Below are 57177 nucleotides of genomic sequence, written 5' to 3'. Positions count from 1 at the left end.
CGCGCGTCAAGGCGCGCCGCGCCGTTTGGTCGATCTGTTTCGATGCGTGAGCGATTGCAAGGGTGATTGTCGATGATCGATCTGGCGGCAAAGGTGCGCTTCCTGAGCGATGCAAGATCGTATCCTCATGCCGCATCCTTTGTTGAGGCCCAGGAAACGCATATGTCCTGGGTCTTTCTGACCGAGGACCGCGTCTACAAGCTGAAGAAGCCGGTCCGATATCCCTTCCTCGACTTCAGCACGCTTGGCCGGCGCAGGTTCTTCTGCGAGGAGGAACTGCGACTGAACAAGCGGCTTGCGGCCGATACCTATTGTTCCGTTGTTCCGCTGCGATGCACCGATGAGGGATGCCTCAATCTTGGTGGACAAGGGCGGACCGTCGACTGGCTGGTCGAAATGAAACGGCTGACTCGGGCCGACTTGCTGGATGTCAGGCTTCGCGAAGGCATCGTGACCGAGGGAGACGTTCGCAAGGTAGGCGAGCTGATGGCCGGCTTCTACTCGGCCGCCCCGCCAGAGGTCGAAGACGGCAATCTGTATCTGGAAAGCCTCATCAGGGAGCAAGCCGTCAATCGAGCCATCCTGGGTCAGCCGACGCTCGGCGTCTCGGACGCCGCCCTGCCCTTGCTTGAAGCCGCCGACGCTCGCTTTAAGCAGCTGATGCCGAGCATCAAGGCTCGCATCGCGTCGGGTCGCATTGTCGAGGGACATGGCGACCTGCGGCCTGAGCACGTGCACATCGGCACGCCGATGCAGGTTATAGATTGCCTCGAGTTCGAGCGATCACTGCGCATCATCGATCCCTACGACGAGATCAACTATCTGGGCCTGGAATGCGCAATGCTGGGGGCAGGCTGGGTCCGCCCCGTGCTGCTCGATCTCTTCGAGGCTCGCCTCGGCGGTCGGCCTGACGATGAAGTCCTGGCTTTCTACGGTGCGTTCCGGATGTCGCTTCGGGCGCGGCTTTGCCTGGCGCATCTGCTGGATCCAGTTGTGCGTGAACCCGAAAGATGGTCGCGCTTGGCGCTCTCCTACATCGCCGCCGCGAAGGAGGAGCTCAGCTCTCCATCCCGGCCAGGTCGGAAATTGAGCCATTCGCATGCAGGCGCTTGATCGCCTCGGCAATCAGCGGCGCGGTTGATACAACTTGCACCTTGGCTTCGCGGCCGGCTCCCGCCTTCGATGCCGACGCCACGCTGTCGGTAACGACGATGCGCCCGATGGCCGGGTCCATCAGCAGGGCTTCCGAACCCTTGCCGAACAGACCGTGGGTGGCCATGGCATGGACTTGCTTGGCGCCGCGTTCCCGACAGGCGCGCGCGGCCCTCAGCATCGTACCGCCTGTGCTGATCATGTCGTCGACGAGGAAGACGACTTTTCCGTCCACCTCGCCAGCGAATAGATCGCCTGAGACGACGCCTCGGCTCCGGCGCTTTTCCATGAAGCCGAATCCCACCTCGTTGCCCATTGCCGCTTCGCACCTTTCCTTCACCAACTGCGCGCGCTTCACGCCGCCGCCGTCGGGAGAGAACACCACAATGGGCTCGGCACCGGCCAGTTCGCGCACCACGGGCTGAAGGAGGGCACCTGAATCGAGATGGAGGGTTCGACAGCGGAAGGCGTTTTGGAACGCCGCAAAATTGTGGACGTCGAGCGTGACGAGGCAGTCGGTGCCGACTGCCTCGAACAGTTGCGCCACGTAGCGCGTGCTTACGGGATCACGCGCTTTGGTCTGTCGTTCCTTGCGCGCGTAGGCAAGATAGGGCGCGATCGCCGTAACGCGCGCTGCGCCGTTTTCCCGACACGTGGCGATGAAGAAGAGAAGTTTGAGAAGCTTATCGTTGGGGGACACCCCCGACTCGCCTGCGAGGCTGTGGAGTATGTAGACATCTTCACCACGCACGCTCACAAGGGGGCGAGCCTTGTGCTCACCATCCTCGAAATCGCGTTCTTCATGGGGATCGAGATCAACACCCAACGCCTGCGCGACGCCCCCGCCCAACCGGTCGGACTCTTTCAGGGCAAACAAGCGCATATCTGTCTCACCAATTCCGTCGTCATGGGACGTCGTCTTCCGCTACGCGCCCGCCCTCCGCTTCCCAGCTGCCGATCTGCCTGGCCCCGGCGCGATCGACTTTGAGCCGGACACCCACGCCAAAGCCGCTCTCCTCGGGAAGGAACTCCACGCCCAGGCTCTCGAGAGAACGTTGAGCCAACTGCGCGATCTCGCCATCGGAGGCAAGCCCCGCCTCATAAGCTTCGATCACATCAACATGCACGCCTATTTCGGTCGCCAACTCTTCGCGGTCGATTTTCGCCAGCACGCGCCCGGCGTGGCACTGTTCAGGTGTTATCGGCATGACGGACACCAGATTGAATGGCAGGGGCGGTCCTCGCGAGCGTCATTCGCGTCGATCACCAGTGAATCGCAACAGCATAAGGAACAGGTTGATGAAATCGAGATACAGCGTCAGTGCGCCGAACAGCGCTTTCTTCGACACGCTCTCGATCGGATCGCCCGATGCGTAGATCGCCTTGATGCGTTGCGTATCATAAGCGGTGAGCGCCACGAATAGCATCACGCCGATGAAAGAGATCGCTGTTTCCAACGCGGAAGACGCCAGCATCAAGTTGACGAGACTGGCAAGGATGATGCCGATCAGGCCCATGAACAGGAATGCCCCGAGACGCGTCAGATCGCGCGCGGTCGTATATCCATAGAGGCCCATCGCGCTGAAGGTCGCCGCAGTGATGAAGAAGGTCTTCGCGACACTCGCGCCCGAATAGACGAGGAATATTCCCGAAAGGGACAGGCCCATGAGCATTGCATAGGACCAGAAGGCAAATTGCGCGGCGGCGAGGCTCATCCTGTCGATTCGCAAGCTGAGGAAGAAGACAAATCCAAGTGGTGCCAGCATTATCAGCCAGATCAGCGGCGTTGCTGCGAGTTGCTGGTAGAGGCCTGTCGATATTGCAAGATAGCTTGTAGCCCCGCTCACGGCCAAGCCGCCGGCCATGAAGTCGTAGACCTTGAGCATGTAGGCCCGCAGGAAGGGATCAACATCGTCGGAGAGATATCCTCGGATGTCCGGGTTCCGGAGATCGTTGACCATGAGCCGCTCCGCCTCACCAAATCGCCCGACATCATGCCACCACTGCCGCCGTCGGTTATTGATGCCGATCAAGCCCGCCAAGGCGCGCTAAGACATTGCTCCCCAGGAGCTGCGCCTTCGGCACACAGGATGCCACACGCGAAATTCATGACTGTAGAGCGACGAGAAACGGTTCATCTGTCCTCCCTGTCTTCGAACCAGAAGCGCAAGTCTCTGTTTCAGGGATGCCGAGCAAGCTCCGCCGGACTGAGCAGCCTGGCCGGTGATCAGCAGGCGTGCCAATGTTGGCAAGTCGGTTTGCCTATCGGCCGCCGCGGGAGCAAAGCGCTAGAAAACTGCTCCGAGGCGTTATCCACGCGCTGACGAATGGTCCAAAGATCGCACTCGCAAATGGCGGCGGCCTCGGCCCCCGAGAAAGTTGCAGACCTCTACGAGCAATATGGCTTCACGTTCGGCGGGAGGAAGCCGACGCAGGGATGATTTAACGCGGGCGCTGTCCGAGCTGCGGCATTGCAACAAACAACTCGTCGGTCGAGCAGGAGGACGGGCCAGAGCCCAATGAATCTGAGGCAAACGATCTCGTGCCAACTGCGTAGGGCGAAGTGGTGCGCACGCCTGCCAATCAGCTCGGAGCCAAGCTGATCCTCTTGGACTGTGCCACTCTTGAACCCATTTATGAGTTCCGAGGCCAAGGCTCGGGCATTCGATGATCTCGGCTCATAGCCCAACTTGTGGCAGAGATCATTGAACACTTTTGCAGCACCTCAGATCCTCGAACGAAACCGAAGCGAGGAAGTCTTGGATGACCATTCGCGCGTCTCTCGCCGCGCATCATAGCGGGCATGGGATCGGCTGTTTGAAATCCTTGTAGCCCTTCTTCGGACAATCGCAGTCGGGATCGAACTTCGAGGGGGCTTCATGGCGCTTACAGCCAGGTTCGGTCTTGTATGCATGACCTGGGACGGGAACATAGCGGCTCTCATTGACGCAGCCGGCAAGCACCAAACCCAGCGAAATGACGATAAGCACTTTCATCTGCCTTTACTCCTGACGGATGGACAATAGACGGAAATGCTTATGGCATCCGCGAGGACAATGGATTTGTCCAAGATCAAATCGGCAGAAACAGGCCACGGCGCGGCTGCGCTCAATACGTGGCGATGGCAGCGACTACATGTATTATCGGCGGGCAGAACATCATCTTGGTTGGGCGGCCTGACTCGCCCCCTCCCTTCACCGCCCCCCGGTCAATGCGAGAAGGCCCATGGTGCAGCTCCATTTCTTGCCGATTGCCCAGTGCCTCCTCCTGCTGGCACTTGCGAACGGCGTCCCCGTGATCGCCAAGAAGGTGCTTGGCGACCGGCTCGCTTGGCCGATCGACGGCGGCTGGCATTTCTGGGACGGGCAACCGCTCCTCGGCAAGTCGAAGACGCTTCGAGGCCTCGTGCTGGCAGTCCTGGCGACTGCGATCGGCGGACCCCTTGTGGGGCTCAACGCACCAGCTGGAGCGCTCGTCGGTTTCGCCGCCATCGTGGGCGATATGCTGTCGAGCTTTCTCAAGCGTCGGCTGCGATTGGCTTCAAGCGCTGAAGCGCCGGGGCTCGATCAGGTGCCCGAGTCGCTTTTGCCCCTCGTCCTTGTCAGGGACCTTGTCGGGCTTTCGGTTTGGGACATTTTGGTTGGGGTCGGAGCCTTCTGGATCGGCGAGCTTCTGGTCTCTCGGTTTCTATACATGCTTCACATCAGAGACAGGCCCTACTAGTTCCGTACGGGCAAGTTGATGAACGGTTATCTCCGGAAGGCAGTTCAGGCGGACTGCGACCACGCTCGAACCAGCCCCGACAGAGGTATAGCCGAACATGCCGCGATACGCCCAGGCACCGGCGCCCATTCTTCGCGGAAGCTTTGAATCCAGGGTAATTGGAATCCCTCCCGGCAGACAGATCTGGCCACCGTGCGTGTGACCCGCGAGCAGTACGTTGAACCCGGCGTGTGCCGCCTGGCGATATATCTCGGGAGTGTGGGAAAGCAGGATCGAGAATGCCTCGCCCGGCACTCCGGCTGCTGCCTTTTCGATATTGTCGACCCTGAAGAAATGCGCATCGTCTATTCCTGCCAGGTAGATGCGCTCGCCACCGCGCTCGACCACCTCGAGCTCGTTCATCAGCATGCGAACGCCCATATCCTCCAGCGCTGGGACCATTCGCACAGTGTCATGGTTGCCAAGCACGCCGTAGAGGGGCCCCTTCAGAGACGCTCGCACGCGCGCGACGCCAGACAAAGCAGCCTCGAAAGGGCCAAACGTCTTTGCGCGGAAGTCTCCCGTGAGGACGCAGATATCGTAGTCCAGATCAGCGACCAGTTCGATAACCCGATTCATTGCCGGGCGGCTCATGTCGGCGTGGAGATCGCTGAGCTGCAATATCCGAAAACCCTCAAATTCGCTTGGCAGTTTCGCCGACGCGATGCGGTTGGTTCGGACCTGGACGTTGCCGGCATTGCGGCATCCGCGCCCATAGAGACCGCAGATCCGAAGCACGTTGCGGATCACAGCATGGACCGAATACCAGTTTTCCAGGTGAAAGAAGTTCAGACCTTGGCCGAAGACTTGCGCCTCGTGGTCGTCTTCTATGCCCAGGCGTTGCATTGCATGGATTCGGCCAAGGCGTTCGTCCAACCTGGGGCTGATGTCAGTCATCGTCCATCGCGCGGTCATTGCCGCCTGAATCTAGCGTTGCAGGGTTTCGATGTAACCTGCCAGGTTATGGATGCGTTCGGTGGTTACCACCTCGCCACCGCTTGGGCCGTAGGTCTTGGCGTCTTCTTCGAGAAACTGCCGACCCCAGACCGGCATCTCGCGATTGCCGTGGCTCGGTATGGCGTAGCGACCGTCAATGGTTGCAAAGACCCTCGAATAGGGGAACCTACCACCGTTGCGTGCGGACAGATGCGTCAGATCGGGCGGATGCTTGAGCAAAAAATTCCCCAGCGGTCCGTCGCCCCTGCCGCCGACGCCGTGGCACACCGCGCACGAGTTCAAATATTCCGCCTCGCCGTAGGACATTTCCTGAGCGGTAGCCGGGCTCAAGGTGAAGCCGACGCACGCCGCCATCGTCCACAATCTCATAGCACGCTCCCCATCGCTGCCGAGGAAGAACTCTAATCCATCTTACAGGCCCTGCTTTGACGCAACGCAATGCCCGCGTGCGCGGTCTCGTTACTGTTCACGAACCTCGACCAACGGGAGCGGCTGCTATGTCATTCAAGACGATACTAACGATCACCGGACCGGACATGGGCGATGGCGATCTGCAGATCGCCGCCCACCTCTGCGAGCAGGTTGATGCCCATCTTGCCGTCCTCGTCGTAGTCCTCGCTGCGCCGCCACCCGTTGGTGAGTATGCCGCAATCGTCTCAGAAGATTGGCTGAAGGAGCGTCAGGCCGACGAACAGCTTCTGAAACAGAGAACGGAGGCCGTGTCGGCTTTCCTTGCTGGCCGGGCGCTTTCCGCCGACATTGCCTGCGAGTATCCGGAAGCCCGATGGGCCGAGGAAACGATTGGACGCCGCGCACGCTATGCCGATATCACCGTCGCGGGGCCGGAAATGCTTACCGGGAAGACGCTGAAGGGCAAGGTGATAGAGGGAGCGTTGTTTTCTTCCGGAAAGCCATTGCTGCTCATCCCCGAGGGTTCGCGACCGACGTTGAAGCCTAAACGCGTCTTGGTTGCATGGGATGCTCGTATAGAGTCGTCGCGCGCAGTTCGCGAATCACTCGACATTTTAATCGGCGCCGAGGAGGTGCATATCGTCGTGGTCGACCCGATCCGGAACGAAGTGCACGGTGCGGAGCCCGGAGCCGACGTTGCGGCCTACCTTGCCCGACATGGAGCAAGAGTTACGGTCGACCGGCTGCCTAATGCGGACCATTCCGTCGCCGACGTGCTTCGCCAGCATGCGGCGGATATCGACGCCGACCTAATGGTGATGGGCGCCTACGGGCATTCACGCCTGCGCGAGCGCATTCTTGGCGGTGTCACCAGATCGATTCTCGAACGACCGACACTGCCGGTCCTTCTGGCGCGATGACAAACCCACGAATGCAGAACGGGCCTACGAACGCAGAATAGGTCTGGTGCCATCTGTCGCTTGGTCCGAATGCGCCGACGCTACCGTCCTGCCCGATTCCAATCGTCCTCCGATAGTCGCCTTAGATTGATATTGCGCCAAGTGCGGCTGGACTCGTCGGCGAAAAGCTTCAGACAGCGCATGAAACTGTTTGTTACGGCCTCCTCCGGAGGAGATGCGATCTTGTAGGTCCGCATTTCGCCGCGTGAGTCCGAACGCGCAAAACGCACTTCATATGTTCCGGCAAACACCGCGTTGACGAATGTCGCGGCGACCACCGGATCTTGCGTCGCCGCCATGACGGTGCCGTCCTCATAGGCCTCGTAGTCCAGATGACCGAGCGAGGTGAATTCGCGGGAGCTGAACACGGCGTCCGAAATCTGCACTATTCGATATTTGTCGTTGGCCGTGAGATCGGCGGCAGCCATGAGGAAGCCGGCCAGAACAGCCCCGTCGTATTTGTTGTAACCGGCAAACGCGACGAACTTGACGGCTTCCGCGGATGGGGGATTGCTCGCATCCAGGATGATCTCGCAAGCCTTGGCTTCCTCGGTCTCCTCGGTCCGGTTGCTGTAAGTGACTTCTGCCGGAAACACCGTCGCACTGGCCGCCTGGTTGACGCAGGCTGAGGTCAGGATGGTCAGCCATGCAAGGAGGCGAAGCACGACGGGTATGTGTTCAGTGTCTCCGCCGTTGCTCCTCATCGATCCATGCTCCCACGGTGAATTCGACCCGAGACGTCGACAGCGGGACGCAATGGGCGCTATCTGACCATCATTCCAGGACCGAACCCGCCCGAGCGCCCCATACCCATCCCCATCATCGGCAGGACGATCTCGTCGGCTGCCTTCTTCTGCTTGTCGTTCAGTGTTGCGTACAGTTTTTCAACCGCCGCCCGGACTGCTTTTATCTGCTCCAGCCGCGCTTCGAGATGGGATTGCTGATAAGCAAGCCGCTCGGGCAAGGGCTTCTTAAGGAAGTCGCCTTCGCGGAATTCCTTGATCATGCTCTGCATCAACGCGTTGTGCGTCTCGGCCGTACTGCGAATAACAGATGCCAGCTCATCCCAAGACGGCTTCTGTTTCTCGGTGATCTCAAGTTCCGTCTTGAGGAAGGCCAAGCGTCCGTCAATTCGATCGATCATCTCGCCTGGGTCGAAGTCACCCATCGGGCCGCCCCACTGGTCCATCATCATTCGGCCCATACCCCAGCGAGGCCTCCAGCCGTCATTGTCGTCAGCCCGAGCCGCCACAGGTAATGCGGCAATGCTCAGCAACAGTCCCGCCGCGAAAACACTCCGCAAGTTGCACATCGGCCTTACTCCGTTCAATGGTCTGAATCGTGCGGCCAAGAACATCCCGAGATGGGAGCGGCGGCATTGACCTGCGTCAAAACGGCTGGAGGGCGTATCACGTGGGCGTGGACGGTGGTTGCGCGTGCCAACATAGCCCATTGTCGGTATCTGCCGGGAGGCGAGATCGGAGCGGCGACGAGTGATCAAGGGCTGGCAGGTGCTTGAGCAGGAAGAAGCTCGTCTTCAGAAAACAGAGCAATTGCCCGCGCATAGCGCACGGGATTATCTTTGCCATCGGACAAACACGCTCACGCTCTCAACCTATAACGTGCGCGCGATTTTGGCGAAACGGTATTGAAGCGTCGACTTCGGCGGCGCGCTTCCTTACGGAAGGGAGATCGATGCCTGCAAGAGATGTCCCGGGGTTGCAAGGCCGCCTGCTTCAGGCGGCGTTCTCACGTCGCTTTGAGGGCCTGAACGGATATCTGCTAGCGCTGGCGGCGGTGGCCATCGCATTCGCCGTTCGGCTTGCATTGAGCAGTGTCCTCGGGACTAACCTTGCCTTCTTACTTTTCATTCCCGTCATCTTGATCGGAGCGATCCTGGGCGGCATCGGTCCTGGCCTGGTTGCGGTCTTTTTTTCATTTGCGTCCGCGGTCTACTTCACTGGCATCGATCAAATCAGCTGGCTGCAAGCCGCCGTCTTTGGCATTGTCGGTCTTACGATCGCCTGGATGGGAGAGATGCTGCATCACGCGCGCCGGGCACTTGACCGCACCGAAGATCAGCTAAGGTCGCGCGAGGCGCATCTGCGCTCGATTCTGGACACTGTCCCCGACGCGACCGTCGTGATCGACGAGAAGGGGCTCATCACCTCCTTTAGCGCGGCAGCCGTTCGTCAGTTTGGCTACACGGAGGCGGAGGTTCTGAACCACAATGTCCGTCTTCTGATGCCGGAGCCATATCAAAGTGAACATGACAGCTACATTCAGCGCTATCTCGGTACTGGAGAGAAGCGCATTATTGGCGTGGACCGCGTGGTTGTCGGACGCAGAAAGGATGGGTCGACGTTTCCGATGAAGCTATCTGTCGGCGAGATGAGATCCGCCGCGGGAAGGTTCTTCACCGGCTTCATTCGGGATCTGACAGAACGCGAGGAATCCGAAGCACGGTTGCAGGAACTCCAAAGCGAACTGGCCCGGCTCGCCCGTCTGAACGAACTTGGCGAGATGGCTTCGACACTCGCACACGAGCTCAATCAACCCCTATCGGCCATCGCGAACTATTCGCAAGGTTGCGTCCGGTTTCTGAAAGCTTTGGATGACAAGACAGCCGAGCCTTTAGGCGAGGCGCTTGAGGAGATAGCAAAGCAGTCGCTTCGAGCCGGAGGCATTATTCGCCATCTGCGCGAATTCGTGACTCGCGGCGAGACCGAGAAGTCCCCGGAAGATGTGCGCAAGCTGATCGAGGAGGCTGGAGCTTTGGCGCTCGTCGGCTCTCGGGAGCAAGGCGTGCGCTCGGTGTTCGAATTCGCTCCTGATACTGAGGAGGTTCTGGTCGACCGGGTGCAAATCCAGCAGGTTTTGATAAATTTGATGCGCAACGCTATGGAGGCGATGCGCGAAAGTGCCAAGCGCGAGTTGATCGTCCGCACAACGCGCGACGACGGACATATGCTGATCGACGTGGCTGACACCGGGCCGGGCATCTCGGACGACATTGCCGCCAACCTGTTCCAGCCTTTCGTCACCAGCAAAGCCAGCGGCATGGGAATCGGGCTTTCAATCTCCAAGCGCATCGTCGAAGCGCACGGTGGCAAGATAGCAGCCCGCCGAAACGGGAACGGTGGGGCGACGTTCCGACTGTCCCTGCCCATAGCGACAGAAGAGGCGCCGGATGCGAACTGACGCCTATGTGGTCCACATCGTTGACGATGAGGAGCCGGTTCGCAGGTCCCTTGGTTTTCTGCTGAGTGTGATGGGTTTCAACGTGCGTGTTCATGAGTCAGCCACGAGCTTCCTTGCTGCGGCCCCCAGTGCCGGCAATGCGTGTCTCGTTACCGATCTCGGCATGCCGGACATGAGCGGCGTCGAACTCCTGGAGCGGCTTAACGAGATGGGGGCGATGATGCCCTCGATCGTCATTACAGGTCGTGGTGATGTACCCCTGGCCGTAGCAGCCATGAGAGCGGGCGCTGTCGATTTCATCGAAAAGCCGTTCGAGGACGATGTGCTGGTCGACGCCATCAAACGGGCTGCAAACAGATTTGATGATGCTGCCAAGAGCGATAATGACGCTTCAGCACTTCAGTTGCGGCTCGAGCTGTTGTCGGACCGGGAGCGTGAAGTCCTGTCGGCCATGGTCGCGGGACTGTCGAACAAGACTATTGCCTATGATCTCAACATCAATCCGCGAACCGTCGAGATCCATCGCGCCAACGTCATGGCGAAGATGCAGGCCAGGAGCCTTCCAGAACTTGTAAGGATGGCAATCGCCATGGATTTGCTCGATGAGCGCAGGTGATCCGGCGAATTCTCGGGTCGCTAATCGCTCGCTTCGCCATAGGACCATCTCTCTTTCTGATCGAGGCGAACGCCGTGCGAGCAGAACAGATGGATGGCCTCCGAAGACAAGTCGCCAGTTTGACCTTTCCCAGGTTGCACCATTCAGTGCGACACCAGCACCGGCAGCGAGAATTGCTGGAGCAAGGATTTGGTCATTCCGCCGAACAGGGCTTCGCGGAACCGCGAATGGCTGTAAGCCCCGGCCACGACGAGATCCGCTTCTTCGAGTGCCGGGGAAGCAAACAGAGCCTCGATCGGCGACAGGCCGCCAGCGTTAGACCACTTGTCGATCTTGATTCTGACCCCATGGGCAAGCAGATGCTCGCGAAGCAGCTCGACGTCCGTGTCCTCCCCGTCGGCCGGTGGATCGAATGCAAACGCCGTCACTTTCTGCGCGCGGGCGAGGATCGGCATGGCGCCGTGCACCACGCGCGTGGCTTGAGCGCTGGGCGACCACGCGATTACGACTTCCTTGCCAACGGGCCGCGGCTTCCAGCCTTGGGGCAGCATGATCATCGGCACCCCCGCCGTCATCAGGACCTGCTCGGGGACCCCGGAGAGGACTCTGCCAGAAGCCTCCTGGTTGGGCTGCGTTGCTATCAGCAGATCCGCATAGTGCGCGTAGAAGTCCTTCCATCCCGCCGCATAGCGATCCGCGATCTTGAAGCGGACGTGCACGCCCGACCGATTTGCGGCGGCATGGAACGTCTCTGCGAGCGATTTCGCTCGCTCGGCCCATTCGCCCTCGAAAGCCGCCGCCGCGTCCACGTCGACACCCGTCAGCCTCGCGCCGTGCGCTTGAGCCAGCGAAAAGGCAAACTCCATTCGCGCATTGCTGTCGGTGGAACCGTCGAGAAAAATCAGAATATCCTTGTAGCTCATCGCTCACTCCCACTCCGCCTTTAACCGTCTTAGCGGGCGCCCCAGCATCGAATCGCCAGACACGCGGGAGCGCCTTGAGTTGGATCAAACTGCGACATCAGCCTATCCGAGCCGCTACTTCAGGTAGGTGCTGAACCAGCCCGCTGCTTCGGCGATCACGCCATCAAGGGCCCCGGGTTCGGAAAACAGATGTGTCGCGCCGGGGATGATCTTCAGCGCCTTTGGACAGGTCAGCCTGGATAGCGCTGTCTCGTTCAGCAGCAGCACTTCTCGATCACGACCGCCGACGATGAGCAGCGTCGGGGCGCGGATCGCTTCGAGCACCTCCTTTGCCAAATCGGGCCGACCGCCACGAGACACCACCGCAGCGACCGCGTTCCCGCACCGTGCGGCGACGACGAGCGCTGCAGCGGCCCCGGTGCTCGCGCCGAACAGGCCAACCGGCAGCTTGGCCAGATCGTCCTGTGCGGCCCTCCATTCAATCGCTGATGCCAGCCTGTCGGCCAGAAGCGGGATGTCAAAGACGTTTCGCCTGTCGGCTTCTTCCTCGTCCCTGAGCAGATCAAAAAGCAGGGTCGCGAATCCTGCCTTGTTCAACGCCTCGGCGACATAGGCGTTGCGCGGGCTGGACAGGTTCGACCCGCTGCCATGGGCGAAGACGACGAGACCGCGGCACTTTTGCGGAACACGCCGGAGGCCTGGAAGCCCGAGCGGTGGAATAGCAACGCCGGTAGCAAAGTCGCCGTTAGCCGATGTCTGCATTTGCATGTCGCCAGAGAACACGCCTCGTCGCCGCATGCATTGATTACCATCAAACCGAAGCGGTCGGCGTCTCAAGATCGGGCGGAATCATCGCGGCAGGAATCCGCAGCCTCGCCGGCTTCCACCCTGGAATCTCTCATGGGGCGCTCGTCGGCAAGACTGCGGATCCTTTATTGCGCGTCAACGGACGACTGGTTCGTCGCATTGGCATCTTCCCGCCTGAAGACGTTTCAATGCCGTACTTCGCCAATCTGCCTCGGCACAACTTCATCAGCATATGCAATGAGACGGATGATTCATTGATCTTGATCAATCGTTTCTTTGCATTCGTCGAGGCTAGCGGCGGCCCCACAGGGGTTGAACTACTCCGCGGACTGCAAATCCGACTTTGATTTGTCGCAATGCGCAATAGCCGGCGCCGGTCCATTGTAGATGTCGATGATCGGAAGGATCTGGCAATGCAAGCGCGGGACATCATGACCACCGGAGTTTTGACGGTCACCCCGCAGAGTTCGGTCGCAAACGCCGCTCACCTCATGCTTGAGCATCGCGTCAGTGGGCTGCCGGTCGTCGATCAGAAAGGCGCGTTGGTCGGTATCGTCACGGAACGGGACCTCGTTTGCCGGCCCGAGATCAGCACCGCGCCCAGGCACGAAAAGTGGATTCAACTATGGCTTACACCGGACGAGCTGGCGGAAGAATATGTGCAGAGCCGTGGCCGTACGGTCTGCGAGGTGATGACCTCTCAGGTCGTCAGCATCACTCCGGACACGCCGCTCGGGAAGATCGTTGCCCTGATGACCCGAGACGGTGTGAAGCGATTGCCCGTCGTTCAAGATGGGAAGGTGATCGGAATTGTCAGCCGAGCCGACCTGCTGCGCGGTCTCGCCGCACGTCTCGACAGCTTGCCGGAAGCCAAGACCACGGACCTGTCCATACGCAGCCACATCCTGAGGGAGATCAGAGGCAAGAGATGGGCGCCGCGACCGATCATCAATGTTGCGGTCTGTGACGGCGTCGTTGAATTGACCGGCAACGTGGCGAGCGAAATCGTCCGGGACGCTATCCGTGTGGCTGCTAAGAACGCACCGGGCGTCGCCGAGGTGATCGATCACCTTAGCGTGATTCCTCGAGCTTCCGGCTTGAAGGGACGGACATAGCGCCCTTGCACCTTCGAGAGGGTTCGGTGCTTGCGCTCTAGATCCGGCGTGTCGGGAAGGGAACCTGTGCGAAATGAGACTGTTTCTGTGCGGCGATGTGATGACCGGTCGTGGGATCGACCAGATCCTGCCGCATCCTTGCGAACCGATGCTGCACGAACCGCATATGCGCTCCGCTCTTGGCTATGTGAAGCTGGCCGAAAGTCGTTCAGGCGAAATCCCGCGAGCAGTGCCTTTTGACTATATCTGGGGTGATGCGCTGGACGAGATCGATCGCCGCGAACCAGATCTGAGAATTGTCAACTTGGAAACCAGTGTCACGGCCGACGGGCAGCCTGAACCGAAGGGCATTAATTATCGGATGCATCCGGCCAATTTGGGCTGCCTAGCCGCCGCGGACATCGACTGCTGCGTCCTTGCCAACAATCATGTCGCTGACTGGGGATCAGCCGGCCTGAAGAATACACTGTGCGCGATACAACAAGCAGGATTCGCGACGGCCGGCGCGGGGCTCGATGCCGATGCGGCCGCATCTCCTGCCATGCTCGAGGCCTCACCAGGCAAGCGGCTTCTCGTCTTCGCGTTTGCTTGCCCATCCAGTGGAGTTCCGGAGCACTGGGCTGCCGCAAAGAACTGGCCCGGGGTGAATGTCCTTGCCAGCCTGGACGAAGATGCGCTCACATCCGTCATCCACAGCATCGACCGCTGGCGCCGGCCTGGCGACATAGTCCTCGTCTCCATCCATTGGGGAGCCAATTGGGGCTATGAAGTACCCGCCGCGCACATACGCTTCGCCCACGACCTGATCGACAGCGCCCGCGTCGACATCGTCCACGGGCACTCTTCACATCATCCCCTGGCGATTGAGGTCCATGCGGGCAAGCCGATCCTTTACGGATGCGGCGATTTCATCAATGACTACGAGGGAATTGGCGGACACGAAGCGTATCGTCCTGAACTCTCTTTGGCCTACTTCATCGATTTGGACGACGTGAGCCATACTCGTCTCAGGATGGAAATGGTGCCCTTCCGCGTGCACAAATTCCAACTCGTTCGCGCCAGCGAAGTTGAAACCGCTTGGCTCGGCCAGACGCTGGACCGCGAATGCCGGCGCTTCGGGCGTCACATTCGCCTGAGCGATCAGCGCACGCTGATGCTGTCGGCGTAGGTATCGATCCGGGAATTCTTCCCGAGCGTTGTCGATCCGCGCTACCGGCCTAAGCCGGCCAGAGGCCTGCTTCTCGCCGCAACCCACGACCTCCGCCGGCGATGTCCGCTTTCAGGCAGCGGCAGAGCTTACCTCTATGGCCAATATTGCTGAAGCGCGAACCCCTGCCGCCATCTGCCGCCCGCCGCAGACCATGATCCGCGCGCCCTCGCGTATGGCGCGAACGACTTCGAGCTGCTCGGCGATCAGCGCATCCTGAACGTATCGTGGCCGCGCTCGGCGGGAGAATGCGTCGCTGGTCGACACTGTGGCGCAGCTGCTCCGGGGCTGTGGACGGCGAATCCAGCCGGCCGCCTCGCTGCGGGAGGCGGCCGCTCTTAACCAACGCTAGCGGGAGCCGCTCGGCGCGAAGCGATCCGCAGCCCGGCGGAATTGAAGAGATGCATCCGCTCCGGCGGCAGGGTGAGGTTGATCGGCTGGCCTTGCGTCTGGACGTCCTGGCGCTTGAGCACCGCGACCAGTCTGTTGTCGCCGGCGATGGTGGCGTGAACGACGGTTTCCGGTCCCAGCGCTTCGGCCAGCGTCACCCGCGCTTCGACCGATCCCTTGCTGCCGTCCGAAAGTTCGATGTCATGCGGCCGTATGCCAAGCGTCGCCTCGTCGCCGGGCTTCAGTGCGGTCCCGTCAGCCGCAATCGCTGCCGAAAGCCCGCCCGGACCTTCGACGTGCACTTGCGCGCCGCTGGCGGAACGCACCTTGACCGGCAAAAGATTCATGCGCGGCGCGCCGATGAAGCCGGCCACGAACAGGTTCGCTGGCGCGTTGTAGAGATCGAGCGGCCGGCCGACCTGCTCTATCCGCCCCGACCGCATCACCACGATGCGGTCCGCCAGCGTCATCGCCTCGACCTGGTCGTGGGTCACGTAGATCATCGTGGTTGCCAGTCGCTTGTGCAGCGCAGCCAATTCGGCGCGCGTGCTGATGCGCAGTTCGGCGTCGAGGTTGGACAGCGGTTCATCCAGGAGAAAAGCGGTCGGATTGCGCACCACCGCACGGCCGATAGCCACGCGCTGCTTCTGCCCGCCCGACAGTTGACCGGGCCGGCGATCGAGATAGGGCGCAATGTCCAGCATGCGCGCCGCTTCCGCAATGCGCGCGTCGATCTCGGCTTTCGGCATGCGGATGTTCTCGAGCCCGAAGGCAAGGTTCTGCCGCACGCTCATATGCGGGTAGAGCGCATAGGACTGGAACACCATCGCCAGCCCGCGCCGCGCAGCCGAAACCTCGGTGACGTCGGCGCCGTCGATCTCGATCTTGCCGCCGGTCGGCCGGTCGAGCCCGGCGATCAGGCGCAGCAGCGTGGATTTGCCGCAACCAGACGGACCAACGAGCACCAGCATCTCGCCGTCGCCGACGTCGAGATTGATGTTGTGCAGGATCTTTATCTTACCGTAGGCGCGATCGATGTCGGTCAGCGTTATCCGTCCCATGGCACCCTCACTTCAGCCCGGTACCGGCAATGCCGGATGTGATGTAGCGCTGCAGGAAGACGAAGACGAGGACGACGGGGATCATCGTCACCACGGTCATGGCCAGAATGTAATGCCACTGCACATTGAGCTGGCCGGCATAGGTGTTGAGCCCGACCTGGAGCGTGTAGAGCTCCTTGCGCGACAGAACCACCAGCGGCCAAAGAAAGTCGTTCCAGCGCCAGACGACCGAAAAGATCGCGAGCACGGCGAGCGCCGGCGCGGCAAGAGGCAATACGATTCGCCAGTAGATCTGCCATTCGGACGCGTTGTCCATGCGCGCCGCATCCAGCAGCTCGTCCGGGATGGTCAGCATATATTGACGCAACAGGAACACGCCGGTCGGCGTCGCCACTGTCGGCAGGATCACGCCCCACAGCGAATCGAGCAGGCCGACAGCGCTCACCACCGAATAGAGCGGCACCAGGATGACCGACAGCGGCACCATCAGCGTGCCGACGATCAACAGCATGGTGAGATCGCGGCCGCGAAACCTGTATTTCGACAGGGCGAAGGCGGCCATCGAATTGGTGAGCAGCGTGATCAGCGTCGCCATTGCCGTCACGAAAACCGAATTGCGCAGATAGCGCAGGAAGTCGAAATGGACGAAGGGCTCGGTGTAGTTCTCCGTCGCAAGGCCGATTTCGCGCACCGGTTCACGGTTGGCGATGTTGACCTTCACGATCTCGTTCGGCGCCTTCGGGTCCACCATCTGGGCCACGATGCCGATGCGGCGCACCTCGGCCAGCACCTTGGTTGAACCATCCGGCAGCTTCACCCTGTAGAGAGTGAGCGGCTTGTCGTGACCTTCCACCGTCGCCTGCTGGCTGACATAGGGCAGGATGGTCGGTGGGAACTCGGCAAGCTGCGCCGGCGTCTTGAAGGACGAGCCCACCAGCCAGACGGCCGGGCCGAACATGATCACCAGCCCGCCGGCTAGCCACAGCCAGCTGACGATGTCCGTCCAGTGCCAGCCCCGGCCCCCGCGCCGGCGGGTCAGGAATGTCGCGACACCGCTCATTCGCGCGTCCCCTTCCGTTCGCCCCGCCGTCCGACCTGGAGCTGAAGCAGTGTGAGCACGACCAGCACCAGCCCCATCAGGATGGAAGCCGCCGAAGCCAGCCCTGGATTGCGCAGCAGGGAGGCAAAGCCGATCTCATAGATGTATTGCGTGAGATAGAGGGTGGAGGTCCCCGGCCCTCCTCCGGTCAGCACATAGACCTCGTCGAAGATCTGCACGGCGCGGATCAGCGCCAGCACGATGACGACAAGCAGGTTCGGCATCAAGAGCGGCAGCGTGATGCGCCAGAATATTCGCGCCGGCTTCGTGCCGTCCATCTCGGCAGCCTCGTAAAGGTCGCGCGGGATCGCCTGCAAGCCGGCAAGCAGGATGAGCGTATAGAAGCCCATATGGGCCCAGACCGAAACACTGACGGCGGCGGCGAAGGCCCAGAAACGATCAGTCAGCCAGTTGTACGGCTCGCCTCCCATGTCGTGGACGATCAGGTTCAGCAGGCCCTGGCGTTGCAGGATCCAGCGCCAGATCAGGCCGGTGACGACGGGCGACAACAGCACTGGAAAGAAGAACACCGCACGCCAGAAGCTGCGCCCCACGATTTCGCGGTTGAGGATCAGCGCGGTTGCGATCGACACGATCGTCATCAGCGCCACCTGCACGACGACGAACAGGCCCGTATTGTGCACCGCCTTCCAGAAGAGATCCTCGCGGCAGGTGGCAGGATCCAGATAGCTGCTGCAGTCGAGCAGGCGCTGATATTGCTCCAGCCCGACATAGGTGCGGTCCTGCAGGAAGTAAGCTGTTCCGGACGTGGCCGAATAGAAGAAGTTGATGACCAGCGGCACCAGCACGAAGATGCCGAAGATCGCCATGTTCGGGGCGAGGAAGAAGGCGGCCATGCCGCCGGTGCCTGTCGCACGCTGCCAGGACTTGAGCGGCACGTTGACGATCGATGCAAGCCAGACGACCGGCGCGGCGACAGCGGCGGCCGTCCAAGTCTTGAGTGTCGCAGCACCGGTCACTTGGCCTCTGTAACCTTGTCGGCGATGTCCTGGTCGATCTTGCCCCAGGCTTCATCTAGCGTGAGCTCGCCGGCCATCACCTGGCTGACGCGGGTTACCAGCGCCGCATAATAGGCATTGGCCCACTTCCACGGCGGCAGCGCGTCGGCCGCCGGCAGCGTCCCACCTGCCGCCTTGACGAATTTGTCGAGCGCCGGACCGACATTCTTGTCGGTCGAAACCCACTTCAGTCCGCCTTTCTCGATCACGCCCTTGTGCGCCGGCAGGAACAGCGTGCGCTCGCTGAATTCTTTCACGACGTCTTCGCGGGCCAGATAGTCCATGACCTTGGCGACGTCCTTGGGGTTCTTCGTGTATTTGATGGCGACCAGCGCCGCGCCGCCCTTCACGCCCGAGCAGCCGGCGGGGCCGCAAGGCGAGCCGGTCGCCACCCAATCGAAACTGCCGCCGATCTTGGTCGACAAATTGGCGACCTGCCAACTTCCCGAATAATAGAACGGGATCTGCGCGTTGACGAAATCGTCGGCGGCCGCGCGGTAGGTCGATCCTGCCGCGGAGACCCAGGTATCTTTCAGCATTAGTCCCTTGGCGGTCCAGTCGACGAGCTTGCCGACGAACGTCTTGGTGCCGTCGTCCACCTTCGCCGGCATGCCATCTGTTCCGATATAATTCGCGCCGTAGGAGATATTCGGGCCGGAAATGCGGTGGCCGGAGCGGTCGATCGCGAAGGCAGCCGAGAGCTGTTGACTCTTCGCCACCTGAGCGGCGGCGTTGATCCAGTCGTCCCAGGTCGCCTTTTCGCCGGGCAGCGCTACGCCGGCCTGTTCGAACAGCGTCTTGTTGGCGAAGCCCCCGGTGAGCGTAAGCTGGGTCATGAAACCGGTAATGGCTTTGGAGCCGTCGGGTCGCATCCAGTCCAGCGTGTCGCCGAAATTATCGTCCCAGTATTTCGGATCGGCCACAAGCGGCCTGAGATCGAGCCAGTGCTGGGCGAGTTCCTTGATGTTGGTGACGCGGGCGATATCCGGCCCCTGACCGGCTTCGAGCTGGATGGGCAGCTGCTCCTGGATCACCTTGTAGGCAACGTTGTCGAGCGTGACGTGGATATCCGGATTGTCCTTCATGAAACGGTTCAGAAGGTCCTGGATGACATCGCCTTCGACACCGTCCGAGTACCACATGATGCGCACGTCGCCGGCAAAGGCGCTGGTCGATGCGAGCAGGCTGACCGATATCGCGGCCAGCAAGGTGCGGGTCTTGGTCATGCTTCGTCTCCTCCTTTATCCGGGGTGCGCCCCGACCGTTCAACCGCTCCGCCCTCTCCTCTTGAGGGCTGCGGCCGATTCCTCCCTATTCTCAGCGTTTCATGCGTGTCGCCTCGCCGCGCACGGTCCAGTTGGCCGGATCGAGCATCCGCCCCTCGGCCACGACCCTCGCGTCGGCGAGAAAACGCACGGTGCCGTATTCCGGATCTTCGACGATCAGTTCTCCGTCGGAGCCCGACCGCACCGACAGCTCCGCGAAGACGGCCGCCCAGGCGTCGAGCGTTTGCAGATCGCTGGTCCGGTCGCCGAGGCGAACGATCCATGTCGCCCTGCGGCCCGCTGCCCGCAACTCGTTGCCGGCCGTCGGACCGGTCTTGACCGGCGTCAGCGGCATGTCGGTTTTCAGCATGGCAAAAGCGTTCCCGGACTGCGCGAACGCCCGGTGGCCATCCACTCGCAAAGCCTCGAAGACACTCGCCGGAAACCAGGCATGCGTGAAGTCAGGCTGCTCATCCGAGCCGGTGAAGCTGACGACGGCGAGGTCGCGGTATTGGTGGACCCGCGGCAAGGTGCCGGAGCCGCCCCAGTAGGACGGCCTGCCATATCCCGACTGCAGGACTTCGCCCGGATGGTTGATCCAGATCTGCGCATCCGGATTTCTGCCCAGCCGGGCGTGGATCACGGTTTCCTGGTAACCCCACTGGTTCCAGCGATAGCCGGCCGCGCTGCCCATCGCATGGTCACGGGTCTTATAGTGATAGAGCCGCGCGAACCGGTCCTGTCCCTGCGCGAAGGTCCATTCCCAGCCGGCATCGTCGTCGGCGAGGGAGGCAATCGCCGCCAGCTTGGCTGGAACCGTCAAGCCGTGATCACGCAGGCAGAGTGCAAGCTGCGGCAGCGCATGGAAGCGCATGCCGTAATTGCCCTTGCCCCAGACCATGCGGCAGATGCCCGACAGTTCCAGGGAGCGCGCAGCGCGCAGCGTGTGCTCATAGGAGCGGCCTTGCGCACCGGTGAGGATGCCGTGATGGGCCGAGCGGGCGACGATCTCCAGCAGGCGTATCACCGCGTTGCCGGCACGTTCGGCGATGTCCTTGTCGGGAGCCAGCGCGTAGAGCGCGCACAGACCCTTGAGGTCGATCGGGAAGTAGGGCGCCGAATTGAACTCGGCCATTTCCCATGCCTTGAAATGATCGAGCCAGGCCCGCACGCGCGCGGCGCCCACGGCGGACTGCTCGCTGCCAAGGCGGCCCGACCGCACGAAGCGCGCTTCCGGCAGAAGCCCGCCGGCAATGTAGGCGGCGGTGTGAAAGAGCAGCGCGTGGTTCTCGGAGAAATACCACTGCACGTCATTGCCGGGCTCGTCCATCCAATAGCGGTAGCCGAGGATGGCCTTGTCGACGCGCGCGCGCAGGTTTGCTTCTAGCCGATTTCCAAAGGCCTTGCGGCACCACAGCAGCGGCACCAGGATGAAATCGGCGCAATCGTGACAATCCTCGATCGCAGCCAGAGCCCCGGAGACCATGGCGTCCGTTTCGGCGCCCGCCTGACCGATCGCCAGCCGTGCCAGCGCGCGCACCGTGTCGGCCTCGGCATGATCGGCGACTTCACTGAGCGCCTCGTCGATGCGCGCGGCGAGCGTTTCCGGCGCGGCGCCCTGGCGGCGCGCGTGACAGATCTCCACGCCGAAGACGCGCGATACGGCATGGCCTCCGATCGCCAGCGTCACCTTGAAATGACGAAAGTCGGCCGGCAGCTGCTCGGTATCTGCGATTGGCAGGCGCTTCTGGCCGGCGGGCAGATTGAAGGCAAAGCGCACCGGCGCCTCGATCGACATGAAATCGCCCTCGATCTCGACGGCGACCGCAGCGTCGCGTGGCAAGGCCACGCCGGTGACGAGCGCCACCTCGCCGCCATCATAGGCCGGGTGCTCGAAATGCATGTCGTCGAGCGCCGCCTCCATCGCATCCGCAACCGCGCCCTCGACCTCGATCGGCAACGCGACCGCAGCGGTTGGACCTGATAGGTAGTCGAGTTGGAAATAGTAGCGGGCGTCGCGCTCGGCGAGATCGTCGAACCATATCCGGATTTCGTTGCGGCCGGCCTTGAGCGCAATTCTGAAGTCCTCGGCGCTTTCCAGGTTGCGGCCGTAGGGCGCCATCCAGCCGGCCTCCTCACCGTTGGCGAAAAGTATGGCGCCGCCGCAGGTGCGCAGCCGCACGAGCGCCTTGCCGGCCGAGGCGGCGTCGACAATGGTCTCGGCCCAGGTTCCAAGCACTGTCGGCCGGAACCAGAAGCCCGACACGTCGACCCGCGGCGAGGCGAACGGCAGCCAGATGCGCGCTCCGCTGAACTCGGCGCCGATCAGAGGCCGCTTGCCGCGGCGTTCGGCTGCGAATTGCGTGCGGCACGGATATTCATGCGGAATGAAATTCTTGTGCTTGGTCAGGAAGAAGAAGGGATCCATCTCGCCCTTCATGGGCTGATCGGCCACGTCGTAGCGCTGCTCGAGGACGGGACCGAGCCGCCAATAGGCGATCGGCCGCCCGGCCATGAGCGGCCGGCGCAGCGTGAAATCGGTCTGAACGCTTTGCGCGGCCACGCTCATCGCAAATCCTTCACGGCAACCGGGTCGACATCGGTGTAGGCCTGGTTCTCCCCTGTCATGCCCCAGACAAAGGCGTAGGGACCGGTGCCCGCGCCCATATGGATCGACCAGGCCGGCGACAGGACGACGTCACCGTCGGCGACCATCAGATGGCGGGTATTGTCGGGTCGGCCCATCAGATGGACGACCCGGTCCGCAGCGGCGAGGTCGAAATAGCAATAGGCCTCCATGCGCCGCTCATGCAGATGCGGCGGCATGGTGTTCCACACGCTGCCTGGCGCGAGGTCGGTGATGCCCATCAGCAAAAGGCATGACGGGGCCACTTCGGGGTGGATATACATGCGCAGCGTGCGCTTGTTGGCGCGCGCCTCCTCGCCCAGCACCAGCGGCTTGGCTTCACCGCAGGGGATGAGCCGGTGGGGAATGTCGGCGCCGGCCGGCACCGAGTTCATGTAGAAGTGCGCCGGCCTCTCCGGATCGTCGCTCTCCAACGTTACCTCGCGCGCGCCACGTCCGATATAGAGGATATCGCGGTTGGCCAGGGTAAAGCGCATGCCGTCCACGGCGACTGTGCCATCGCCGCCTAGGTTGGCGATACCCATCTCACGCGCCGTGAAGAAGAGCTCCGTGCCGACCTCGTCCCCGCTGCCGAACATCAGCGGTTTGGCGAGTGGAACCGCGCCGCCGACGATCATGCGGTCGGCATGGGTATAGACGAATTCGATCGCGTCCCGCCGGAACAGGCGCTCGACCAGGAATTCGGCTCGCAGCCGCTCCGAATCCATGCCTGCAATGTCCGTCGGCGATGCGCCGTAGAGCATCCGCATCATGCCGCCTCCACCTTCGACGGCACATGCCGCGCTCCTTCGGTCAGGCACAGTATAGCCAGCGCTTGCCCATAGCCGGTCGGATGGACGGGAATGTCGCGGTAGAACTGCAGGTCGTGGCCCATGCGTGTGCCGTAGGAGACATTCGCCACAACCCCTTGGTCGTCGATGTTGGCCACCACCGCCTCCAGAGCGCGGAGACCGGCGGCCCTGCATTCTGCCGGACCGATTCCCAGCCGTGCGGCTTTCATCAGCCCATAGCCGAAACCGGCCGTGGCGGAGATCTCTTCGTAGGAGCGCGGATCGTCGAGCAAGGTGTGCCATGCGCCCGTATCCGACTGGAGCTCGAGCAGCGCCTTGATCTGCGTCTCCAGAATACCGAGCAAACAGCCCTGCACCGAGGGCGTAATCTCGGCCAACTCTATCAGGTCGAGAATACCGACCGTGATCCAGGCATTGCCCCTGCCCCAAAGCGCGCGGGCGAAATTGTGCCGGCCGTCGAATGTCCAGCCGTGGAACCACAGCCCCGACACCGGATCGGCGAGATAACGGGCGTGGACGAGGAACTGCCGTTCCGCCTCCTCGACGAAGCGGCGCTGGCCGGCGACCTGGCCATAGGATGCAAGAAACAGCGCCACCATGAACAAGGTGTCGTCCCACAATTCGTCGTCGTTGACCCGGTCCGAAACATTGTGCTGGAAGCCGCCTTCGGGCGTCCGCGGCATCGCGGTGATCACCTGCTCGGCCCATTCGCGCAAGACCGGCTCGAAGCGCGGCTGGCGCCGGCGCCGCCACAATTCGCTCAGCGCGAGCAGAGGCGCGGTGGTGTTGACGTTCATCGCAGGCAGTCCGGCCGCGATGCGCCGGTCGTACCAGGCCTCGATCGTCTGCAGCAGCCGATCCTCGCCGGTCTGCGCCCACAGCCGGACCAGGCCATAGAGTCCGACGCCCTGCGGCCATTCCCAGCTGTCGAAGCTGACATAGTCTCCCGGCGTCCCGTCGAGATTGGGCTCATCGAACCGCCCGTCATGGCGCAAGCCGGTCATGCCGGCCACGAGGCTCGCAAGCGCGGAATTCAGGCGTTCGGCCGAAAGCGGCATCACTCCTCCCGTTTCTCCAGCTCACGCGAACTGTTCCACAGGGATTTTTCTTGCGCAACATGAATTTTTTTTGCAGAATTTTCGGACGACTTTGCTGGAGGCGCGGGAACCTATGACGATCCAGGGCAAGCGCGGCCGCCCCAGCCGCCGTGTTCGACTGGAAGAGATTGCGGCGCGGTGCGGCGTCTCCGTGAGCACCGCCTCCCGCGCGTTGAGCGGCGTCGGCGGCGTCAAGGATGAGCTTCGCGCCACGATCATCGAGACGGCGAAGTCGATGAACTACGCTATCGCGGCCTCGGTTGCCGGCCGCAAGGTCATCCTGGCTGCAAGCAGCGTGGCGATGGTCGACAGCGCCCGCAGCCAGTTCACCTATCACGTCCTCGATGGGCTCAACGAACGCGCCCGACTGCTGGGCGTCGAGCTGGTGACCCGGCCGGTCGCGACGCCCGAGGACGAAATCGCCCTCCTGCGCGAATCCGAACACGATGACAGCGTCGCCGGCTGTCTCTTTCTGACGCTGGATGATGCTGACGTGCTGACGCTGACGGCCGGCTTTTCCAAGCCGATCGTGCTCGTCAATGGCGACGATCCCTCGATGCGCCACTCGAGCGTGACGCCCTGCAACCGCTCCGCCGCCATGCTCGCTGCCAGGCACCTCATCGGTCTTGGCCACCGCCGTATCCTGTTCCTGATGCGGCGCGGCCGGCGCACGATCGAGCGCCGTTATGAGGGCTGGCGCGACGCGCTGACGGCGGGTGGCATCACCGGCTTCGACGACCTCGTGGTCGAGGTTGAGGACTGGCTTCCGGAGCTTGCAAGCAAGGCCGTCACCGCCCGCATCGCGGATCGCGGCCTCGATTTCACGGCCGTGCTGACGGCGGGCGACAGCCTGGCGTTCGGTGCCATCGCCGGCATCCAGGAGGCAGGATACTCGGTGCCGGCCGATGTCTCGGTCGTTGGCATGGACGACCTGCCGCAGGCAGCCTTCTGCAACCCGCCGCTGACGGCGATGCACATTCCCATGCGCGAGATCGGCTCGGCAGCGCTCAGCCTCCTGCTCGACGACATGGCCCACTCGACGCTGCCGCCGCGCCGCGTCGAACTCGCCTGCCACCTGGTGTTGCGCCAGTCGACCGGACCAGCGCTGGACGGTGCCGAGCGTCATCAGCCGCGGCCTTGAGGGCGGGACTTGCCGCCAGCAAAGAGCAGTGGCAGACCTTCCTGCGTCTCCAATTCAAGAACGCGCCCAAGCAGGATCATATGGTCGCCCGCCGGGAAGCGGTCGGCGACGCTGCATTCGAACCGCGCCAGCGCCCGCGGCAGCAGCGGCACGCCGTGCCTGTTCCAGGTCAGCTCGAGACCGGCAAAATCGGTCCCCGATTTCGAAAAGCGCCAGCAAAGCTCGATCTGATCGTCCGCCAGCACGTGAATGGCGTAATGCGCCGCATTGGCGAAGGCGTCGAACCGGCGCGATTGGCGGCCAATCGACCAGAGCACCAACGGCGGATCGAGCGAGACGGACGAGAAGCTGTTGGCGGTGATGGCAACCGGACCGTCGGCGGTGCCGGTGGTGACGACCGTCACACCGGTGGCGAAGCGCCCGAATGCGTTGCGCAGCAAACGCGGGTCGCACACGAAATGCTCCATCAGTGGCGCTCCCCTCTTCCCAATGGTGTTGCCGGAACCCGGTCCGGCACACGCCCGTAGGCATGCGGCAACGAGCACGTCTTGAGCTGAGGAAGCACCTTGGTGCCGAAATGCCGCGCTTCGTCGAGATGCGGATAGCCGGAGAAGATGAAGGCTCGGATGCCCATCTTCATATACGCCTCGATCTCCGACAGCACCTGATCGGCTGAGCCCACCAGCGCCGCGCCGCAGCCCGAGCGCGCCCGCCCTACGCCTGTCCATAGATGCGGCTCGACATAGCCTTTCGCATCGGCGATCTCGCGGGCCTTGGCCTGGTGCGACACGCCAAGCGATCGGGCATCGAGCGCCCGTTCGCGGATTGCCCTGCCCTGCTCGTCATCCAGCTTGGAAACCAGCTCGCGGGCATACTCCCTCGCTTCGGCCTCGGTGTCGCGCACGATCATGTGGACACGCAATCCATAGTCGAGGGTGCGCCCATGGCGCGCGGCCCGCTCGTGAACCGATTTCATGCGGCCGGCGAGTTCCTCCTTCGTCTCCGGCCACATCAGGTAGACGTCGCACTGTTCGGCGCAAAGATCGAGCGCATCGGGCGAATAGCCGCCGAAATAGAGCAGCGGCCCTCCATTCTGCTGGTAGGGCTTTGCCGGCGCCGTCGGGACGCCTTTGAAACGATAGACCTCGCCCTCGAAATCGATCGCATCTTGGGTCCAGGCCTGACGCAGGATCTGCACCACCTCGCGCGAGCGCTGGTAGCGGTAGGCGCTGTCGGCCGTCTCGCCAGGAAAGTCCGATGAGATGATGTTCACGGTCAGCCGGCCTTCAAGCATATGGTCCAGCGTCGCGATGGTGCGTGCAAGCATGATCGGCTGCATCTCGCCGCAACGCACGGCCGCGAGCAGATTGATCCTCGAGGTGATCGGCGCGCAGCCGGCGACGAAGCTCAACGTGTCCTGCCCGACCTGATAGGACGACGGACATAGAATATTGCGGAAGCCGAGCTCCTCGGAGGTCCTCACGATCTCGGAGCAGTGCGCCCAGTTCGAGCGCAGTGTGCCGTCGGGCACGCCGAGATAGCGATAGTCGTCCGAACAGAGCGCGGCGAACCAGGAGACTTCGGCTGCGTCGAGATGCGGCGAGGTGATCGGGACGATGGTCATGGAACGCTCCTTGAAGGACGTTCGTCGTTCGGATGCGAATGGGGCTTGCGTAGCATTCGATTTGATGTAGATCAATACTGTATCAATTTTTTGGTAGCGCCCTGTGAATCGGAATTGAGAGCGGAATGGAGCTGAAAAGGGCTGACCCCGGTCACCGATCGAGCCAGATGCGCGGGCCACTACCCCTGCACTTGCAGATCAGCGAGATGCTGATCCGAGAAATCGGCGCCGGGCGGTTGGCCGACGGGGCGCGGCTGCCGCCCGAGCGTGAGATGGCCGCGAGCTTGGGCATCGCCGTCGGCACGCTCAGGCGCGCGCTTGCCGAGCTCACCGGAAAAGGTCTTCTCGATCGTATCCACGGGTCGGGCAACTATGTGCGCTCGCGCGGCGACCTGCTCGGAATCTACGCGTTCTTCCGCTTGGAACGTGTCGGTGGCGGCGGCCTGCCGACCGCCGAGGTGCTGTCGGTCGAGCGGCTGCCGAAGCCGTCCGACCTGCCGGAATTCGGCAGCACGCGGGAAGGACACCGTATCCGCCGCCTGCGGCGGCTGGACGGCGAGCCGGCCGCGGTGGAGGAGATCTGGCTCGACGCCAGCCGCGCCGAGTGGCTCGCGCGCGAGGACCTATCGGAATCGCTCTATCTCCATTATCGACTCGCGCTCGGCTTCTCGATCGTTCGCGCCGAGGACCGCATAGCCGTCGCGCCCACGCCGGACTGGGGTCCTCCGGATTTCAAGCCGCCGCCGGGGACGCTCGTAGGATTCATCGAGCGCATCGCCTGGGCTGGTGACGGAGCCAGCGTGGAGTATTCCCGCAGCTGGTTCGATCCGGGCGTAGCGCGCTACGTGACACGTTTCAGATAGCCGAAGGACGACGGCCCCGTGATCAAATCATCGATCGGCTACGGCATCATCGGCTGCGGCATGATGGGCCAGGAGCACATCCGCAACATCGCCCTTTTGCCGGATGCACATGTAGCCGCAATCTTCGAGCCGGACCCCGGCATGCTGGCAAGGTCGCTGGCGATGGCGCCGGATGCACGGCCGGCGGTGTCCATCGCCGAGTTGCTGGCCATGGACGAGGTCGATTGCGTGCTGATCGCCAGCCCCAATCATCGCCATCTAGGCCAGTTGGAGGAGATCGCCACCCTGCGGCCACTGCCGGTCTTGGTGGAAAAGCCGCTGTTCACGGACGCCGCAGATGCGGGGCGCGTCGCGGCACTGAAGGACCGGCTCCCGTTTGTCTGGGTGGCCATGGAGTATCGATATATGCCTCCCGTCGCGGCCTTCCTCGACCAGGCGTGCGACGCCACCGGCGGCATCCGCATGCTGACCATTCGCGAGCACCGTTTCCCCTTCCTGGCCAAGGTCGGCCACTGGAACCGCTTCAACCGCAATACCGGCGGCACCTTCGTCGAGAAGTGCTGCCACTTCTTCGACCTGATGCGGCTGATACTCAGATCCGAGCCCGTCCGCGTGATGGCGAGCGCGGGGCAGGCGATAAACCATCTTGACGAACGTTATGGCGGCGAGACGCCGGATATTCTCGACCATGGCTATGTGCTGGTCGATTTCGCGACCGGTGCGCGCGCCATGCTGGAGCTGTGCATGTTCGCCGAGGGCAGTCGCTATCAGGAGGAACTCTGTGCGATCGGCGGCAGCGGCAAGATCGAATGCCGGGTTCCCGGACCGGGTCGCTTCTGGCCGCGGCATCTGGGCGCCGCGCCCGTGCCCGAGCTGATCGTCAGTCCGCGCAATCCGTCTGGGCCGCGCCTGCTGGAGATTCCGGTCGATGCCCGGTTGCTCGAGGCAGGCGATCACAATGGCTCGACCTATTTCGAGCACGTTCGCTTTGTCGCCGCAGTGCGAGGGCAAGGCAATGTCGAGGTGACCTTGCAAGACGGCTGGTGGGCCGTCGTCATGGGCCTCGCCGCCCAGCGATCAGCCCGCGAGGGCCGCGCTGTCGATCCCGCCAGTGAGTTCGCGATGCCGGACTAGCCGACGGTCGCAGACTTTCAGTATCCGCCCATTGCTGACGTCCGCCTTGGTCAGGCTGCAGTTTGCGTCAGCTAACCGTGCAGCCGAAAGCGAACCAGCCACTGTCCTGGCGTCAATGGCATGCGGATCTTGTCCTGCCGGTCCAGCGGCAGAGCCAGCCTATGCGATCCTACCGCGACCTCACATAATTGCGACTGCTTGGAATAGTTTCTCTCCAAGCTTGGTATATGCAGCATCGAGGTGAAGTTTGTCCGCACTCACCATTTTGGAGAATTTCCGCATGCTCAAGCACAGCGTCTCACGCGCCAGAGTGAGGCTGTGCTGGCGGCCAATCTCTGTGTCGAGAAGTTCATCGCTGCGTCGAACGCCAGCGATAACCTGACCAAGCTCAAGGGAACGTCGTCCTACCAGAGAGACAGCTTCATCAGCGATGGCGGATGGGTGAAACTGGCCAGCATGAAGAAGGATGTGGTCGGTGCCGGGGATCTGTGCGTGGACGTCGATCCCCTTTCATATGCTCGGCTGCGGCGCTGGCCCTGCCGGCCTTTCGCCGAAAGACGATATCGCCTTGTTCTTCAACTCGCGGAACTGGCGCGACGCTTCGGAGAGCCTGTGGTCCCATTCCGGGTTCGGAACCTGGCCCTCGATCGTCTTGAAATAGACCTGCATCAGCGAGGCGATGGCGAAGGGCTCCACAAAAGCTGCCTTCAGCGCCCAGGCGAAGACGATGGCCAGCACGAAGCCCCAGCCGCTCAAATGGCCCGGCATGAGGTAGACGACCGCGCCCGCCGGCGCCAGCATGAGCAGGAAGATGACGAAGGTGACGCCCCACAGGATCAGTGCCAGCCACACCGCGTTTTTCAGCATCTTCGTGCCGTTCTGGGCGTAGAGCACGACGCCCTGGCGGGCGGTCTCGAAGGGCGAGGACGAGTCAATGCGGATGTTGTAGCCAAGGATGATCTCGTCGACATAGGTCAGCGAGATGCGGATTACCGTGTTGGCGAAGCGCACCAGCCCGTCCAACCCCGGCAGGAAGGCGGCGATGCCGCCGAGCAGACCTGTGACGGCGCGGATCGCCCCCTTCACCAACTGGTCGACGACGAAGAGGATGTTGGCCTCGGCGAAGCGCTGCCGGACCACCGCTTTCGCATAGGCGATCTGTCCCTGGCCGCTCGGCACGTCGCGGCCGTCCATCAGGTGCACCATGACAGCGATGTGGCCAGCCTTCAGCACATAGAGGATGTATTCGCGGATCCAGTAGACCGCGATGGAAACCAGCGCGAAACCGGCTATGCCGCCATAGAAGGCGGCGCCTTCGGGCCCGCCATCGGCGAAGATGTGGCCGACGCCCCACCCGATGCCTGCGCCTGTGCCCGTCGCAGAAATGTAGGCGAGCGTCATGGCGAAATAGACGACCATGCGGAAAAGGATGAACGGCCATGTCCTGAGCATGATCGCCACGGATTTGCTGACCGAGAAATCCCACATCACCCTACCCTTTCCCAAAGAGACAAAGCAGCAAGATCGCTAGCGGCTTGCAGCACCGGGCGCTGAATGGCCCGTCCGAAGCACCCGCTTCCGCGGGCGGCGACGACAGCGATACCAAGCAGCACCGGCAGAAGCGGCGGAGCGATTTTCGAGAGTGACATTGGAATTCTCCGTTCGACCAAGGGGTTGCCGAGACCGCGGCGGCCAGTTGCTTGCCGAGCGTCCGACAGCCTTAGAAGCCTGGAGGGATACCTCCTTGGGCTCTCTCGGGGGCGCAGGTGACGTGGCCCTCTGGAAATAGCTTCTGCAATGAAGACCGAATCGATGCCTCCGCCTCAGGTGGAGTGCTGTCGCTGGAACAAACGTAGGGGCCTCCTTCGCCTGGCTTGCAGCAAACGTTTTGAAGCGCGGCGGGCGCAGGGACTGCGCCACCTTGGTCAGCCTGAGCGGGAAATCCTTCCTTCGGTTCGCAGAACGCGCCGTATTTGTTCTTCTCCTTCAGGACCACATAGCCGGGCGGGCATGAGCGCTCGCCCTCGTTTCCGATGTCGACGTCTTTTTTCTTCTTCTTGCTGCTATGACCCGCCCGCGCGTCGCAGGGCTTGCGGGACTTGGTCAATCCTGCGGCGCCTCCAGGAAGGCAGGGCGGCTCGCGTTCGGTTCCGTCACCCTCGTTACCACTCTGCTGCCCGTCGGTACGCCTGTGCTTCTTGAGGGTGCTGCAGATCAACTGGCCGTCGCTGAACGTGCAGCCGAAGGCGGCGGCTCGTATCACCGGGGTGCTGTACGGCCCCTCGGCCGCGACCGCCTCCCCGGCGGTGACGAACGCAATAGCAAGCAGGACTGCCGGGAGCGGCCGAGCGACTTTCAGGGATGACATTTGGAATTTCTCCGTCCAGAGATTCCGCCAAGTCGCGAAGGGATCGCGGCGCGCAAGCTGTGAAAAGGGAACTCGACTTAGGAAAGCGGCCGGCGCTGCCGACGACACCCTAGCGCCGGTCATTGCCTGGCACCGCTCATGCCGGTGCCGTCTCCTCGAAGCCATCGACGGTGCAAGAAGGTGCGAACGCGCTGCCTGTCCGAGAGTGGAACCCCGGACGACAGGCATTTCGCTCCATTGCCAGCGCCGGCGTCTCCGCTGGGCGTCAGGCCGGCTTCAGAACACGTGAAAGTCTTGCGTTGCACTGCGCTGGGCAGTTGCTCCGCGTTCGGTGTCGACGTCGGATGCGGCAATCGGCGATCCGGCACACAAGAACGATAATAACGGCCGGCAACATAGCCAGGCGGGCAATCCCACGCCACCTTGATCGCCCGAACGGTGCTCGCCGCCGTCGATCCGGCCGGCGCCAGTCCCGGCAACGAGGCGGCAATAATCGTCGTGTGGTCGTCACTGCGGCTCCCATCGTAACTGCTGGCCAGGGCAGTTGAACTCGCGAGCGGACCGATGCAGAGCATTACCGCGATTGCTTGAAGCATTCTCATGATTTCGACCTCGCTTGCGGTGCGGCTATTGCCGCGTTCCGTTCCAGGAGCCCTCGACGGCCTCGGGGTTATTGCCGAAATTGTAGCTGCCCGAGAACGACTGGCCGTCACCGGCGAGCACGAACTTGCCGCTGCCCCGGGTGCCGTCCTTCTGGACCCAGGAGAAGCGCAGCACGTTGCCGGCCACCTTGCCGTTGATCTGCCCGGCGCTGCCGTCATCGCCCCTGTAGCGGCCGGAGACGCCGTTGCCGTTCTGCTGCAGCGAGAGGTCGTAGGCGACATTGTCGGCATTGGCGCTCCAGCTTCCGCCGAAGCCGGCCGCTGCTGACGCCGATGCCTGCTTTTCTTTCGGCTTGGCGAACCCAGCCGCGCTCTTGGCGAAGCCGGCTGCCCCGCCGCCGAACTTCAGAAACCGAGCAGAGACGCAGCCGGACACCGGCGCGCTGATCCGGCACCAGCCGCCATCGCCGCCGCTTTGCTTGTTTGCGACGATGCCTGCAGCGCCGCCGGTCCCGCCGCACGGACCGGTAACCGACACAGCCTGGCCTTCCGGAACCGTGCCGGTCACCTGGCCATCGGGAGCATTGCGGACATTGAGCTTGTCGAGGCCCGGCTGGTTGATCACCACCGTCGCCGTCCCCCCGTCGCAGGAGCCGCCGCCCTGGTCACCACCGCCACCTGTGTTGCCGATACCGCTGCCACAAACCGCCAGCGCATCGGATCGCGCCTTGGCTTCCATGTCCAGAAGCTGCATGTCGTCTTTGTGACCCATGCACCACTTGACGTGATCCTCTCCGCTCGAAGCCCATAGTGAGCCGGTGCCACCACAGCCGCGACTGCTGTTTTCCTTAACGGCCTTAACGGCTGCCATCGCATAACGGACGCAAACTGTCCCCCACGGGGTTCCACCAGACGAAGTCGAGCACCCTCCCCGATCCCCGGCCCGGCAGGTATGCTTGATGGGCTTCTCAGGCGGCGACCCCGTCGTGACACAGGATGTGCCCGACCAATTCGCCGAAACAACCTGGTCGGATTTCCTTCGTGCCCTGACTCTGAAACAGTATGTGGTATTTGGCTCTACATCTCCGATCTTGAAGCCGACCATGTTGATTGCGCTGGTCGGCACCTGGTTGGGCGTTGTGTGGTAATCGAAGGAGTCAGGGTTCCAATTGGCTCCAACCTCTCGAGGTAAAAATCCCGATATCGGTGGCGCATACTTGTTACCATTTTTAGTCATCTCAACTTCGAAGCCGACCAATTCGGGACGCACTCCGCCGATTGTAAAAACGGTTCCCGCCGTATTTTTCCATACCACGGTAACGCCAAGCCCCAACCCTCCATATATTTGCGGGTCTGTCGGCGTTCCCGGACGGTCGCGAGCGGACGCCGAGGTGGCGACTACCGCGCATGACATGATCACAAGGCCGACGGCCGATGTCCGCAGAACTGACATGAGGGGCATTATGCACTCCAAAGACCGGTTGAATTGGTGTGTTGATGTCCGCAGCTGAAATCCAGTCATGTGTCGTGGGGCGACGCTCCCACTCGTCACCTGTGTCCCAGATCGCGTCACTTTTCCAAAAGGCATTGAGATGGAAGGGGCTCGACGGTCATCGCCCCGTCCGGCGCCCGGCTTTCCCCCTCGTATCTGAGCCTGAGATCCACAAAGCCGTCCTCGCCGCTCGAATCGCCCTTGTCGGCGAGCAACCCGATCCTCAGTCCCGCTACGACATCGGCGCCCCCCGGCGCCGGGGCGAGCTTCTGCAGGCACGCGTCGCGCGCGTTGAGGAACGCGTCCTTGTCGTCCGGCTTCGACGCTGGATCGTGGATTTGCTCGATGCATGCTTCAAGATCGGTGAGAGTTGGCAGCTTGACGCGAACATTGGCGGTGCCGTCCAGAGCCTCACCGGCCTCACCCTGGATTGAAGTGGAGGAGCGCTTAACAGCGATCGAAAAGTCGCCGAACGGTCCGGTGACCGTAACCGGGCCGGCGTCGCCGCCTGCGTAGGCAAACGTCATTGGTACGCCCCAGTTGGGGTTCATGACGTCGGCGCGCCCGCATGTGAGCTTGAGGGCGGCGGCCTGCGTGCCGTCCGGCAGCAGGAGAACGCCAAACATTGCCAATGGCGGCAGGAATCGACTGATGGTGTTACCTGTCACGATCATGCGCTCCCTTGCCTACTGCCGCGTTCCATTCCAGGAGCCCTCCACGGCGTCGGGGTTGTTGCCGAAATTGTAGCTGCCCGCGAACGACTGGCCGTCACCAGCGAGCGTGAACTTGCCGCTGCCTCGGGTGCCGTCCTTCTGGATCCAGGAGAAGCGCAGCACGTTGCCGCTCACCTTGCCGTTGATCTGCCCGGCGCTGCCGTCATCGCCCCTGTAGCGGCCGGAGACGCCGTTGCCGTTCTGCTGCAGCGAGAGGTCGTAGGCGACATTGTCGGCATTGGCGCTCCAGCTTCCGCCGAAGCCGGCCGCTGCTGACGCCGATGCCTGCTTTTCTTTCGGCTTGGCGAACCCAGCCGCGCTCTTGGCGAAGCCGGCTGCCCCGCCGCCGAACTTCAGAAACCGAGCAGAGACGCAGCCGGACACCGGCGCGCTGATCCGGCACCAGCCGCCATCGCCGCCGCTTTGCTTGTTTGCGATGATGCCTGCAGCGCCGGTCCCGCCGCACGGACCGGTCACCGACACAGGTTGGCCTTCCGGGACCGTGCCGGTCACCTGGCCATCGGGACCATTGCGGACGTTGAGCTTGTCCAGCCCCGGCTGGTCGATCACCACCGTCGCTGTCCCCCCGCCGCAGGAGTTATCGGCCTGGTCACCACCGCCACCTGCCGCGGCGGCGCTACCTCCACCGCCCGTCTTGCAGTCATTCAATCGCTGCTTGAACCTAGCTTCTTCGGAATCGGCGACACCGTCGCCGGAATGCGCCACGCATCGCTGCAGCCAATAGTCGTGGGGATTGTTCCAGGGAGCGATCTGGACGAATTTACAGCCAAGACCGCGCGCCTCGCCGGCAATGGCTGACATGCGATCGCCATAGGCGACACACGCGTTGCTCCTACCGGTGTGCTTGACGGGCTTCTCCGGCGCTGGCTGAGGTGCCGAGGCTGTCTGCGCCTTCGCACCTGAGACACAACAGCCATTCGGCGTTGGCGGCGGCACAGCCGATTTCAGCCAGCATATTGCTTTCGGACCTTGAATGCCCGCCTTGACGTAAGTCCAAGCCTTGCAGTTCGCGTCGGACTCGCACGCCGACTTGCAGGGTCCGAAGCCTGCGATTGTGGCCTCCAAATCGAACCGGTCGTAATCGTGGCCCGGTCGATCGACGCCCGTTTCGGCGGTCGAGTCCCCCCCGCTTCTTCCGGTGCCGGCAGAATGGAGGGGCGGGAATCGCCGCGTGACCTGGCGCCAATTCCCGCAACTCGACGAGAGTCCATATTTGCCGCCGTAGCAGCCCTGTGCCGAATAGGTCACCGTGCCATCCGGCTGAACCACCAGCCTTAGAACTGAACCAGTTTTCCATTCCATCTGGGGTTGTCCGGGCACGATTACGTTAAAGACGTCAGTATTTCCATCTGACCACAGGGTGATCTCGAGAATGCGGGAGTTCCCGTTGAACGTCAGGTGCTCATCCACGCAGACGCCTGAGAATGACGTGCAGTCGCTGGCATGCGCCGGGTCTGGCTGGGGAAGAGACATCAGCACCAATATCGCGAGAAGCCCGCAGAAGCGGCGCGCCGTTCCCTCGAAAGACATGGCTTAGCTCCTTCGGGCACCTGTTGAAGTTGCGTTCAACGAAAACATCAGGTCCCCGCGATCATTGCCGCGTCCCGCTCCAGCTGCCCTCGACAGCATCGGGGTTGTTGGAGAAGTTGTAGGTGCCGTCGAAGGATTGGCCGTCGTCGGCGAGCACGAACTTGCCGCTCCCACGGGTGCCGTCCTTCTGGACCCATGAGAAGTGCAGAATGTTACCGCTCATCTTGCCGCTGATAGTTCCGGCGCTGCCGTCGGCGCCCTGATAGTTGCCGGAGACGCTGTTGCCCTTCTGCTTGAGCGAAAGGCTGTAGGCAACGTTGTCGGCATTGGCGCTCCAGCGTCCCGAGAAGCCGGCCCCCGCCGACGCGGGCTCCTGCGGCTTGCTCTTCGACTTCGCGAAGCCCGCCGCGCCCCCGGGCAGTGTGCCGACATCGCCGCCGCCAAACGCAAGGAACTGGGCAGAGACGCAACCGTGCACCGGCGCGCTGATCTGGCACCATCCACCGGCGCCGCCACCTCCGCCGCCTTGCTGGGTCTTCGGCTTGGTGAAGCCCGCCGCCCCGCTGATCGCACCGCACGGGCCGATCACCGACACCGTGTCGCCTTCCGCCACGGTGCCGATCACCCGGCCGCCAGGGCCGCTGCGCACGTTGAGCTTGTCGAGGCCGGGCTGGTCGATCACGACCGTCGCTGCTGCATTGCCACCACCGCAGGCGCCGTCCGCCTGCTGCGCGGGCGGCATGCCGCCCATATCCTCAGGTGTCTGAGGCGTGCCGCCTCCCCCGACGTCATTGCCGCCGGTCTGGTCACCACTGCCACCTGCGTTGCCGGTACCGCTGCCACAAGCGGCCAGCGCATCGGATCGCGCCTTGGCTTCCACGTCCAGAAGCCGCATGTCGTCTTTGTGACTCATGCACCACTTGACGTGATCCTCCCCGCTCGAACTCCATCGTATGCCGGTGCCACCACAGCCGCGACTGCTGTTTTCCTTCACGGCCTTAACGGCTGCCATCGCATAACGAACGCAAACTGTCCCCCACGGGGTTCCACCAGACGAAGTCGAGCACGCTCCCCGATCCCCGGCCCGGCAGGTATGCTTGATCGGCTTCTCCGGCACGGCCGGCGGCGGATTGTTGACGACCGAAGGATGAAAGGTCGCGCAAGTCAGTCCGATAGCGTCGACCATGGAGCCGGACCCGCCCCAGATGCCCACTGCGTAGGCGTCATCTCCGCAATTGGCATTGCCCGCGGGGCCGCCCGCGCCGCCCACCGTGCGCGACCACGACGTCTTGTAATGCTCTCCTGTTGCAAGATTCCGACAGAGGAGCCAGAAGTCGTGGACGACCTTGACTGCCGATTCGGTGAGGTAGATCGCCTGCACGGCCAAAGGTTCAGGGCAGCTTACGCGTCCGCCCGCTCGTTTCGTCACCCCGCCAAAGGCGTCGGCAAAGGGGGCGTTGGGATTCCCCCAAGTGCGCCCGCGTTGCTCCGGTCCCTCGACTTTGTCTCCGTGCAGTGCCTTACAGTACATTGCCATCCCGTCGACGTCCTTACCGGCGTCATAGTCGATGCTGGCCAGCGCTGTTCCCGGTCCACAGAGGTCATGGAACTCCTGGCCGCCCGGGCCACCTACCCTCAGCGTATTGCCCTCAAAGGCGATCGACGGCGACAAGGCCACCAAGAGCAGCACGGGCGCGATCAGTGCTGCGATCAACTGTTTCATTCAGCGGTCTCCAATGCTCGGCCAGCTTTTACTTGAGGTCGGCGCCCCAGATCAGACCGCCGCCACTACGTCGGCAACAAGTCGCGATACCGAACAGGACGGCAAGCGATGGAAGTCGGCGCTGATCCGCTGGAATTTTCATCTTTTGCTCCTTCAATCCTTGGGGCAAAGCTGCGCGGCATCATTCATTGCTAACCTGCGTCGCCGGAGCGGGCCGGATCCCCGCCGCTTCCGTCAGGCGCATCTCCACCCTGATCGATCTGGTCAAGCTCGACGCGGCGGTTCTTGGCGCGACCTTCTTCCGTATCGTTGGATGCGACCGGTTGAGTCATGCCGGCACCATCCGAGGCGAGGCGATCGGCGGCGATGCCATATTGGGAGACGAGCGCTGCAACGACACTGGCAGCGCGTCGACGGGACAGATCGAGGTTGTAGTCTGCGCCGCCCTGGTTGTCGGTGTGGCCGACGACACGCAGCTTCAGGTCCGGCTCCGACGTCAGCAGCTGCGCGATCTCGTCGAGCGTCGGCTTGGACTCAGGCCTGATCACGTCCTTGTCGAAGTCGAACAATATCCCGTAGATTGCAATCTTTCCGTTGTCGGAGAGCGCCGAGCCGATCTCCTTTGCAGTGACCACCCGGATCTTGCCGGTTTCCATCTCCTTCGTCTCGACGACCCGGACGACGGCGACGTTGCCGCTGCTGCTTTCGCCAAGATAGAGAGCCGCGTAGACCGCGCCCTTCGGGCGGTCGAGCCGTGCGAGAAGGTAGCGCCCGCCATCCTGGAACCAATTGTGCACGTAATCGTCCGAAAGCTTCGGCAGGCTGAGCGGATCGCCGACGGCCTGGCCCAGAAGATATCCACCCTCGGGTTGGCCGGATTCGAAGCAGGAGCCATTCTTGGTGGCGCAGGTGAAGAGCTCCGAGAAGCCCTTCGCCTTCAGGCCTTCCTCGTAATTGCGGAGCACCTCGAGCGTCGAACGGCCCGGCGGCAGCGTGTAGTAGATGAGCGTGATGTGGCCCTCGACCGTCTTGAAGCCCGCGCCGCCATTGGTGCTCGTCGGTGAAAAGGGGGCTTCGACGAGGTTTGCCTCGTCGAATTCCGTCGTCTTGTAACCGACGATCTCGGAGCCGTCGTAGCGTCCGACCAGCGGGTGATCGGAACTGCCTTCCACGTCCGCCGCCCGGGCAGGCAGCGCCGCGCCCAGTCCGCCAATGATCAGCAGCACGGCGACGGCGCCGATCCCCTTCGTCCTGGCCATGGTTCTCATCGTCTTATACCTCAAGACAAACGGGATTGGTGGACTGCTGCGCTGACAAGCCCCACCACCGGAACCGCCAACACGGCACGCAGCGGAGACATTCGGTCGAAAGCAGCTGTAGCGCCGCTCCCATTGCTAGGGCTGTGATCTGACTCGGGGAAATTGAATGATTGTATGCCGGATATTGGCGCCATGAATTTGGACGCGTTCGATCTCAATCTGCGCGTTTCGACGCGATTGCCCGGCGGGGATCGTCCAGTCCAACATGCTAGCGCATTTGGCGTTCTCCTGCGGGTCACGAGGATGGCCATCTGCTCGCCGCCAAGCACGGTAGTGTCGTCCCGGCTCAGCAGGCTCTCAGCAGATTGTGAACCGCGGACAACGCTTCCAAGCATCATCATGCCCCTTGCCGACGGGCCATCCCCTCGGCAGACGACGAATTGCGGCGTCGCTTTCGTCCGCGGGAAAAGCATCCGGCATCGCACAAGAAGCTGCCGCGAAAACCGCGCGTCGCCTATCACCAAATGATGATAGGAAGCGCCTGGGCTGCGTTCGAAGGGTGGCCCCTGGGAGCCCCGGTCAGCGCGGGAGGGGGTGCGCCGACTTCAGGAGGGCAACCAGCTGGCTTTGCTGGTTTGTGCCGGTCTTGCGGAAAACGCGGTTGAGGTAGGTGCGCACGGTGGAAAATTGCAGGCCGGCTTCGGCTGCCGCCGCCTTGAGGCTATGCCCCTTGGCCAACGCGGTCACAAGATTTACCTCGGCAGGCGTCAGGTCGAACAGGCCCGTCAGGATGGTCGGGGACGGCACAAGGGCGCTTGCCGAAATCGCCGTCGCGACGACGAGCAGATCACCTCCGTCAAAAAGGTCATGCGCGCTCCGTTTGAGCGGAAGGACATGCACCACCGCCGGCGGTGTGCCCCGCACAGGGATAGATCGCGGGAGCAGTTCGCCACGCTTCGCCTGCAGCGCAGCCTGGAACAGACGGTTGCTCTCAGAATTGGCAACGGCGACGCCGCCAAACGCCGTCGGCAGGAAAATCGACTTCTCGCGATCGAACAGGCTGCTGGTCGCCCGGACACGCCCATTGGCGGCGAGAACGGCCGCCGGAAGCCCGATGTTGGCCAAGGCGTCGACGGCGCCGCGCGCCTGCGCAAGGCCGAGCCGCGCGGCCGCGAGTGTGGCGCGCGCCATGTCAGGCCTCATCCGGTCAAGAACTTCAAGTTGGCGCTCGTCGTAGCCCCCTTCGCCCAGCCCGCGCTGGAAAACGAACATCGCCATCTCACCGGTGGGCATCGGGATGGCCGCGCAGGCATTCACGCCCAGGCCCCGCGCGCGCAACCGAACGCGTATCGGATCATCCCGCACCTCGTCGGCCGTCATGAATCTGTCTACATCCACAAAGCTCGAGGGCCGAACGGTGCCCATACGCGCAGCGGCAGTGGACAGGCGCAGGCTTTCATCCTCAAGGAATTCGTTCATCAGTTCCTGGAGCCATGCAACGGCCTTTCCGCGAACGGGCGCGCCATCCGCGAAGACAAAGAGAGCACCGCCTTTCGAAGCCGACGCATTGGTGATCTGCTCGAGCACAGAGGGCCATTTTTCCGCTATGAACGCTGCTTCATAAAGCGCATCGACAATTTCTGTGAGCATTCGCACTCGTCTTACACAGCCTGCTTCTCGCCCTTGCGGGCGCGTACTGCGTCACGCATCAGCAGCATAGCAAAAAAATACCTGAAAACTCCAAGGAATGACGCAAAGCGGCATTAGGTCTGTTTGGAGTAGCGACAATGATCTGGTGCGCTTGGAAAGCGCACGCTTAGGTCCGGTTCCTCCCCTTCGTCCCATCGTCGAGACTCCGAAGACTTCCGCAGCCAGGTATTCCCCGCTGTCCTTGTCTTTCTTCGTTAGGCGCTCGGAAGTAGCGAAACTTGCGAGCCGTTATGGAATCGAGTTCCGTAGCCCGGCCAAGTGGCCAACTAGTTTCGAAGTCCAAGAGAAGCTGCGATGGCGAAGTTAGCGCGGTGTTCCCGCGTCGCAACGTCATGCCTTTCCGGACGGGCGACCTGTTCTGGGTCGGGAATCCGGCAACGGGGCGCCGCTTCGGGATCAACCGAATGATATGACGATGCGCGAGCAGGCATAGAACGCGCAACCTCGACCTCCAGCGTCATGCCCACAACGTCTGCCTTCGGGAAATGGCAAGGCTGGTCTCTACGGCCGACATGAGGCGCAAACCCGCCATCGCACAAAGGATAGATGCGCTCGGCGAGTGGCCTGACCGCCTCTTGAGTCGACTTTGGCGGACCTCGTGGCGAACCACCCTATAAAGCATTGATAAATAACGATAATGGTAGGCCCGGAGGGTGTGAGACTCCAAAAGAAAATCAATGGTTTAGCGGATGGTTAGCCAACCCATATCCTTCGTATTCTCTCGTATGGTCTGGCGAACTTAGGGAACAGGAGAAGAATAGTATTTAGCGCGAGCGGCTTCTTTCCACAAAGGAGGTCGAAGGGCGCATGTATGGACCATGACGGTATGAGCGCGGCTGGTTTGGGGCCGTTGCCGACTGGCAGGTTCGGGCTGCGTCGGACGTTGCGTTAGGTCGCTTCGCCCGGCTTATGGAAGTTCGATCTCGCCGTCCACCACGTGGTTGAGGCCGGTGCCTTCCGCGGTCAGCGTCATGCGGACCTTCAACTTCTTCTTGCCGCCGATTTGCCCGTCGCGCACCGCCTCCTCGATCTTGCGCTGGGAGGTGACGCCGACTTCCTTCAGGAACTTGCGGATCGACATGTTGAAGGCGTCTTCGCTCATGGCGGAACTCCTCTGTGTCGGGAGGGGATTGTAAGAGAAGGCAAGGGATCAAGGAAGCAGGACGGTGATGCGCGGTTCCATAAAAATAGTCCCGAGTCCGAAGGAAAGGAAAGGAAGGAGCGTCGGGTCCTTGAACTTGATCGACCCTTGGCAGGATGAGTGGAACCGATCGACGTCTTACGACCTGCAGCAGGATTTGTCCGCGTGCAGCCAAATACCTCTCCGTGGCCGCGGTTACCCAATCGGCGGAGTTGGAGCGGACCTTCTGAAGTTCCGAGAGCCGTCGCCTTCTGGTCACTCGTCCCGGCGCGCTGCTTGCGCCTAACCTCACTTCTGCGAAACGGCGCTAGCCGGCAAGCAGCATTGTTGGGGGCCGGACCGACCAGTTCAGAATGAAGTCGCGTTTACTTGCCTTTTGCGACATGTGGCCCGAGTGCCGAAATCTCCGGTCTAAAAGCGAGACCTGACTGCCCGAAGCTAACCCGGTTTGTAGACTCGCTCAGCTTCAGGATCGTCCGTGGAATACTCAATTTTTCGAAGGTCGCCCCAAGCCGGTTCAGGAATGGCCGCGGCGGCCCAGTCAAGCGTCTGGGCGATCCTTTCGGGTTTTGAAACACCTACCACGGTCGAGGTTATCCGCGGGTCATTTAATGAGAACTGCAGCGCCGCTGCGCCGGGGGCCAGGGAATGCTTTCTGCACAGCCCCTCGATCTGGTGCACAGGTGCGAGCTTTGTTTCATCAATCTCTTGATAGGTTATCCGAGACACCTGCGAACTGCCCTTGGCCAGGACTCCGCCGGCGTAAGGAGCCGCATTGAACACAGCTATCCCTCTTTCATTGGCGAGCTCCAAGAGATCACCGGCCGATCGGTTCAAAAGCGTGAAGCGATTGTGGTTGAGCAAGACGTCAAACGGCCAGTCTCTCACGATCGGTAGCATGATATCGAGACGGCCCATTGCCAGCCCCACGGCGGTCGCTAGACCTTCCTCTTTTATTCGAAACAATTCATCGAGGGCGCCGCCTGGCCGCGTGATCTCATCGATATCGGCGGCATGTTCAGGGTCGTGAAGATGCAGTATTTGAACACGATCGAGACCGAGCGCCAGGAGACTCTCCTCAAGCGACTGCCTGGCGCGACTAGCGTCGAAGCGGCCTGTACCCATATCCCGGTCTAATTTCGTCGAAAGCACAAATCCTGGAGGCAGACCACCACGCTCCCTGATCACACTTCCAATCCGCTTCTCACTGCGGCCAAAGCCGTAGTTGCGGGAGGTGTCCATGAAGTTGACCGGACCGTCGAAAATCGCTCGGATAGTCGCAAGTGCGGTGGCTTCGTCGACGCTATAGCCATAAGTGTCCGGCATCCCGCCGAGGGGAGCTGTTCCGAAACAGATCTCGGTAACTTCCAATCCAGTCTGTCCGATTGGACGCCGTTTCACCGCCACCTCCACACCAGGGCTGGCAAACTACGGCCCGTCAACGTCCGCCGCCCTGATGGATGCCCGCACCGTCCATTCAGCCCGGAATTGACGCCGGCAGAGCCAAGGACCTCTGCCGGCATACTACCTCAAGTTCTAGTCCGCACGCCGCTCGAGCGCCGGCTCGCAATCGTCGTCAGCACCGCGGCCACTATGATGACGGCACCGGTCGATGCCTGCACGTAAAAGGACGGAACTTGGGCCAATGTCAGCAAGTTGTTGATGACGCCAATCAAGAGCACACCACTAATCACCCCGACGATGGTCCCTCGGCCGCCGCCAAGGCTTACGCCACCGATAACCGCAGCTGCGAAGGCAGAGAAGATTATCCCCTGCCCTTGGGTTGTCACGGCTGAATCGAGACGCCCGGTCATCAGGACGCCGGCCAGGCCCGCCAAGAGCGCCGCGAAAACAAACGCCGACCAAATGACCCTGTCTACGTTGATGCCGGCTGCCCTGGCGGCGTCTTCATTGCCGCCTATCGCATACAACGCCCGGCCGTAGCGGTGGTAGTGGAACACAAGGCCGACCACAGCCGCGACAACGATGAATACGATCACCGAGACAGGAACGCCGAACCAACTCTCGGAACCGAGATAGGTGAGCGCCTTGCCGGGAGAATAGATCGAACGCCCGTTGGAAATGATCAGCACTCCACCCCGAAGCAACACAAGCAGGCCGAGCGTCGAGATGAACGGGTTGAGACCCACCCTGACAACCATGAAGCCGTTGAAGAAGCCGATCAGCCCTGCGGTACCCAGCGCAATGAACAGGCCGGCCCAGCTCGGCAGCTCCAATCCGAGCCCGCCTGCTGCCACAGGCACTAGGGTGACGGCCGCCAACATCGGAGCGAAGCCGACAATTCCCTCGAGCGAGAGATCCAGTCGACCTATTAGGACGACGAAAGTCAGTCCGATGGTCGTCAGGCCCAGAACACTTACCTGATCGAGGATATTCAGCAGATTGGCCGTCGTGGCGAACCTGGGAGCAACGATGGCGCCGACGATCACCAGTATGAGAAGGACCGGGTACATCGTAAATCCACCGGCCACAAAAGTGCTTCCGAAGGCGGACAGCCGTGACTGCCCGGAATTTTCCTTCTGTGGCGCTGATTTGCTCACGATATCGGTGCTCATACGACGCCCTCCATCCGCAGGATTAGATCTTTGATTGTGTAACCACCCACCAGTTCATCAACGACGTGCCCCTCGAACACGATAACGACCCGGTTGGCCAGTTGATCAATTTCGTCTTCCTCGTCCGAGACGACCACAACCCCCAAGCCCTTACTGGCAAGATCGCGCAACAGCGCATAGAGCTGCTCCTTGGCGCCCACATCCACGCCGCGGGTTGGACTGAGAGCGACGATGACCTCGGGAGCTCGGCAAAGCGCGCGCGCGAACACGACCTTCTGCTGGTTGCCGCCGCTGAGCTGGCTCACTGCCTGCTCCAGCGAGGAAGCGATTACGTTCGTCTGCTGGGCAAGGCGCCCGACATGGCTAGCTTCCTTGCCTTTGCTGATAAAACCCAACTTTCCAGACAGGACGTCAAGGCCACCGATCGCTACATTCTCACGGACACCCAGAATGCCGACGTAGCCGCTGGCATGTCTGTCGGTGGGAACAAGGCCGATAGTCGGTAGCTTTCCACGCGGGCTAATCACCTCGCCTTTTTCAGGCCTTTGCTGGCCAGCAAGGACCATTGCGAGCGCTTCCTTCCCGCCGCCCACGGGACCAGCCAGGGCCACGATCTCGCCCGCCCTTACCTCGAAGTCGATATCCTTTTCCGAAAAACTGTCGAGCCGAATGCCCTTGGCCTGAAGTAGAACAGGGGCTTCATCGGTCACGAAGTCCTGCCGCGTGCTTCGGACCGTCTTTTCGCCCATCATAAGGTCAGCGATTGTCTCCACGTCGAGACGCCCCACGGGCTCGCGTTCCTTCACGACCTTACCGTCCCTCAAGATCGTGACTGTATCCGCAATCTCGAAAACCTCGTCCAGGTGGTGCGAGATGTAGACGAACGAGACCCCCTTGGCTTTGAGCGCCCTCACATGCTCGAACAGAATGCGCTTTTCCGCATTGCTGAGCGCCGCGGTTGGTTCGTCCAGGATCATGACGGGCACACCCCGACTGAGGGCCTTCATGATCTCGAGCAGCTGTCTCGTTCCGGCGCCCAGCTCACCTGCAAGCGAGCGAGGTTGGATATCCATGTTCCATTCGCTGAGCAGGTCAGCTGCGCGCTCCAACATCAGCTTGTGGCTCACCACGCCGAACCCTCTGCGGACGAGAGGGTTCTCCACAAAAAGGTTCTCCGCCACCGTCAGCAGGTTGAACAGCTGAGGAGTTTGTTGAACGTGGGCGATCAGCTTGCGAATGCTCGGCGCGTAGTTTTGGCCGATCGCTTCTACCTCGACCTCTCCGATTCTGATCGATCCGGTATCGGCCGAAACGTATCCGCTCAAGGTAGAAACAAGCGTGCTCTTTCCCGCGCCATTGCGACCCAACAGGGCGTGAACCTCACCGCGCATGACGGTGAAATTCACGCCGCGAAGAGCCCGGGTAGAGCCAAAGGTCTTGGCGATGTCACGCATCTCGACGATGGGTCGCGCGTTGTCCATGATCTTCGGCTCCACGGCTTGGTTCCTGCTTACTTGCCGACCTTGTTCGCCCAGAGATCGGGTGAGTCCACATTGTCGGCTGTCACCAGCGTCGCCTTGAGCTGGTACTGCGGCCCGACGGGAGTACCGATAACTTGGCCGTCGTCACGGGGCCCGACTTCGATCTTGCCACCCTTGGAGACGAGTTCGATCAGGTCGGCCGTCTTGGTCGCATAGGCGCTCAGGGGCTGAGACACCGTCGCGTCGAGGGCCTTGCTGCGGATCAGCTGAAGCCCTTGAGGCGTCCCATCGATTGCGATGCGGATCACCGAGTTCGGGTCACCCACCGGAGCGCCCTTGCCGGCGTTGGTGAGCTGTGCGTTCACAGCCGATGCCATGAGCTCGGACGCCATGAAGATGCCGCTCAACGATGGATTCTGGGTGAGGACGTTCTGCGCAGCATCGGCGGCCATGTCGGCAGTCCATTCGGTCGGGCGCTGTATCAGGTTCACCTTTGGCGCGAGTTCGTGCAGCGTTTTGGAAAAGCCGTCGGAGCGGTCGCGGCCGTTGGGTGTAGTGAGGGCACCCTGCAGCTCGAGCACTATGCAGCTGTTGTCGGTCCAGCACGGCTTGGCCTGCAGGCGCTTGACCATTTCCTTGGCGCCTTGAACGCCGGCATCGACATTGTCCGCGCGCACCGTCGCCGTCACTTTGCCGCCCGCGGGAGCATCATCGATCGAGAAGACGAGGACGTTGGCGTCGTTCGCCTTCTTGACTGCGGGAACGATACCCGCGGCGTCAATGGGAGCGAAGACCAGGACGTTGGCGCCGTTGGCAATCAGGTTCTGGAGCGCATCGACTTCGGCCGCGATATCGCCATTCGGGTCAGGAGCACCGACCAGGGTGAAACCCTTTGCATCGAAGGCCTTCTTTGAGAGATCCAGCATCAGGGTCTGGAAATCATCCTTGAGAAACTTCGGGGTGAAGCCGATCCTCACGTCCGCAGCTTTGTATTCGGCAAGTGCGGTCCCGGCGGTGATTGCCAGGAACAGCGCGCCGAAAGCCACCGCGCTGGCGGCCCTGCGGCGAGAAATGGGGAGAGTTGGAAATTTCATTGATTCCTCCTTTTGTTGCGCGGTCCTACCGCCCGTTGAGCCGAGCTTGACACCGCTTAGGCCTTCTGTGCTCACCACAGAAAGGTTCGACGCTGCGATGAGACACCGTCCGCGATGTCATCACCCGCAAATGCAATTCGCAGTGCCTGCCTGGCCGCACTGAAAGAGCCCTTTTGGAGAACTCCGAAGTGAGGGCACGCTTTCGCGGTTCTCCTTCGATCGTGATCGCAAGGAGGGCATAGCCAAGATGCCCGGCGCCATCGCGGGCCAGTCTCGGTCATTCCCCACACGGCGATCCGTGCGAGCCCATACCTCACCAAACTCCACTCCTCCCACTGCGCGGATCTTTCATCCTCCTGCGGATCCGCGGCTGAATGCTTTATGCAGCCACCTCGGAGACACGCACCAAACGTCCCTCTTTCATGGATTTGTAAGCCGCTTCCGCGAGGATCAGCGCACGGCGCCCATCTTCGAAACTAGCCAGCGGAACGGCGCCTTTCTCCACGCAGTCCACGAACCCATCGATCTCCGCCATGAAGGCTTCCTGGTAGCGCTCGAGAAAGAAGAACTGGTACGGCTGGCTCGCCTCGGCGGCCGTGCTGGTAAAGCGGCGCAATTCGTGAGGTTTGCGGTTGTCGGAGAGAAGCATGCCGGCGCTCCCGATCAGCTCAACGCGCTGATCGTAGCCGTAGACCGCTGTGCGCGAGTTGTTGATGTGGCATTGCTTGCCCGACGCAGTCCTCAGGATGAACATCGCACTGTCGACTTCATCGAGTTCCTTGCCGAGTGCCGGATCGATGAGTGCATTGGCGAGCGCGAAGACCTCGGTCGGCTCTTCGCCGAGCATGAAGCGAGCCAAATCGAAGTCGTGGATCGTCATGTCGCGGAACAGACCGCCCGCAGCCTCCAGATAGGCTCTCGGCGGCAACGCGGGGTCGCGGGACGTGATAATGACCTGGTGCAGTTCGCCAATATCGCCAGCCAGCAACGCCGTTCGCGCGGCACTGTGTCCGGGATCGTAACGACGGTTGAAGCCGAGCTGGATCGGGATTTTGGTATCGCCGATGTTGGCGGCGCACGCCTCGACGCGGGCGAGGCTAAGGTCGATCGGCTTCTCGCACAGAACTGCTTTGCCTGCAGCGACTGCCATTTCTATGTAGTCGGCGTGGGTGGGAGTTGCCGTGGCGATCAGAACGGCATCCACCGTGTCGGACGCGAAAATCTCCTCAGCGCTGGCCGCGGCTTTAACGCCTTGAGCCGCCGCGACCTTTTCGGCCGCCTCTGAATTGACATCAAATACCGCCGCCAACTTGGATCGTGGATGCCGCGCCACATTGGCAGCATGCATTTGACCAATTCGGCCACAGCCGAGCACGGCGATACGCAACATCAATTTCCTCCCTGCGGCCCGTTATGCAAGCCAAGCACCATTCTTTGCGTGCATGGCGCAAAATATCTTGCATCTTTGCATGTGTGTCAATACAAATTACGCGATGATTTTTTCTGCAAATTTCATTGCATGACCGAGGAGCGCTGAAAAATGAACAGAGTCGATGGGAAATTCGCGGTGGTCACCGGCGGCACGCAGGGGTTGGGTGCTGCGATCGCCATGCAGTTCGCGGATGCGGGCGCGGCCGGAATTGTCACCTGTGGGCGCAATGCCGACAAGGGCGGCGCCGTCGCTAAAGCGATTGAGGCTAAAACGGGCTGCGTCGTCCGCTTTCTTCAGGCCGATCTGGCAAGCGTGGCCGATTGCAGGTCGGTGATTGAGGCCGCTGATACGGCCTTTGGGCGCGTCGATGTCCTGGTGAATGCCGCCGGCCTTACGGACCGGGGCGACATCCTCAACACGAGCGAAGAGCTTTTCGACCGGATGTTCGCGATCAATACGCGCGCTCCCTTCTTTTTGATGCAGGAGGCAATTCGGCGTATGGTTCGAGACAATATCGAAGGAGCGATCGTCAACATTGGCTCTACCTCGGCGCTCGCCGGCCAGCCGTTTATCGCGTCCTACTGCGCCTCCAAGGGTGCTCTTGCCACTCTGACCCGCAACACGGCGTTTGCAACGATGCGGAACAAGATCCGGGTCAATCAGCTGAACATCGGCTGGATGGCTTCCGAAGGTGAGGACCGCATCCAGCGAGAGTATCACGGAGCGGACGCAAACTGGCTCGAAAAGGCTGCGGCCGAGCAACCTTTTGAGCGCCTGCTGGCTCCCGCCGAAGTGGCAAAGGCCGTCACGTTTTTGGCTTCGGAGGATGCCGGGATGATGACTGGTTCTGTGATCAATTTCGACCAGTCAGTCTGGGGCGCCTACCCCTTCGCCCCGCCAACGCCTGTCGCCAAGCTGGCGATCTAGGGAGGCGAGTTGGCGATAAAAGTGTGCACCACTTCGGTCGCCAAACATCTTCACTCGCCGCAAAACGCTGCGATCAATCAGAAGATGGCGCAGTTGAAGCGGGTGAAGACCTGGCTTTGAGTAATTCGATTTACAGGCTGCACGCCTTGTCGCGCCATCCTTATGCAGTCGACCGACAGCGCAATCTCACGATCGAAGTCGTGACCGATCGTTACATCCATGATTCCCCGCTCGAGCAGCGAGCGGGAATTCGCGTTCAATTCATGGCCGACAAACACGGTCGAATTGCTGAGACCTTCAGCTTCCAGCGCGCGCCCGACCCCCAGGTTAGCACCTGAAACATTGTAGATGGCGGCCGGCGGACCGCTCTTTGCGATGTATCGCCGGACTGCCTCGTATATGACCTCCACGCTCTCATTGGAGCTCACCCTTTCATCGATAGCCAGGGTGGAGAATTCGGATCGCAGGACGTGCCTGAACCCCTGCTCCCGGTCCTGATGACAACGAAACGGCACGCTGCAGACAAATAGGACCTTGCCAGCTGTCCCTCGCGGGAGCATTCGACCGCACAGCCAGGCTGCCGTAGCCCCCGATACATACTGATCCGAGCCAACGTAGGCTGCTCGACCTGATAAAGGCAGATCGGTGGTCAGGCAGATCACCGGGAGGCCCCGTCCCGTGGCCGCTCTCACAGCATCGTTGATTGCCGGATGCTCTCTGGCGACCAGGATAATGCCATCGGACTTTTCGGCCGCGCTCTCGATCCGGCGCGCAAAATCCTCGGGTTCGACGTCGTATGAAGCATGCGATTCCGTTTCAATCTCAGTTGATGCGTTTTGCGCGCTGAAGTTCCTCGCGGCGGCTTCCGCGGCTTCGTTGAACGATCGTCCTGAGTCGGCAAGAAGAAAGAGACGAAGCGGCTTCGAAATCTCGGGCAGGGCAATCCCACCCGCGCCAGACTGCCTGGCTTCCACGATCGATGCGGAAAGATGTTGTTGGAGAACCGATTGAAATTCGCGGTAGCCCGAAAATCCCAAGGTTTGGACAAAACGCACGACGCTGGAGGCGTTAACGCCGCAGCGACTGGCGACCTCGGAACTTGACAGGAGCGCCGTCTCGCCAAGGTTCGCGATGAAGAAATTCGCCACGCGCCGCCCGCCTCTGCCCATGTTGTCCTGGGCCGAGTTCAAGATGGTCATCAACTCGCCGGCAGACTGAGGCTTCGATCGCAAGTGGTCCATGGCTGATCCTTTTCGACCACCACCATACTAAAACTTTGCGATCGCGCAATATTCCTTGCACAAACGCATGGTTCGCTTCTTGCTGTGGCGTAGGACCAAAGGACATCATGGCCTCCTGCGTGGAGAACCGGGAGGCACGCCGAAACTTCACCACCCGACGGGTTCCTGGCTACGTGGACGTCCCCGGCGCAGATTCCATCAGCTACGAAACGCGACAAGCCCGGCCCGGCGAAGGTAGCTTCGCGACCGTCCGGGGCACCGCATTCGAGACTGCCATCAAGCTGTGCTGACCCAGCGGCCTCCAGTTGCCGATGCATGGATCGCTTCGACCAGTTCCTGGATGCGCTGTCCGGAGCGAAAGCTGAACGGCTCGGGACGGTCCCCGGCGATGGCTTCGAGAAACAGCGCGATCTCGATGGCCTTGAGATCGTTGAAACCGAGCTGATGGCCGGGCGCCACGCAAAACAGCCCATAGGGCGGATGATCCGGCCCGGCCTCGATACGACGGAAGCCGCGAACGCGACCGGGTTCCGCAGTGGTGTAGAATTGCAGTTCGTTGAAGCGCTCCTGGCTGAAGGTAAGCGCCCCTTTCGAGCCGTAAATTTCGAAATCGTGCTGCATCTTGCGGCCGGTCGCCACCCAACTCGCCTCGATGCTGCCGGTGGCGCCGTTGGCAAAGCGCAGGAACGCCCGAACGATATCGTCGACCTCGACGGCGGTACGGCCGCCCTTGCCGTCGGGACGACTGTTGATGACGGTGACCTCATCGCCAAGAACGCGCTCGATCGGGCCGATAAGGAACTCGGCGGTCGCCAAGGCATGACTGCCGAGATCGGCCAGCGCACCGCCACCTACCGGGTCGAGGCGGAAGCTGAAGGGACCTTCCGCATCGCCCATGTAGTCCTCGGCGTGAATCCCTCGATAGCTGCGGATTTCGCCAAGCTCCCCGGACGCGATGAGCTCACGGGCCAGCGCCATCATGGGATTGCACAGATAGTTGAACCCGACCTGCGTGCGTACGCCGGCAGACACGGCAGCGTTCGCCATATCGGCAGCCTCTGCTGCGCGCGAAGCAAGCGGCTTCTCGCAATAGACATGCTTGCCGGCGGCGATCGCGGCCAGCGCCATCTCGCGGTGGAACGCGTTTGGCGCGGTGATGTCGACGAGATCGATATCCGGATCGCCGACAAGTCGGCGCCAATCGCCGGTAGCGTTCTTGAAGCCGAGCGTCCGCGCAGCTGCCCCGGCAAGTTCTTCGGTGCGGTCCGCGACGGTATGAAGCTCGAGCTCGAATGGCAGATCGAAGACACGTTCCGCCGCGGCGAACCCAAAGGCATGGGTCTTGCCCATGAAGCCGGTTCCGATCAGCCCGACCCGCAGCTTGGGTTTCTCATTTCCCATCGATTTCGGCCCCATTGACGACCAGCGCGGGGTCGATCTTGCTTTCAAAAAAATCAAGCACGTTCTTGACCGACGACACCGCCATGCGTTCCCCACATTCGGCGGTGAGACCGGCGATATGCGGCGTCAGGATCACCTGATCCATGGCCAGCAGCGGGTTGTCCGGCGTTGGCGGCTCCTCGTCGAAAACATCGAGGCCTGCAGCCGCAAGCGTGCCGGTTCGCAGCGCCTCGATCAGAGCAGGCTCGTCGACCACGCCGCCACGGGCGGTGTTGATCAAGACGGCGCCGCGCTTGATGAGCCCGAATTCATGGGCACCGATCAACGGCATCTCGCCCTTGGGCGCGTGCACGGAAATTGCGTCGGCACGGCCCAGCGCAGTATCGAGGTCGCAGGTCGGCCTTACCTGGCCATCCGGCCAGCCAATCTTTTCGAGAAACGGATCGTAGGCTTCAACCTCCATGGAAAAGCCGGCAGCCATGCGGGCGAGATGCCGACCGATCCGGCCGTAGCCCAGGATGAGCAGCCGCTTGCCCGCGAGTTCCGACGCCTCGAGCTTGTTGCGCCAGTTCCAGCCTTTTTCGCGAACGGCGCGATCAGCACGCAGGGTGCGCTTGCCGGCGGCTAGCAGCAGCATCATGGCGTGCTCGGCCACGGAGACGGAATTGACGTCACCGACGACGGCCAGCGCGATACCGCGCTTGTTGAGCGCCGGTAGGTCGACCGAGTCGTAGCCGACCCCATGCCGCGAGACGATGCGGAGGTTGTGTGCCTTGTCGACGGTCGGAGCGGACAGCGGTTGGGTGCGAATGACCAAGCCATCGGCCTTGCCGATCAGCGAGGCATAGCTTGGCTCGGAAACCTCCTCGACGTAGTCGTAGGTTACCCCTGGAGCCTGATCGAGCAAGGCGATGCCGCTCGGATGCAGTTTGCCGGCAACAAGAACGTGCGGCATCAATAGCCTCCCTTGGCGTCGGCGCCCTTGGCCGACGCTCCGGCCGTCAGCGCCCGGAACCGCTTCACTGCGGCGTCGGCCGCGCCGGCGAGCAGGCGCACGTCATTGGAAACCGTGGTCATGTCGAAGCCCCATGCCACGGCGCGCCCCGCATATTCCGGAGTACCGCAATGCAGCGCGGCCCGAATACCGTGGTTGTGGCAGGCCCGCACAATCGCTTGCAGAGCCTCGATCATTTCCGGCTCTTCGCGATCGAAGGCCGGAGGCAGGCGCCCGCCGTGCAGACTGAAGGTCAGATCGGCCGGCCCGACATAGATGCCGTCGAGCCCTGGAGTGGCCGCGATCGCGTCGAGATTAGCCATTGCGTCGGCGGTCTCGACCATCGCGAAGGCGAGGACCTCGCCATTAGCTTCCACCGCATAGTTGGCGCCGACCGCGAAATTGGCGCGAGTTGGCCCGAAAGAGCGCTGACCCGCCGGCGGATAGCGCACACAGGAGACAAATCGTGCAGCTTCCTCCGCGGTGTTGATCATCGGGCAGATGATCCCGTAGGCGCCGGCGTCCAGCGCCTTCATGATGATGCCCGGCTCGAGCCAGGGGACGCGCACCAGCGGGGTGACGCCCGCGGCGCGCATGGCCTGCAGCATCGGCAGCATAGCGTTGTAGTCGAGCGCGCCGTGCTGCAGATCGATGCCGATGCTGTCATAACCTTGCGCCGCCATGATCTCCGCGGTGAACGAGTTGCCTATCGAGAGCCAGCCATTGATGGTGGGACGGCCATCGGCCCAGAGCTTCTTGAGGGTATTAGGGATCATGGCGGCAGCCCCTTAGAAAACGACCTGGGCAAGCTTGGTATCGAGGTAGTCCTTGATCGACTCGATGCCTCCTTCCCTGCCCATGCCCGAAAAATTGGTGCCGCCGAAGGGCGCCTCCGAGGCCGCAAGCGCGAAGCTGTTGATGCCGACCATTCCAGCCTTCAGCTCGGCAACCGCCCGGCGTGCGCGCTTCGGGCTTTGTGTGAAGGCGTAGGCCGAAAGCCCCATGTCGGAGGTGTTGGCGCGTTGCAGCGCCTCGTCGTCGCTGGAGAACGAGGTGATCGCCGCCACCGGCCCGAAATTTTCCTCGGCGAAGACCGCCATGTCGTCGCTGACGTTGGTCAGAACCGTAGGCTCAAAGAAATGCCCGGCATTGAAGGCCGCCGCACGGCGGCCGCCGGCGGCAATCGTGGCCCCTTGCCGTTCAGCCTCTGCGACCACGGCCTCGATGTCAGAGAGCCGCTTGCCGTTGATAAGGGGTCCCATCTGCACCGAGGGGTCGAGACCATCGCCGAGCTTCAGCGACTTGGCCCGGGAGACGAAGCCCTCGACGAATTTGTCATGCAGGCTTTCATGGATGAAAAAGCGGTCGGGCGTGACGCAGACTTGGCCGGCATTGGCATACTTGGTCGGCACCGCCACACCGAGCGCCGTCTCGAGATCGGCATCGTCAAAGACGATCAACGGCGCGTTGCCGCCTAGTTCCATCGAGACCTTCTTGACCGTGTCGGCGGCATCGCGGATCATCTGCTGGCCGACCCGTGTGGAGCCGGTCAGGGACACTTTCCGGACTATTTTCGACGCCATGATCGGCGTGTAGGTGGCTTCCGTGGGACCGACGAGCAGGCTGACCGCTCCCGCAGGCAACTGACCCGCTCGCATGCAGTCAATCATGACCATGGCCGTGCCCGGGGTCTGGCTCGAGGGCCGCACCACGATCGAGCAGCCAGCAGCCAGGGCCGGCGCGACCTTGCGGGCCACCAGTGCTGCGGGAAAATTCCAGGCCGTGAAGGCCGCGGCGACGCCGACAGGCTCATGCAAGACCTCGAAACGCCCGCCCGCGACACGGCTCTCGATGACACGGCCGTAGATGCGGCGCGCCTCCTCGGCATGCCAGCGGAATTGATCGACCGAGAGAGCCCATTCCCGCTCCGACTGCGCCAGCGGCTTGCCGGTCTCGCTGGAGATCATCCGCGCCCCTTCGTCCTTGCGGCGCAGCATTTCGTCGGCAATCCGATGCAGGGCATCAGCCCGCTCGAAGGCTGTTTTGGCTTTCCATGAACGAAACCCCCTTTGCGCACTTTCGAGTGCGTCGCGGGTGTCCTCCCCATTCGCGCAAGCTACTTCGCCGAGCGCCCTTTCGGTGACCGGACTGAATACCGGCGTGAAGCCTCCACCGCCCGTTGAATGCCAGGCTCCGTCGATGAAAAGTCCGTAGTCATCATACATCTGAGCATCCCGAAACAGCACGAGACACGCCACGCACGCAGCGCGGCGGTCACAAGATTCCGGCATTGTGGGGATGAAGCGTTTTACTCCCTTCGGAGCAGCCTCCGGCGGCGCTGATCCTCGGCATGGCCGATGGATCGCATGCCCTGCGCGAGTTGGCGCAGTCCTCCCTAAAACCGTACTGCAATAATCATTGCAGCATCTATTGATTTGTCAATAGACATTTCATAATAGATCGCGACGCAGCCGTTTTGGGTCGTTGATGGAAGGAGAAATCAGAGCATGAAAGCCAGGCTTGGCATCGCGCCGATCGCGTGGTGGAACGACGATCTTGCTGAACTGAGCGGCGACATTTCGCTCGAAGGATGTCTTGCGGAAGCGCGGGAGGCCGGCTTCTCAGGCATGGAAACCGGGCGCCGTTTCCCGATGGGCGCCGGCGTGCTCGGACCGATTCTGGACACTTATGGCATGAAAGTCTGCGGCGGCTGGTTCTCGGGCTTGCTGCTCGATGGCGACATCGCCCGCGAGAAGGATCGCATTGCCGAACAGATGACGCTGTTCAAGGCCGTGGGCGCGCCCTGCATCGTCTATGGTGAGACCGCGGGCACGATCCAGGGCGACCGTTCGGCGCCGCTCGCCACCCGTCGTCGCCTGAGCGAAGAGGAGATCAGGGCATACGGCCGAAAGATGACCGCTTTCGCCGAATGGTGCGCTGACCAGGGCATGCCGATCGCCTACCATCATCACATGGCCGCACCGATTGAATCCGAGCAGGACGTGGACCTCCTGATGAAACATTCTGGTGAGGCGCTACCCCTCCTCTACGACGCCGGCCACATGGCCTTTGCCGGCGGCGACGTGCTGCGCGTGATCGACAATCACCACCGCCGCATCAGCCACGTTCACACCAAGGATGTGCGCCAGCCCGTAATCGACGGGTTGGACCGCTCTCGCGAGAGCTTCCTCGACGCGGTGGTCAAAGGCGCCTTCACTGTGCCCGGCGATGGTTCGCTTGACTTCGAGACCATCGTCAAGCGGCTGGCGGCCTACGGCTATGAAGGCTGGTTTGTCGTCGAGGCCGAACAGGATCCGATCAAGAACCCGCCACTGGAAATGGCCAGGATCGGCCATCGCGAACTGATGCGCGTCATGGCATCGGCGGGCTATACTGTCGAGAGCTGACCCAAAAACGAGAAGGGCTGAAAGACTTACTCCACGCAAGGCCTGGGCGCCGGCATCTGACGTCGCCTGGCCGATGGCGACCAGGGCGTCGTCATGCAGGCAGGAATGAGCCAATGGGCCGGCAATGGCCGGCACCATATCGCGCGATTCCGGCGTTGATCAAAATGGGCATAAGATTAACGGTTGTACGTCACTGGGGGAGGCTTAGCCGGGGTTCTTGCGGCATAGACGTCTTTCCATCCTCAGGCGGCCTGAAGCTCCGCCTGTCCGGCCTTGGCGCCGGTGATGTAGGCGACGATGTCGTTGCCGTCGGTGTCCTGCTTGCGCAGGTTGGCGACGATCTTGCCGCGGCGGAACACGACGATGCGGTCGCAAAGGTCGAACACCTGGCGCATGTTGTGGCTGATCAGGATCAGCGGCTCGCCGTTCTCCTTCAACGTGCGGATGATGTTTTCGACCTGCGCCGTCTCCTGCACGCCAAGCGCCGCCGTCGGCTCGTCCATGATGATCAGCTTGGAGGCGAAGGTCGCCGTCCTGGCGATCGCCACGCACTGGCGCTGGCCGCCGGACATATGGCGGATGGTGCTGGACAGGTTGGGGATCTTCACCGCCGTGCGGATCAGCGCCGCCTCGGTCGCCTTGCGCATGGCCTTGCGGTCGAGGATCGAGAACGGCCCGAGGTTGAACAGCACCTTCTCGCGGCCGAGGAACAGGTTCGACGGCACGTCGAGGTCGTCGGCCAGAGCGAGGTTCTGGAACACCGTCTCGATGCCCGCCTCGCGCGCCTCGATCGGCCCGGCGAAGTTCACTTCCTTGCCGTCGAA

At 62.1% G+C, this 57177-nt stretch carries 53 protein-coding genes; 14 read left to right on the top strand and 39 right to left on the bottom strand.

Annotation, left to right across the window (positions count from 1 at the left end):
- The first annotated feature begins 72 nt into the window (after positions 1-72).
- Entirely contained in the window at positions 73-1113 is a 1041-nt protein-coding gene (locus P9236_RS24480) for a hypothetical protein (protein WP_278077179.1), read from the top strand.
- Here the strand turns inward: P9236_RS24480 and P9236_RS24475 are convergent.
- The 4 genes from P9236_RS24475 to P9236_RS24460 all read right to left on the bottom strand — a co-directional run bounded on the left by P9236_RS24475 (position 1058) and on the right by P9236_RS24460 (position 4148).
- Positions 1058-2035, bottom strand: a complete 978-nt coding sequence (locus tag P9236_RS24475) for a ribose-phosphate pyrophosphokinase (protein WP_278077178.1) — start codon at positions 2033-2035, stop codon at positions 1058-1060. The genes P9236_RS24480 and P9236_RS24475 overlap by 56 nt on opposite strands.
- 22 nt (positions 2036-2057) lie before the next feature.
- Positions 2058-2360: an XRE family transcriptional regulator gene (locus tag P9236_RS24470; protein ID WP_278077177.1), complete on the bottom strand. Its 303-nt coding sequence runs from the start codon at positions 2358-2360 to the stop codon at positions 2058-2060.
- 42 nt (positions 2361-2402) lie between these two features.
- Entirely contained in the window at positions 2403-3113 is a 711-nt protein-coding gene (locus P9236_RS24465; protein ID WP_278077176.1) for a Bax inhibitor-1/YccA family protein, read from the bottom strand.
- Between the two features lie 831 nt (positions 3114-3944).
- Entirely contained in the window at positions 3945-4148 is a 204-nt protein-coding gene (locus P9236_RS24460; RefSeq protein ID WP_278077175.1) for a hypothetical protein, read from the bottom strand.
- A 229-nt stretch (positions 4149-4377) separates the two neighbouring features.
- Between P9236_RS24460 and P9236_RS24455 the strand changes: the two genes are divergently transcribed.
- Positions 4378-4875, top strand: coding sequence for a CDP-archaeol synthase (locus tag P9236_RS24455; protein WP_278077174.1), 498 nt, complete (start codon positions 4378-4380; stop codon positions 4873-4875).
- Here P9236_RS24455 and P9236_RS24450 read toward each other — a convergent pair.
- Both P9236_RS24450 and P9236_RS24445 read right to left on the bottom strand, forming a co-directional pair.
- A complete protein-coding gene (locus tag P9236_RS24450) occupies positions 4840-5811 on the bottom strand; it encodes a metallophosphoesterase (RefSeq protein WP_278077173.1) in 972 nt (323 codons plus the stop codon). The genes P9236_RS24455 and P9236_RS24450 overlap by 36 nt on opposite strands.
- 30 nt (positions 5812-5841) lie before the next feature.
- Positions 5842-6240: a c-type cytochrome gene (locus P9236_RS24445; protein WP_278077172.1), complete on the bottom strand. Its 399-nt coding sequence runs from the start codon at positions 6238-6240 to the stop codon at positions 5842-5844.
- Positions 6241-6368: 128 nt separating this feature from the next.
- On the opposite strand from P9236_RS24445, the gene P9236_RS24440 reads away from it, so the two are divergent.
- Positions 6369-7202 carry a universal stress protein gene (locus P9236_RS24440; protein ID WP_278077171.1) on the top strand — a complete coding sequence of 278 codons (834 nt, stop codon included), beginning with the start codon at positions 6369-6371 and terminating at the stop codon, positions 7200-7202.
- Positions 7203-7282: 80 nt separating this feature from the next.
- On the opposite strand, the gene P9236_RS24435 is transcribed toward P9236_RS24440, so the two are convergent.
- Together P9236_RS24435 and P9236_RS24430 are read right to left on the bottom strand one after the other, a co-directional pair.
- Positions 7283-7945 (bottom strand): hypothetical protein, encoded by a 663-nt coding sequence (locus tag P9236_RS24435; protein ID WP_278077170.1) that lies wholly within the window; start codon positions 7943-7945, stop codon positions 7283-7285.
- 59 nt (positions 7946-8004) lie between these two features.
- Positions 8005-8436, bottom strand: coding sequence for a Spy/CpxP family protein refolding chaperone (locus tag P9236_RS24430; protein ID WP_278077169.1), 432 nt, complete (start codon positions 8434-8436; stop codon positions 8005-8007).
- A gap of 298 nt (positions 8437-8734) precedes the next feature.
- Between P9236_RS24430 and P9236_RS24425 the strand changes: the two genes are divergently transcribed.
- From P9236_RS24425 to fixJ, 3 genes are read left to right on the top strand one after another with little or no spacing between them, the layout of a single operon-like run.
- Positions 8735-8893 (top strand): hypothetical protein, encoded by a 159-nt coding sequence (locus tag P9236_RS24425; protein ID WP_278077168.1) that lies wholly within the window; start codon positions 8735-8737, stop codon positions 8891-8893.
- A 43-nt stretch (positions 8894-8936) separates the two neighbouring features.
- The gene (locus P9236_RS24420) at positions 8937-10442 is read left to right on the top strand and encodes a PAS domain S-box protein (RefSeq protein WP_278077167.1); all 1506 of its coding nucleotides are present in this window, start codon (positions 8937-8939) and stop codon (positions 10440-10442) included.
- Positions 10432-11058, top strand: a complete 627-nt coding sequence (fixJ, locus tag P9236_RS24415; protein ID WP_278077166.1) for a response regulator FixJ — start codon at positions 10432-10434, stop codon at positions 11056-11058. Before P9236_RS24420 ends, fixJ begins: the two co-directional genes overlap by 11 nt.
- 143 nt (positions 11059-11201) lie before the next feature.
- Here the strand turns inward: fixJ and P9236_RS24410 are convergent, their stop codons facing one another.
- Positions 11202-11981: a universal stress protein gene (locus P9236_RS24410; protein ID WP_278077165.1), complete on the bottom strand. Its 780-nt coding sequence runs from the start codon at positions 11979-11981 to the stop codon at positions 11202-11204.
- A gap of 114 nt (positions 11982-12095) precedes the next feature.
- On the bottom strand, positions 12096-12743 hold the full coding sequence (locus P9236_RS24405) for an alpha/beta family hydrolase (protein ID WP_278077164.1): 648 nt from the start codon (positions 12741-12743) through the stop codon (positions 12096-12098).
- Here P9236_RS24405 and P9236_RS24400 point away from each other — a divergent pair.
- The 3 genes from P9236_RS24400 to P9236_RS24390 all read left to right on the top strand — a co-directional run bounded on the left by P9236_RS24400 (position 12734) and on the right by P9236_RS24390 (position 15071).
- The gene (locus tag P9236_RS24400) at positions 12734-13135 is read left to right on the top strand and encodes a hypothetical protein (RefSeq protein WP_278077163.1); all 402 of its coding nucleotides are present in this window, start codon (positions 12734-12736) and stop codon (positions 13133-13135) included. The two genes, P9236_RS24405 and P9236_RS24400, sit on opposite strands and share 10 nt — an antisense overlap.
- A 66-nt stretch (positions 13136-13201) precedes the next feature.
- A complete protein-coding gene (locus tag P9236_RS24395) occupies positions 13202-13903 on the top strand; it encodes a CBS domain-containing protein (protein WP_278077162.1) in 702 nt (233 codons plus the stop codon).
- 73 nt (positions 13904-13976) lie between these two features.
- Complete coding sequence (locus P9236_RS24390) at positions 13977-15071, top strand: CapA family protein (protein WP_278077161.1); 1095 nt, start codon at positions 13977-13979, stop codon at positions 15069-15071.
- A gap of 377 nt (positions 15072-15448) precedes the next feature.
- On the opposite strand, the gene ugpC is transcribed toward P9236_RS24390, so the two are convergent.
- The 7 genes from ugpC to P9236_RS24355 all read right to left on the bottom strand — a co-directional run bounded on the left by ugpC (position 15449) and on the right by P9236_RS24355 (position 24440).
- Entirely contained in the window at positions 15449-16561 is a 1113-nt protein-coding gene (gene ugpC, locus P9236_RS24385) for a sn-glycerol-3-phosphate ABC transporter ATP-binding protein UgpC (RefSeq protein WP_278077160.1), read from the bottom strand.
- A gap of 7 nt (positions 16562-16568) precedes the next feature.
- The gene (locus P9236_RS24380) at positions 16569-17621 is read right to left on the bottom strand and encodes a carbohydrate ABC transporter permease (RefSeq protein WP_278077159.1); all 1053 of its coding nucleotides are present in this window, start codon (positions 17619-17621) and stop codon (positions 16569-16571) included.
- A complete protein-coding gene (locus P9236_RS24375; protein ID WP_278077236.1) occupies positions 17618-18568 on the bottom strand; it encodes a sugar ABC transporter permease in 951 nt (316 codons plus the stop codon). Before P9236_RS24375 ends, P9236_RS24380 begins: the two co-directional genes overlap by 4 nt.
- Positions 18569-18636: 68 nt before the next feature.
- A complete protein-coding gene (locus P9236_RS24370) occupies positions 18637-19905 on the bottom strand; it encodes an ABC transporter substrate-binding protein (RefSeq protein WP_278077157.1) in 1269 nt (422 codons plus the stop codon).
- A gap of 91 nt (positions 19906-19996) precedes the next feature.
- Positions 19997-22459: a hypothetical protein gene (locus P9236_RS24365; RefSeq protein WP_278077235.1), complete on the bottom strand. Its 2463-nt coding sequence runs from the start codon at positions 22457-22459 to the stop codon at positions 19997-19999.
- Between the two features lie 50 nt (positions 22460-22509).
- Positions 22510-23343: a 5-dehydro-4-deoxy-D-glucuronate isomerase gene (gene kduI / locus P9236_RS24360; protein ID WP_278077156.1), complete on the bottom strand. Its 834-nt coding sequence runs from the start codon at positions 23341-23343 to the stop codon at positions 22510-22512.
- Positions 23340-24440 carry a glycoside hydrolase family 88 protein gene (locus tag P9236_RS24355; protein WP_278077155.1) on the bottom strand — a complete coding sequence of 367 codons (1101 nt, stop codon included), beginning with the start codon at positions 24438-24440 and terminating at the stop codon, positions 23340-23342. The genes kduI and P9236_RS24355 overlap by 4 nt, the downstream gene beginning before the upstream one ends.
- Before the next feature lie 112 nt (positions 24441-24552).
- Between P9236_RS24355 and P9236_RS24350 the strand changes: the two genes are divergently transcribed.
- Positions 24553-25620: a LacI family DNA-binding transcriptional regulator gene (locus P9236_RS24350; RefSeq protein ID WP_278077154.1), complete on the top strand. Its 1068-nt coding sequence runs from the start codon at positions 24553-24555 to the stop codon at positions 25618-25620.
- Here the strand turns inward: P9236_RS24350 and P9236_RS24345 are convergent.
- Positions 25605-26087: a flavin reductase family protein gene (locus P9236_RS24345; RefSeq protein WP_278077153.1), complete on the bottom strand. Its 483-nt coding sequence runs from the start codon at positions 26085-26087 to the stop codon at positions 25605-25607. The genes P9236_RS24350 and P9236_RS24345 overlap by 16 nt on opposite strands.
- Complete coding sequence (locus tag P9236_RS24340; protein WP_278077152.1) at positions 26087-27244, bottom strand: LLM class flavin-dependent oxidoreductase; 1158 nt, start codon at positions 27242-27244, stop codon at positions 26087-26089. Before P9236_RS24340 ends, P9236_RS24345 begins: the two co-directional genes overlap by 1 nt.
- 167 nt (positions 27245-27411) lie before the next feature.
- Here P9236_RS24340 and P9236_RS24335 point away from each other — a divergent pair, with 167 nt between their 5' ends.
- Entirely contained in the window at positions 27412-28107 is a 696-nt protein-coding gene (locus P9236_RS24335) for a GntR family transcriptional regulator (protein ID WP_278077234.1), read from the top strand.
- 21 nt (positions 28108-28128) lie between these two features.
- Positions 28129-29241, top strand: a complete 1113-nt coding sequence (locus P9236_RS24330) for a Gfo/Idh/MocA family oxidoreductase (protein WP_278077233.1) — start codon at positions 28129-28131, stop codon at positions 29239-29241.
- A gap of 510 nt (positions 29242-29751) precedes the next feature.
- On the opposite strand, the gene P9236_RS24325 is transcribed toward P9236_RS24330, so the two are convergent.
- From P9236_RS24325 to iolG, 14 genes are all read right to left on the bottom strand, one after another.
- Positions 29752-30729 (bottom strand): hypothetical protein, encoded by a 978-nt coding sequence (locus P9236_RS24325; RefSeq protein ID WP_278077231.1) that lies wholly within the window; start codon positions 30727-30729, stop codon positions 29752-29754.
- A 232-nt stretch (positions 30730-30961) separates the two neighbouring features.
- A complete protein-coding gene (locus P9236_RS24320; RefSeq protein WP_278077151.1) occupies positions 30962-31609 on the bottom strand; it encodes a hypothetical protein in 648 nt (215 codons plus the stop codon).
- A 627-nt stretch (positions 31610-32236) separates the two neighbouring features.
- Positions 32237-32983: a hypothetical protein gene (locus tag P9236_RS24315; RefSeq protein WP_278077150.1), complete on the bottom strand. Its 747-nt coding sequence runs from the start codon at positions 32981-32983 to the stop codon at positions 32237-32239.
- 797 nt (positions 32984-33780) lie between these two features.
- Complete coding sequence (locus P9236_RS24310; RefSeq protein ID WP_278077149.1) at positions 33781-34377, bottom strand: hypothetical protein; 597 nt, start codon at positions 34375-34377, stop codon at positions 33781-33783.
- 12 nt (positions 34378-34389) lie between these two features.
- Positions 34390-35967, bottom strand: coding sequence for a PAN domain-containing protein (locus P9236_RS24305; RefSeq protein ID WP_278077148.1), 1578 nt, complete (start codon positions 35965-35967; stop codon positions 34390-34392).
- A gap of 61 nt (positions 35968-36028) precedes the next feature.
- Positions 36029-37690 (bottom strand): SH3 domain-containing protein, encoded by a 1662-nt coding sequence (locus P9236_RS24300; protein WP_278077147.1) that lies wholly within the window; start codon positions 37688-37690, stop codon positions 36029-36031.
- Between the two features lie 191 nt (positions 37691-37881).
- Positions 37882-38949 carry an OmpA family protein gene (locus P9236_RS24295; RefSeq protein ID WP_278077146.1) on the bottom strand — a complete coding sequence of 356 codons (1068 nt, stop codon included), beginning with the start codon at positions 38947-38949 and terminating at the stop codon, positions 37882-37884.
- Positions 38950-39528: 579 nt separating this feature from the next.
- Positions 39529-40599 carry a helix-turn-helix transcriptional regulator gene (locus P9236_RS24290; RefSeq protein ID WP_278077145.1) on the bottom strand — a complete coding sequence of 357 codons (1071 nt, stop codon included), beginning with the start codon at positions 40597-40599 and terminating at the stop codon, positions 39529-39531.
- Between the two features lie 967 nt (positions 40600-41566).
- The gene (locus tag P9236_RS24285) at positions 41567-41761 is read right to left on the bottom strand and encodes a DUF6494 family protein (RefSeq protein ID WP_278077144.1); all 195 of its coding nucleotides are present in this window, start codon (positions 41759-41761) and stop codon (positions 41567-41569) included.
- A gap of 477 nt (positions 41762-42238) precedes the next feature.
- A complete protein-coding gene (locus P9236_RS24280) occupies positions 42239-43171 on the bottom strand; it encodes an aldo/keto reductase (protein WP_278077143.1) in 933 nt (310 codons plus the stop codon).
- A 158-nt stretch (positions 43172-43329) separates the two neighbouring features.
- On the bottom strand, positions 43330-44376 hold the full coding sequence (locus P9236_RS24275) for an ABC transporter permease (protein ID WP_278077142.1): 1047 nt from the start codon (positions 44374-44376) through the stop codon (positions 43330-43332).
- A complete protein-coding gene (locus P9236_RS24270) occupies positions 44373-45872 on the bottom strand; it encodes a sugar ABC transporter ATP-binding protein (protein WP_278077141.1) in 1500 nt (499 codons plus the stop codon). Before P9236_RS24270 ends, P9236_RS24275 begins: the two co-directional genes overlap by 4 nt.
- A 14-nt stretch (positions 45873-45886) precedes the next feature.
- Complete coding sequence (locus P9236_RS24265) at positions 45887-46903, bottom strand: sugar ABC transporter substrate-binding protein (RefSeq protein WP_278077140.1); 1017 nt, start codon at positions 46901-46903, stop codon at positions 45887-45889.
- 427 nt (positions 46904-47330) lie between these two features.
- Entirely contained in the window at positions 47331-48344 is a 1014-nt protein-coding gene (gene iolG / locus P9236_RS24260; protein WP_278077139.1) for an inositol 2-dehydrogenase, read from the bottom strand.
- Between the two features lie 147 nt (positions 48345-48491).
- Here iolG and P9236_RS24255 point away from each other — a divergent pair, with 147 nt between their 5' ends.
- Positions 48492-49310, top strand: a complete 819-nt coding sequence (locus tag P9236_RS24255) for an SDR family oxidoreductase (RefSeq protein ID WP_278077138.1) — start codon at positions 48492-48494, stop codon at positions 49308-49310.
- A gap of 77 nt (positions 49311-49387) precedes the next feature.
- Here P9236_RS24255 and P9236_RS24250 read toward each other — a convergent pair whose 3' ends face one another.
- The 5 genes from P9236_RS24250 to P9236_RS24230 form a co-directional block, all read right to left on the bottom strand.
- Positions 49388-50509: a substrate-binding domain-containing protein gene (locus tag P9236_RS24250; RefSeq protein WP_278077137.1), complete on the bottom strand. Its 1122-nt coding sequence runs from the start codon at positions 50507-50509 to the stop codon at positions 49388-49390.
- Between the two features lie 318 nt (positions 50510-50827).
- Positions 50828-51952, bottom strand: coding sequence for a Gfo/Idh/MocA family oxidoreductase (locus tag P9236_RS24245; protein ID WP_278077136.1), 1125 nt, complete (start codon positions 51950-51952; stop codon positions 50828-50830).
- Complete coding sequence (locus P9236_RS24240) at positions 51942-52907, bottom strand: hydroxyacid dehydrogenase (protein WP_278077135.1); 966 nt, start codon at positions 52905-52907, stop codon at positions 51942-51944. The genes P9236_RS24245 and P9236_RS24240 overlap by 11 nt, the downstream gene beginning before the upstream one ends.
- Positions 52907-53722, bottom strand: coding sequence for an aldolase/citrate lyase family protein (locus P9236_RS24235; protein ID WP_278077134.1), 816 nt, complete (start codon positions 53720-53722; stop codon positions 52907-52909). The genes P9236_RS24240 and P9236_RS24235 overlap by 1 nt, the downstream gene beginning before the upstream one ends.
- Before the next feature lie 12 nt (positions 53723-53734).
- Positions 53735-55171 (bottom strand): NAD-dependent succinate-semialdehyde dehydrogenase, encoded by a 1437-nt coding sequence (locus tag P9236_RS24230; protein WP_278077133.1) that lies wholly within the window; start codon positions 55169-55171, stop codon positions 53735-53737.
- 282 nt (positions 55172-55453) lie between these two features.
- Here P9236_RS24230 and iolE point away from each other — a divergent pair, with 282 nt between their 5' ends.
- Positions 55454-56353: a myo-inosose-2 dehydratase gene (gene iolE, locus P9236_RS24225; protein WP_278077132.1), complete on the top strand. Its 900-nt coding sequence runs from the start codon at positions 55454-55456 to the stop codon at positions 56351-56353.
- A gap of 242 nt (positions 56354-56595) precedes the next feature.
- Here iolE and P9236_RS24220 read toward each other — a convergent pair.
- Positions 56596-57177 (bottom strand): ATP-binding cassette domain-containing protein (locus P9236_RS24220; RefSeq protein ID WP_278077131.1); only part of this gene is annotated, 582 nt, incomplete at its 5' end.

Source organism: Mesorhizobium sp. WSM4884 (assembly GCF_029625675.1).
Lineage (GTDB): Bacteria > Pseudomonadota > Alphaproteobacteria > Rhizobiales > Rhizobiaceae > Mesorhizobium.
The sequence above is the reverse complement of the archived record's forward strand: the minus strand, read 5'-3'. Positions and strand labels throughout refer to the sequence as shown.

Bases quoted from the DNA above. Each gene is read 5' to 3' on its own strand.
- P9236_RS24420 (WP_278077167.1), top strand. From the start codon at position 8,937: ATGCCTGCAAGAGATGTCCCGGGGTTGCAAGGCCGCCTGCTTCAGGCG.
- P9236_RS24445 (WP_278077172.1), bottom strand. From the start codon at position 6,240: ATGAGATTGTGGACGATGGCGGCGTGCGTCGGCTTCACCTTGAGCCCG.
- P9236_RS24350 (WP_278077154.1), top strand. From the start codon at position 24,553: ATGACGATCCAGGGCAAGCGCGGCCGCCCCAGCCGCCGTGTTCGACTG.
- P9236_RS24295 (WP_278077146.1), bottom strand. From the start codon at position 38,949: ATGGCCAGGACGAAGGGGATCGGCGCCGTCGCCGTGCTGCTGATCATT.
- P9236_RS24480 (WP_278077179.1), top strand. From the start codon at position 73: ATGATCGATCTGGCGGCAAAGGTGCGCTTCCTGAGCGATGCAAGATCG.
- P9236_RS24240 (WP_278077135.1), bottom strand. From the start codon at position 52,907: ATGCCGCACGTTCTTGTTGCCGGCAAACTGCATCCGAGCGGCATCGCC.
- P9236_RS24465 (WP_278077176.1), bottom strand. From the start codon at position 3,113: ATGGTCAACGATCTCCGGAACCCGGACATCCGAGGATATCTCTCCGAC.
- P9236_RS24230 (WP_278077133.1), bottom strand. From the start codon at position 55,171: ATGTATGATGACTACGGACTTTTCATCGACGGAGCCTGGCATTCAACG.
- P9236_RS24460 (WP_278077175.1), bottom strand. From the start codon at position 4,148: ATGAAAGTGCTTATCGTCATTTCGCTGGGTTTGGTGCTTGCCGGCTGC.
- P9236_RS24250 (WP_278077137.1), bottom strand. From the start codon at position 50,509: ATGACCATCTTGAACTCGGCCCAGGACAACATGGGCAGAGGCGGGCGG.
- kduI (WP_278077156.1), bottom strand. From the start codon at position 23,343: ATGATGCGGATGCTCTACGGCGCATCGCCGACGGACATTGCAGGCATG.
- P9236_RS24325 (WP_278077231.1), bottom strand. From the start codon at position 30,729: ATGTGGGATTTCTCGGTCAGCAAATCCGTGGCGATCATGCTCAGGACA.
- P9236_RS24370 (WP_278077157.1), bottom strand. From the start codon at position 19,905: ATGACCAAGACCCGCACCTTGCTGGCCGCGATATCGGTCAGCCTGCTC.
- P9236_RS24335 (WP_278077234.1), top strand. From the start codon at position 27,412: ATGCGCGGGCCACTACCCCTGCACTTGCAGATCAGCGAGATGCTGATC.
- P9236_RS24285 (WP_278077144.1), bottom strand. From the start codon at position 41,761: ATGAGCGAAGACGCCTTCAACATGTCGATCCGCAAGTTCCTGAAGGAA.
- P9236_RS24255 (WP_278077138.1), top strand. From the start codon at position 48,492: ATGAACAGAGTCGATGGGAAATTCGCGGTGGTCACCGGCGGCACGCAG.
- P9236_RS24310 (WP_278077149.1), bottom strand. From the start codon at position 34,377: ATGATCGTGACAGGTAACACCATCAGTCGATTCCTGCCGCCATTGGCA.
- P9236_RS24355 (WP_278077155.1), bottom strand. From the start codon at position 24,440: ATGCCGCTTTCGGCCGAACGCCTGAATTCCGCGCTTGCGAGCCTCGTG.
- P9236_RS24470 (WP_278077177.1), bottom strand. From the start codon at position 2,360: ATGCCGATAACACCTGAACAGTGCCACGCCGGGCGCGTGCTGGCGAAA.
- P9236_RS24410 (WP_278077165.1), bottom strand. From the start codon at position 11,981: ATGAGCTACAAGGATATTCTGATTTTTCTCGACGGTTCCACCGACAGC.
- P9236_RS24450 (WP_278077173.1), bottom strand. From the start codon at position 5,811: ATGACTGACATCAGCCCCAGGTTGGACGAACGCCTTGGCCGAATCCAT.
- P9236_RS24405 (WP_278077164.1), bottom strand. From the start codon at position 12,743: ATGCAGACATCGGCTAACGGCGACTTTGCTACCGGCGTTGCTATTCCA.
- iolE (WP_278077132.1), top strand. From the start codon at position 55,454: ATGAAAGCCAGGCTTGGCATCGCGCCGATCGCGTGGTGGAACGACGAT.
- P9236_RS24315 (WP_278077150.1), bottom strand. From the start codon at position 32,983: ATGGGTCACAAAGACGACATGCAGCTTCTGGACATGGAAGCCAAGGCG.
- fixJ (WP_278077166.1), top strand. From the start codon at position 10,432: ATGCGAACTGACGCCTATGTGGTCCACATCGTTGACGATGAGGAGCCG.
- P9236_RS24380 (WP_278077159.1), bottom strand. From the start codon at position 17,621: ATGAGCGGTGTCGCGACATTCCTGACCCGCCGGCGCGGGGGCCGGGGC.
- P9236_RS24475 (WP_278077178.1), bottom strand. From the start codon at position 2,035: ATGCGCTTGTTTGCCCTGAAAGAGTCCGACCGGTTGGGCGGGGGCGTC.
- P9236_RS24235 (WP_278077134.1), bottom strand. From the start codon at position 53,722: ATGATCCCTAATACCCTCAAGAAGCTCTGGGCCGATGGCCGTCCCACC.
- P9236_RS24430 (WP_278077169.1), bottom strand. From the start codon at position 8,436: ATGATGATGGACCAGTGGGGCGGCCCGATGGGTGACTTCGACCCAGGC.
- P9236_RS24245 (WP_278077136.1), bottom strand. From the start codon at position 51,952: ATGGGAAATGAGAAACCCAAGCTGCGGGTCGGGCTGATCGGAACCGGC.
- P9236_RS24435 (WP_278077170.1), bottom strand. From the start codon at position 7,945: ATGAGGAGCAACGGCGGAGACACTGAACACATACCCGTCGTGCTTCGC.
- P9236_RS24340 (WP_278077152.1), bottom strand. From the start codon at position 27,244: ATGACCATCGTCCCGATCACCTCGCCGCATCTCGACGCAGCCGAAGTC.
- P9236_RS24365 (WP_278077235.1), bottom strand. From the start codon at position 22,459: ATGGCCGGGCGGCCGATCGCCTATTGGCGGCTCGGTCCCGTCCTCGAG.
- P9236_RS24390 (WP_278077161.1), top strand. From the start codon at position 13,977: ATGAGACTGTTTCTGTGCGGCGATGTGATGACCGGTCGTGGGATCGAC.
- P9236_RS24275 (WP_278077142.1), bottom strand. From the start codon at position 44,376: ATGAGCACCGATATCGTGAGCAAATCAGCGCCACAGAAGGAAAATTCC.
- P9236_RS24300 (WP_278077147.1), bottom strand. From the start codon at position 37,690: ATGAAACAGTTGATCGCAGCACTGATCGCGCCCGTGCTGCTCTTGGTG.
- P9236_RS24290 (WP_278077145.1), bottom strand. From the start codon at position 40,599: ATGCTCACAGAAATTGTCGATGCGCTTTATGAAGCAGCGTTCATAGCG.
- P9236_RS24345 (WP_278077153.1), bottom strand. From the start codon at position 26,087: ATGGAGCATTTCGTGTGCGACCCGCGTTTGCTGCGCAACGCATTCGGG.
- P9236_RS24320 (WP_278077151.1), bottom strand. From the start codon at position 31,609: ATGTCATCCCTGAAAGTCGCTCGGCCGCTCCCGGCAGTCCTGCTTGCT.
- ugpC (WP_278077160.1), bottom strand. From the start codon at position 16,561: ATGGGACGGATAACGCTGACCGACATCGATCGCGCCTACGGTAAGATA.
- P9236_RS24395 (WP_278077162.1), top strand. From the start codon at position 13,202: ATGCAAGCGCGGGACATCATGACCACCGGAGTTTTGACGGTCACCCCG.
- P9236_RS24400 (WP_278077163.1), top strand. From the start codon at position 12,734: ATGTCTGCATTTGCATGTCGCCAGAGAACACGCCTCGTCGCCGCATGC.
- P9236_RS24455 (WP_278077174.1), top strand. From the start codon at position 4,378: ATGGTGCAGCTCCATTTCTTGCCGATTGCCCAGTGCCTCCTCCTGCTG.
- P9236_RS24440 (WP_278077171.1), top strand. From the start codon at position 6,369: ATGTCATTCAAGACGATACTAACGATCACCGGACCGGACATGGGCGAT.
- P9236_RS24305 (WP_278077148.1), bottom strand. From the start codon at position 35,967: ATGTCTTTCGAGGGAACGGCGCGCCGCTTCTGCGGGCTTCTCGCGATA.